Genomic DNA, 56,967 nt, shown 5'->3' with positions numbered 1-56,967 from the left:
GCACGTCCGACTGTTCGAGCAGATCGGGGTCGAGCACGAACACCGGGAGCACTCTTCCCCCGTCAGCGGCCTTCCAGGCCGCCGTCAGAGCCGGCAGGTCGTGCAGACGCAGGTCGCGCCGCAGCCACAGCATCGCGGTAGGCATGCGGCCAGACTAGGCGTCCCCGCCGACGGGCCCGCGGGCGGATGTGCGGCCATTGTTACGGATGAGCCTCTTTTTCTGCGACACAGGCGATCCGGGTTTCGTGTTCGGCCCTTGCTGTGCGACGATGAACCCGCTCGCGACACGTACCGGTCGCTGGAGCACGCGGCAGGCAGGGTCGACAACCGGCAGGGACACCGGCATGCCTAGACCAGCATGGTCGACCCTGCCTGCCCACCAACGTCCCAGGGTACGGGGTCTGCGGTCCGACATCGTTCGGGGGGCCGGGACGCTACCGGGAACCGAGCCAGCGGTCAGCCTGACGACGGTGCTCGGCCTGCTTGTCCTCGTCCATCCCGTCCCACATGCGGGTCATCATGCGTGAGCGGAAGTTCGCCTCGAAAACCTCCCGGTGGTCGGCCACGAAGCTCCAGTAGAGCCCGTCCCAGGAGGCGGTCCACTCGCCGGAGCCGAAGTCGGACATCTTGCGCAGGTAGTTGCTCCCGGAGACGTAGGGCTTGGTGGTGATCGCCTCGCCGGCAGCGAACTGGCTCATGCCGTAGACGTTCGGCACCATCACCCAGTCGTAGGCGTCGATGAACATCTCCATGAACCACTCGTAGACGGCGGTCGGATCGGTCCGCAGCAGGCACATGAGGTTGCCGAAGACCATGAGCCTCTCGATGTGGTGCGCGTACGCCGTCTGCTCCACCGAGCGCAGGACGTGGTCCACCGGGGGCAGGCCCACGTCGGTGTGCCACCACCCTGGCGCCAGCGAGCGAGAGTGCTCCAGCGCGTTGGACGTGCGCATCTGCGCGCCCCACAGGACGTAGGTGGCGCGCATGTACTCCCGCCAGCCGATGACCTGACGCACGAACCCTTCGAGCGAGGCCAAGGCGATGTCCTGCTCCTCCGCGGCGGCCAGCGCCTGGTCCACCACCGAGCGAGGGTCGACCAGCCCGATGTTGAGCCCGGGGGTGAGGACGGCGTGGAAGACGAACCGGTGCTCGGTGCTCATGGCGTCCTCGTACGGGCCGAACTCGGCGAACCGCTCGTCGAGGAACTGCCCGAATGCCTCTTCTGCCTCCTCGTGGCAGGTCGGCCAGGCGAAGGCGTCGGGCTCGCCAGGAGCATCCGGGAACTCCTGCTTCACCCAGGCGATCGCGTCGGTGACCTCCTGCGCGCGTCCGGGGAGGCTCACCGCCGGCACAGGGTGCTCCTTCGGCAGCTTCTTGCGGTTCTCGGTGTCGAACGACCACTGACCGCCGACCGGCTGGTCCCCGTCGACAAGGATACCGAGGCGCTGGCGCTGCCAGGAGTAAAAGTGCTGCATGCGCGCCGAGTTCTCGGCGAACCACTGGCGCAGCTCGGCCCGGGTGGTGAGGAAGTTCGGCGACTCCAGCACGTCCTCGCCGACGGTGAACTCCAAGCGCGTGGTCGTGCGTCGCCGCAGCCGATCGAGGATCGCGCGAGTCCGCCGGGAGAGCCAGTCGTCGACCGGGTCGAACAGCGTGACCCGCTGCGGATCCAGCTCGGCCACCAGCTCCTGCCACCGCTGGCCACTTGAGCGCTCCGCGTCGCTCTCGACGACGTGGACGCCGAAGCCCGCGTCCCCGAGCCGAGCCGCGAAACGCCGCATGGAGGCGCGGTGCAGGATGAGCTTCTGGGCGTGGAAGGAGTACTGCCGGAAGAACAGGTCGTCCTCGACCAGCACGAACACCGTGCCCCGGGGCGCCTCGAGGTGCTCGAGGAAGAGCTGATGCGGGAACACCAGCCGCACGTGACCGGCAGGCGACATCAGCGCCTCACCACCCGCGCGTCCCGGGCGCTCCCTTGAACGGACCGGCGACGCGGGAGGTGATCCACCCGCCGTAGAACGAGCCGTCCTGAGGCTGGACGCGCTCGCCGTCGACGTAGCAGGCGTCTACGGCTCCCGACATCACCGCGACATGGCCACGTAGCGCCTCGAAGCCGGGCGTCGTCCGGGGGTAGTGCCAGGCGGCTCGGGCGGCGACCCGCTCCGAGCCGGCAGCGCGCTCGGCCGGCCCGACCGTCCTACCGTCACCGGACTCGATGACCACGAGGTCGAAGTAGTGCGCGACGCCTTTGAACTCACAGAACGTCGTACCCGGAACCGCACGAAGCACCCCCGGGGAGAACGCCTGTGCCGGGAGGTAGTAGGTCGGTGGATGCGAGGTCTCCCGCACTCGCAGGCTCCTCGAGGTGCTCGCGATGCACCGGCCGGCGTGATGGACCTCGACCAGCTCGGCGCTGGGCACGACGTCGGGCGGGCGTGGGTAGTCCCACACCGACTCCGGGGGCGGCACTGGCTGCTCAGCCACGAGGTCCCTCCACATCTGCGGCGCTCAAGGGGTCCCATGATCGACGTCGGCACCGGGGAGTACCGTCGGACCCACCACCATACGTCGACCCGGAGAGGGAGCAGACAGGGCCATGGCCGAGATCACCTACACCGTGCCGGGGTTGGACCACGAGCAGAGCGGCACCGTCGTCGGCCTCCTGCAGAACCGCTTGTCGGCCTACAACGACCTGCACCTGACCCTGAAGCACGTGCACTGGAACGTGGTCGGCCCGCACTTCATCGCCGTCCACGAGATGCTCGACCCCCAGGTCGATCTGGTGCGCGGCTACGCCGACGAGGTGGCCGAACGCATCGCCACGATGGGTGGCTCACCGCAGGGCACCACCGGAGCCATCGAAGCCGACCGTACCTGGGACGACTACTCGATCGGGCGGGACGGTGTGCTGGCCCACCTGGCCGCGCTGGACCTGGTCTACGTCGGTCTGCTCACCGACCACCGCAAGGCCATCGCCCTCCTCGGCGACCTGGATCCGGTCACCGAGGACATCCTGATCGGCCACACCGCGGAGCTGGAGAAGTTCCAGTGGTTCATCCGCGCCCATCTGGAGGACATCGGGGGTCAGCTGACGCACGCGGGTGCGACCTCCGAGGCCAACGCCGCCGCGGACGCTCGCTAGGGCACCCCGATGACCGCGCCGCCACCGGGACAGGAGCCCGACACCGAGCAGGACATGCTGCCCGACCGGCCGAGCAACAGCCCCAAGGAGCTTCTGCGGTTTCTGCGCGCCGCGCTGGTCACGCCCGTCCCCCGGGACCACTCGCAGACCGACGCCCAGTTCCGCCGGCGGCGGATCGTGGTCCTCTGCACGCTGTTCGCGGGCTCGTTCCTCTTGGGCTACGGGCTGACCCGGGAGCCGGGTGACATCAGCTTCTACATCGCCACGGCGGCCCTGGCCGGCGTCTGGACGGTGGGGGCGTTCGCCTCCGGCCCGCTGCACCTGGGGTGGGCCCACACGCGAATGGGCGAACGGCACGCTCGCCCGGTGCTCCAGCCGTTCCTGCTCGGCGTCTTCGCCGTCACCGTCTTCTGCCTGGGAGCGGTGATCGTCGCCCAGTTCGCCTTTCTGCGCGATCCGGTGAACGACGTCCTCGACTACGCTCGCGCCGCCCCGATCGCCCTCGTGGCCAGCATCACCCTGATCAACGGGCTGGCCGAGGAGCTGTTCTTCCGCGGGGCCGCCTTCGCGGCGATCGGGCGCAAACACCCGGTGGAGATCTCCACCGCCCTCTACGGCCTGGTGACCATCAGCACTGGCAACCTCATGCTGGTCTTCGCCGCCGTCGTCCTCGGCACGATGGTAGGGCTCCAGCGACGCGTCACCGGCGGGGTTCTCGGCCCGATCATCACCCACCTGGTGTGGTCGATGTCCATGTTGTTCATTCTGCCGCCGTTGCTGATGGCCCTCACCCCGATGTCATGAACCACCAACCAAGGAGCCTCTGTGGCTGAACGACGCGCTCTCGTGACCGGTGCCACCGGGTACATCGGATCCCGACTGGTCCCCGCCCTGCTGGCGCAGGGGTGGACCGTGCGGGTCCTGACCCGGACCGCCGAGAAGGTCGAGTCCCGACCATGGCACGACGAGGTCGAGATCTCCGAAGGGAACGCCGACGACGAGGAGGATCTGCGCTCGGCGATGTCCGGGGTGGAGGTCGCGTACTACCTCATCCACTCGATGGACGGCTCCGGCGACTTCGTCGAGCGCGACCGCAACCTGGCGAAGTCCTTCGCGCAATGCGCCGAGACCCAGGGGGTGCGGCGCATTGTGTACCTCAGCGGCCTCTACCCACCCGGGGAGAAGCTCTCCACCCACTTGGGCTCCCGCAAGGAGGTCGAGGACGTCTTCCTCGACTCCGCGGTGCCCACCGCCGTGCTCCGCGCGGCGGTCATCCTCGGAGCGGGCTCGGCCTCGTTCGAGATGCTGCGCCACCTCACCGACCGCTTGCCCATCATGATCGCCCCGAAATGGCTCTCGACGCGGATCCAGCCGATCGCCATCCAGGACGTGCTGCGCTACCTGGTCAAGGCAGCAGAGCTCCCGAGCGAGGTGAACCGCGGATTCGACATCGGTGCGAACGAGGTGCTGACCTACAAGGACATGATCGACCGGTACGCCGCCGTCTCCCGGCTGGCCAAGCGGCGGGTCCGCACGCTGCCGGTGATGACGCCCGGCCTGGCCAGCCACTGGATCGGCCTGGTCACCCCGGTCCCCTCCGGCATCGCCAAGCCCCTCGTGGGCTCGCTGGTGCACGAGGTCATCTGCAAGGAGCACGACATCGCCACCTACATCCCTGATCCCGAGGGAGGGTTCGTCAGCTTCGACGAAGCGATCAGGCGCGCGCTCGACGGCCCTCAGCCGATCGCGCTACGGCCCGACGTCGACGCCGAGAACCCGGGCCGCATCAGCGCCGCCGACCCGCAGTGGGCGGGGATGACCGTCTTCATCGACGAGCATCGCTCCACCGTCGACGCCTCCCCCGAACAGGTCTGGAGCCAGATCGAGCAGCTCGGCGGTGAGCACGGCTGGCACGTCCCGGACTTCCTGTGGCGCGTGCGTGGCCTCATGGACCGAGCCGCGGGGGGCCAGGGCCACGTCGCCCGCCGCGAGCCAGGGCCGCTGCACGAGGGAATGAAGGTCGACTCGTGGGTGGTGGAGCTGGTGCGGCCCGGGGAGAGCGTGTGGCTGCGCTCGCGGATGAAGGCCCCCGGAGTGGCGCGGATGATCCTGTCGGTCGAGTCCGGCTCCCGGCCCCAGCAGTCGGTGCTCACTCAGCAGGCCGAGTTCACCCCCGCCGGGCTTCCCGGCCTGACCTACTGGGGCGGACTGTGGGCGGGGCACAAGCCGACGTTCGCCGCCATGCACCGCGGGCTGGTCAGGGCCGCTGAGGATGCCGCCGCAGGTAGCCTTGCGCGGCCCGCTTCCCACTGACCATCGCCCCCTGGATCGACGCGGTGTCGCGGTGGTCTCCGCAGACGATCACCCGCTCGCTGATCTGCAGCGGCTTCCTCGTGGCCAGGGGCGGTGGCTGGGCCGGCAGAGCATGCCGCACCTCGTGGCGATGCACGTGCTGCCACCGGTCCGTCGCCACGCCGTACAGCTCGCCCGCGTGCCGCAGCACATCGGTGAGAGGGAGCGAGCGGGATCCGGCGGGCAGCAGGACCGACGTCTGCACCAGCGGCCGTCCGGCGGGGGCGTAGGACGGAGCCCCCGCGCTGATGACCGCGGTGTTCTTGATCGGTCCGGCTGCGGTGCGTCCGTCCACGATCAGCATCGGCAGGTGGCTCGGCGCCTCGTCCATGGTGAACCAGTCGGTGACGACGCCCTTGCTCACCGGTACCGGGACGCCGACAAGCTCCTCGGCGACCGGGGCGGACGTCGCCACCACCACGAGGTCGGCCTGCGCCGTGCTGCCCTCCACCGCGACGGCGGCCCCGGAGCCCAGGTCACGCACCTGGTCGACCCGGGCCCCGGTCCGGACCGGCCGGGCGAGACCGTCGGCCAGCTGCTGAGGCAGGGCCTGCATCCCGCGTCGGGGAAGGCCGGGCGAGCCCAGGGCGAACATACGCAGCAGGAGTCGGATGAAGGAGTTCGAGGTGCTGCCGTCGTCCTCCAGCACCGTTCCGGACAGGAATCCGTCGACGACGCGACGCAACGGGCCGGTCAGGCCCGCACGGTCCATCGCGGCTCCCCGTCGCAGATCCCGGCCACGGGTCAGGTTCGCGACCGGCCCCAGGCTGGGGCCCGCCCAGCGCGCCAGCGCGAGAAGCTCTGCGGGGGCCAGATAGCCGCTGGTCACGGTGTCGCGCAGGTGCCCCGGCTCGCGTAGCGGGTCCGCCAGCACGACGCGACGACCGTCCTCCCGCAGCACCCCCACGCCTGCGCCGAGGGTCTGCATGCCGAGTGCGGTCAGGTCGATGTGCTCCTGGACCGCCGGGTAGGCGGGGTTGAGCACCTGGAAGCCACGGTCCATCAGGAAGCCGTCGACCTCGTCGGTGGTGATTCTGCCCCCGACATCCGGGGCGGCTTCGAGTACCTGCACCTCCACCCCGGCCGACTCGAGCACGGTGGCACACATGAGCCCGGACATACCGGCGCCGACCACGATGACCTGGGCGTCGAAGCCCCCTCGGGCGTGGTCGGTGTGCGAGGGCCGCACCACCTCCTGGCTCATCAGGAGGCCTCTTGCTCCGCGGCGCCCGGTGCGATCTCGGCGGCTCGGGTGCGTTCGAGCCCGGCCATCGCCCACCGCACGGTGGAGGTCCCGACCTGACCCAGCGGGTGCGCCACCCAGCGGGCCACGACCTCGGGCAGAGGCAGGCCCAGCATCTCGCGCGCCCACACGGGCAGCAGAGCCACTCCGCCCGCGGCCAGAGCGCCATAGCCCGGCCGGGCGGCCCACGGCAGGGGCGGGGAGAGAAGCAGGAACCGCGCCGCCTCGCGCGCGGCGGGCGTGGTCTCCATCTCGGGACGGAACGACTCCAGCTCGGCTCGCAGCTCCGCGACGGTCTGGGGCGGCTCGACCACACCGAGCCGGCGTGCGGACACCGCGGCCTGCCGGACGTAGGTGTCAGCCTCGGCGTCGGTCAGCGGCGCGGCGGCGTAGGCCTGAAAGCCCCGCAGAAAGGCGTCGATCTCCGCGATGTGCACCCACATGAGCAGGTGCGGGTCGCTCGCGCGGTAGGGCCGCCCGTGAGCGTCACGGCCACGCACCCGCGCGTGGATGCTGCGGACGTGGGCGATCATCTCCTCGGCATCGGTCACGGTCCCGAAAGTCGTGGTGGCCAGGTAGTTGCTGGTGCGTTGCAACCGTCCCCACGGGTCGCCCTTGTAGCCGCTGTGGCCGGCCACTCCCGCCATCGCCATCGGGTGCAGCATCTGCATGAGCAGGGCGGTGACCCCGGCGGGGAACATGGCGGCATCGGCATGCACTCGCCAGACCGGGTCCTCGCGGGTGAACCAGCGCTCGCCCTCCGCTCCCCAGATGCGCTGGGCCCGATGGGGGGCATCCTCGCCGGCCACCTTGGCCCGCAAAGCCTGACCGATCATGACCTGGACCGATCCGCTGGCCCGTCGCACCTGATGGCGCATGGCATCGGTCACCACGATCGAGCTCCTTCATCTCTGTGCCGGGCGGACCTCGTCGTGCTCATCGTCGGCGTCCCGGACGGCTTCTTCGGTGTGCTTGCCCCGCCGCAGCCGTCGAGGCCAGTAGAAGGTCTCGCCCAGGGTCAGCACGATGGCCGGCACCAACACCGTCCTGACCACCAGGGTATCGATGAGCACCCCGACGAAGATGACCACCCCCAGCTGAGCCAGCACCACCAGCGGGAGGACGCCCAGTGCGGCGAAGACGGCGGCCAGCAGGATGCCCGCACTGGTGATGACCCCGCCGGTGGCCGCCAGCCCGCGGAGGATCCCGTCCCGGGCGCCGACTACGGCACTCTCCTCGAGCGCACGGGTAATGAGGAAGATGTTGTAGTCGACGCCCAGCGCCACCAGGAACAGGAACGCCAGCAGCGGGACCCCGGAGTCGAGCCCGCTGAAGCCGAAGACGGTGGTGAAGAGCAGCCAGGAGATGCCCAGGGCGGACAGGTAGGTCAACAGCACGGTCGACACGAGGATGACCGGGGCGAGGAACGAGCGCAGCAGCCCGAACAAGGCCACCAACACGAGACCGAGGATCAGCGGAAGGATGAGCACCCGGTCGCGCGCCGTTCCCTCGTCGGTGTCGAGCGCCTCGGCATCGGCGCCGGTCACGTACGTCCGCGGCTGGTCCTCCAGTGCGCTGCGCAGGTCCTTCACCGCCTGCTCACCCCCGCTGGTGCTCGGTGCCACGGAGAGCACGGCCTGGAAGGTCGTGATCCCTGCCTCCTGTTGGCCCGGACGCACCGACTCCACCACGTCGACGCTCTCGACCGCGCTCTGGATCTGGCCCAGCCGTTGCTCGTCGGTCGTGTCGGTGACGATGGTCGTGGGGTCTGCGCTCCCCGCCGGAAACGACTCCCCCAGACGCTCGGCGGCGCTGATGGCCTCGGGCTCCTGGAGGAACTGTTCGTTCGTGGGCAGCCCGAGGTCGATCCGCGTGGCGCCGGCAGCCGCCAGGGCCAGCACCACCACCGTCGCGGCGATGAACAGGGGCGGGCGCTTGTCGACGGCGTTGCCGACCCGCTTCCAGATGGAGGTGCCGTCGGCCAGGGCGGCCTGCCCCACCCGGGGCACGAGCGGCCAGAACACCCACCGACCGAACTGGACCAGCACGGCCGGCAGTAGGACCAGCGCGAACCCGGCCGCGATCACGATGCCGACCGCACACGCCAGGCCCAGACCCCGCGTGGTGGGGAAGACTGACAACAGCAGGGTCAGCAGACCGAGGAACACGGTCGATGAGCTGGCGAAGACCGCTTCGGAGGTGCGTCGAAGCGCCAAGGCCATGGCCTCGTGCCGGCTCTCGTGCCGCTTGAGCTCGTCGCGGTACCGCGAGATGAGCAGCAGCGCATAGTCGGTGCCGGCCCCGAAGACGAGGACGGACAGGATGCCCGTGGTCGACTCGTCCCACGGCACACCCGCGACCTCGAGCACACGGGTGGCCGCGGTGGAGGCGAACACGTCGCCCAGGCCGATGACCGTCAGCGGAATCAGCCACAGGGTGGGGCTGCGGTAGGTGACGAGCAGCAGAACGGCCACCACGGAGGCCGTGGTGAGCAGGAGCGTGAAGTTCGCGCCCTCGAAGACGGCAGCGAGGTCGGCCTCGATCGCGGCGGGTCCGGTCACCGCGGCGGTCACCGCCTCCGGGGCCTCCTCGTCGAGGGTGTCGCGCAGGGCGGTGACCTCGGCGGAGGTGTCCGTGGCAGTGGCCGAGGGCACGGTGAGCACCGCGATCGCGGCGGTGCCGTCGTCCGACGGGACGACCTGGGCGGAGGGGTACTCCTCTCCCTGCGTGGTCGTCAGGCTGTCGACGACCTGCTGCAGCGTTCCGAGCCGGGCGGTGATGTCCTCGTCCTGGACCGTGAACAGTGCGATGGCGGTGGTGGTGTCGTCGGCCGGCAGCTGGTCGAGGAGCTCCACCCCCTCGGTGTTGCCGTAGCCCTGCGCCAGGGTGTCGGTCGGCGACGGTGACCGCTCGCCGGGACCGACCCCGACCAGGACGCCGACCGCCAACAGGATCGCCACCACCGCGACGACGCGCGACGAGACGCGGGAGGTGATCGTGTCGGCGAGCTTCAGCACGGCAGAATATTACGACAATCGAAAGAGTTCGTTGGGTGGGCGAACGGCACGACGATGGCCTGCCCCGACCCGCGCCGGGGACCGGTCACCCGTGCTTGTGTGAGTCAGCCCTGCGCACCAGGCTCCACGCCAGGGGGAAGACCACGGCCGCGATACCGGCCTTGACCACGCCGCCGAGGATGAACGGGGTGAACCCGTACTCCAGGACCAGGGCCGGGTCGCTGGTCCCGGTCACCATGGCCAGGTAAGGCAGGCCGAACAGGAAGGGCACCAGGGAGGCGAGAAGAAACCCGGCCATCGCCAGCACCGGACGGCGGTCCCAGGTGCGCTCGGCCAGCCAGCCGACCAGGGCGGCGGCGAAGACGAAGCCGATGATGTAGCCGAAGGACGGCTTGAGCAGCGCCGCCGGCCCCCCGGTGAAGTCGGCGAACCACGGCACCCCGGCGACCCCGGCGACCAGGTAGGTGAACAGCGAGGTCGCGCCACGGCGCATCCCGAGACTGCCACCCACCAGCAGCACCGCCAGGGTCTGACCGGTGATGGGCACCGGGAACATGGGGATGCTCACCTGGGCAAGGGCCCCCACCACGACCGCACCCGTCAGTACCAGCGCGATATCGGTCGTCAGGCTCCGCGAGATCAGCCGGTCGACGAGAACGGAGGGGTGGGCAACGGCTGCGGTACTCACGAGTGCGGCTCCTGAGGGGCGGAGGGTGGGCGGGCCAGAGGGTGCGGCCTTCGCGCGACAGCCTGCCACAGGCTCAGCACGACAGACAGCCTCGCCAAGGAGCGGCGAAGTCAGCTCGGGGGCGTGTCGGCGGCCTTGCCCGAGACCAGCGCGCTGCTGCGCACCAGCCGTGGCGCCGTGACCAAGGCGAGCCCGCCCACCACGTTGGCGAGGGTGACGTACCAGAACCAGGCGAGCCAGCTGCCGTAGGTCACGCCCTCGGCGCCGGAGTGCAGGGCCCCGAAGATGATCACCGAGTCCAGGATCGAGTGGAACAGACCCAGACCGATCAGCAGGAAGGCACCGGCCAGGGATGCCGCCAGGGTAGCCACCTGAGAGGTGCTGCCGGCCTTCATCCGGGTCATGAGAGTGATCGCGCCGCCGCCGAGCAGCGCCAACGCGATGGAGGTCAGGTCAAGCGGGGCGTCCACGAACTCGCGCGACTTCTCGGCGATGGTCGCGTGCAGCTTCGGGAAGGCCAGCACGACGAGCCACATCAACGTCCACCCTCCCGCGAGGTTCGCTACCAGCGTCAGGCCCCACAGACGAGCAAGCTGCAGCATGGAGCCCTGCCCGGCGAAGATGGCGACGATGGGGTAGAAGAATCCTTCGGTGAAGAGCTCTGAGTGCGCGAGGTAGAGCGCGGCGAAACCGATGGCGAAGGCGATCGAACCCAGGAAGGGGCTCTTCGTCACGTCGTAGACGCTGAGGTAGGCCAGGACCCCGAAGCCGATCTCGACCCCACCGAGGAACCCGGTCGTCAGCATGACGCGCAGCGAGCGGTGCAGCCGCTCCCGCCCTTCGGAGACGCTGTGGTCGAACGTCCCCTCCACCTCTGCCTCGACCTCGTCGTCTCCTAGTTTTCCCGGCGCAGCCACGGCGAGAACCTACCCCGATCACTCCGGGCCGGCCTGGCGGGGGCCCTGAGGGCCACGCGCTCGGGGACATTGGCGCCCACGCCGCGATGGCACCAGACTGAGCCGATGCGCATCGGTATCCTCACCAGCGGCGGCGACTGCCCCGGTCTGAACTCGGTGATCCGCGGGGCGGTGATGAAGGGCGACCGGATCTACGGTCACACTTTCCTCGGCGTCCATGACGGGTGGCGTGGGCTGGTGGAGGACGACATGCGCGACCTGCCCCGTCACGACGTGCGCGGGCTCTCCCGGCAGGGCGGGACGATCCTGGGCACCTCTCGCACCAGCCCCTTCGACCACGGCGGCAGCGACCGGGTCAAGGAGGTCATGGCGAGCCGCGAGATGGACGCGGTGATCGCCATCGGTGGTGAAGGCACCCTCACGGTGGCCAAGCTGCTCCACGAGGACGGCGTCAAGGTCGTCGGTGTGCCCAAGACCATCGACAACGACCTGTCCGCGACCGACTACACCTTCGGGTTCGACACCTCCGTGGCCATCGCAACGGAGTCGATCGACCGGCTGCGCACCACCGCCGAGAGCCACCACCGGTGCATGGTGGTGGAGGTGATGGGCCGCCACGTCGGCTGGATCGCGCTGCACGCAGGCCTTGCGGGCGGGGCGCACGCCATCCTCATCCCCGAGGTGCGGGTCGGCATGGACGAGGTCGTGGGGTGGGTCGAGTCGGCGAAGGACCGGGGCCGGGCCCCGGTCGTCGTCGTGGCCGAGGGCTTCGTGCCCGAGGGAGACACCGAGGCCGTCTCGAGCGGGGGCGTGGACGGGTTCGGCCGACCGCGGCTGGGGGGCGTCGGGCAGTACCTGGCGGCCGAGCTGGAGAAGCGCACCGGGATCGAGAGTCGCTCGATGATGCTCGGCTACCTCCAGCGCGGTGGGGTGCCGACCGCCTTCGACCGCGTGCTGGCCACCCGCTTCGGCGCCGCGGCGGTCGACGCGGTACAACACAGCGAGTGGGGCACGATGGTCTCTCTCGACGGGATCGACGTCAGCACCGTGGCCCTGCACCGGGCGACCCGGCAGCTCAAGACCGTGCCCGAGCACCGCTACGAGGAGGCCTCCATCCTTTTCGGCTGAGGCGGAGGCCGGCCTTGCGCTCGGTTCCCGCTCCCTTGGCTGCGCGCCGACGCAGCATTCCCTCGTCCGAGGGTGTGGCACGCTTTTCGGTATGCCGCACGACACTCTTGCTGTCAGCGCCGCCGACGTCGACGCCGCCGCCGACCGGCTGGCGGGGCGCATCGCGCGCAGCCCGCTGACGTACAGCGAGCGCCTCTCCGCTCAGACCGGAGCCCGCGTGTGGCTCAAGCGTGAGGACCTCCAGCAGGTGCGCTCCTACAAGGGCCGCGGCGCCACCAACTTCATCGCGCAGCTGTCCAAGGACCAGCAGCGCGCGGGTGTGGTGTGCGCCAGCGCAGGCAACCACGCTCAGGGGGTCGCCTTCGCCTGCGCCCAGCTGGGAGTGCCGGCCCGCATCTACCTGCCCCGAACGACGCCGCGACAGAAGCGCGACCGGGTGTCGACGCTCGGCGGCATCGACGTCGAGGTCGTGGTCGGCGGCGACACCTACGACGCGGCCGCGACCGCGGCCAGCGAGTACGCCGAACACTCCGGGATCACGCTGGTGCCGCCGTTCGACCACCCGATGACGATCGCCGGCCAGGGCACCCTGGCTCGGGAGATCACCGAGGACCTCACCGAGCCGGCCGACGTGCTGGTCGTCCCGGTGGGCGGCGGGGGCCTGCTCGCCGGGGCCGCGACGTACGCCCACGAGCGAGCGCCTCATCTGCGGGTGGTCGGAGCCGAGCCCTCCGGCGCAGCGAGCATGACGGCCGCGCTGGCGGCGGACGGCCCGGTGCTGCTCCCCGAGATCGACCCCTTCGTCGACGGTGCGGCGGTGCGCCGCGTCGGCGAGGTGACCTTCTCGCTGGTCCGCGCGGCGGGAGCGAGCATGGTCAGTGTGCCCGAGGGCCGCATCTGTGTGGAGATGCTCGCCCTCTACCAGACCGAAGGCATCGTGGCCGAGCCGGCCGGCGCCTTGGCCGCGGCTGCGTTGGAGCAGGTCGACATCGCGCCGGGCGAGCGCGTCGTCGCCGTGCTCTCAGGGGGCAACAACGACGTGCTGCGCTACGCCGAGGTGATGGAGCGCGCCCTGATCCACGAAGGGCGGAAGCACTACTTCCTGGTCAACTTCCCGCAGGAGCCCGGAGCCCTGCGCAGGTTCCTCGACGAGGTGCTCGGCCCGGACGACGACATCGCCTTGTTCGAGTACGTCAAGCGCAGCAACCGCGAGATCGGCCCGGCGCTCGTGGGCATCGAGCTGGGCTCCCCGGCTGACCTGGGGCCCCTGCTGGCCCGGATGCGGAGCTCGTCCATCACCGTCGAGCAGATCCCGCCGGACAGCCCGATGTTCCGGTTCATCCTCTGACGCGCCCGCGGTCTGCCGAGGCTCCTCACGCGGGGGTGTGTCGGTGGCTGCACCCTCAGGGAGGAGCAGGAGGGCGACGCCCAGCCCACCCCGGGGGCCGACCGGTGCGCCGTGCCCCTCGTCTCCACTATGCTCCTCTCACCCTCACGTTGAGGGCCGTTCAAGCACTGACCCGGGGGGGTGGGGCGTCGTGCCGCGTGCGGTCAGCGCACCTCTGTGGGTGCTCATCTACTTCCTCGTCGCCGTCGCCCCGCTCGTCCTCAGCCTGATCAGCCTCGACCCGGGCCGCGGCTTCTGGGTCAACCTCTCGGTCGCCCTCGGCTTCGTGGGGCTCGCCCTCATGGGGCTCCAGTTCGTCATCGCGGCACGGATCGTCCGGGTCACCGCGCCGTTCGGGTACGACGTCGCGCTCCAGGTGCACCGGAACATGACGCCCCTCATCGCTCTCTGCGTGCTGGCGCACCCGCTGATCCTCTTCGTCTGGGACAGCCGCTTCCTCAGTCTGCTCAATGTCTTCACCGCTCCACTGCGTGCGAAGTTCGCGGTGGCCTCGGTCGCGTTGCTGCTCGTGCTCATCGCCACCTCCCTGTGGCGCGGCAGGTTCGGCCTGTCCTACCAGCTGTGGCAGGTGGTCCACGTCAGCCTGGCCACACTCGTCGTCGTGCTGGGCCTCGCGCACGTCATCCTCATCGGCTACTACATCCGCGAGCCGTGGGAGCGCGCCCTGTGGATGCTCTACACCGCGGCCTTCGTCTGGCTCGTCGTGTGGGTACGCATCGTGCGGCCACTGATCCGCCATCGACTGCGGTGGGTCGTGGTGTCCGTCGCCGAGCAGCCCCTGGGTCACACCGTGCGTATCCGGCCCGAACGTCCGGAGGTGTACGGACCGGGCGGGTTCTCCTTCCGGGCCGGCCAGTTCGCGTGGATCAACGTCGGACGCTCACCGTTCTCCCTCGCGTACCACCCGTTCTCCATCTCTTCCTCGGCGGAGAACCACGAGTGGGTGGAGTTCACGATCAAGGACGTCGGCGAGTTCACCCGGAGTGTGCATCACTTCCAGCCCGGCGACACCGTCTACCTCGACGGCCCGTGGGGAGCATTCACCATGGCCGAGCACGAGGGGCCTGGGTTCGTGTTCGTCGGCGGAGGCGTGGGAATCACTCCCCTGCTCTCGATGCTCGGGACCCTCGCCGACCGCGGGGACCGACGACCCTGCATCGCCGTCATCGGCAACCGCGCCGAGGGCTTCATCGGGCGTACCGAGCTGGAACAGCTCGAGGAGCGGCTCGACCTCACGGTCGTGCACGTCCTGTCGGAAGCATCCGACCGATGGGCCGGACGCCGAGGCCGTGTCGACGTGGGCCTCCTGGACGAGCTGTGTCCCACCGGTGACGTCCGCCACCGGTTCCAGTACTTCCTGTGTGGGCCCGACCCCATGATGGACGCCGTTGAGAGCGCCTTGCAGCAGATCGGCGTGCCCGCAGAACACATCCACTCCGAGCGTTTCGCGATGGTGTGACGTGCGACGGAGTCTGACGAACCGCCTGGTCGCCGTAATGTCGGCGCTGATCCTTCTTCTCTGCGTCGGCTGGGCGGTACTCGTGCAGCGCGCGGTACCCGACGCCTGCTCCTACACCACCCCACCCGCCAAAGCGCAGTACCTGCACTGCGACAAGGACTCCGACTCCGCGCCCTGACCCGCGGGCGTCGACACCGGGTGCACAACCGCGCCGACTACCGGCACCGGCCGCTCACGGCGCGACCATGAGCCAGGCCCCCACGGCAGCGCTGCCCAGGGTCACCATTCCCAGCATCCCTACCCACAGGGCTGCGGGCACCCCGGTCAGTGCCGCCAGCTGGGCCACGTCTGAGGTGGAGTCGCGGTAGCCCCGCCGGGACATCCGGGCGCGATCCGCGGCCAGCTCCAGCACCGAACGTGGCGCCGCCAGCAGCAGCGTGAACACCAACAGCCAGGCCAGCCCCGACAACACCACCGCCGGCATCGTCCAGCTCGCCGCCGCGACCGTGAACCCCGCCACCCCGAGGACACCGAGCCCGTAGAGGTTGCGCACGAAGACCACCAGCAGCGCGGTGAGGGCCACGAGTGCCCAGAGCACGCCGACTGCGTACCCGGCCCCGAGCACTGGCGTCGTGGCGAGGGCAACCAGCGACGGTGCGGGATAGCCGGCCAGCACGGTGGCGACCATGCCCGGGCCGCGCGCTCGACCCCGCGAGACCGTGACCCCGGAGGTGTCGGAGTGCAGGCGAATTCCCGACAGACGCCGGCCCACCAGCAGAGCGACGCCGGCGTGCCCTACCTCGTGCAGCACGGTGACGCCGTGACGGACCACCCGGTAGCCACGCGGGCTGGACACGGCGACCACGGCGAGGATGGCCAGCAGGGCCACCACGAGGGGAGGAGGGGTCGGCTGTGCAGTCGTCGCTCGCGCCCAGATCTCGGCCAGGACCTCACTCACCGGCTGTCCGCGAGCCTCGTCACTGCCGCGTCACCTCCACGGTGAACCCGTGCGACCGCAGCCGGTCAGGCAGTGTCTGCCCGAGAGCGGTCGCCGGAGTGAGCACACCTGCTTGCACCGCCTCTCCAGAGGCCAGCGCGAGCCCGGACTCGCCCAGCATCACCGCCGTGGCGTCGAAGCCGGGGTCGAGCCGCGCGGCGACGCGGCTGCGGTAACGCGCATCCGTCGTGGTCACGGCGTCGACCTCGAACGCGAACCGACCCGCCGCCCGGGTCCGTTCGCTCGGACCCTCGCCCGGGGAGGGCAGCACCCGGTCGGCCAGCCCCCGGGTGACCGGGAACGCCATCACGGCGGCAAGAGCGCCCGTGCCGAGCCCGATGCCCGCGGCCGTGGCCGCGCCCCTCCATCCCGTCGTCGTGTCCGCGACCTCCTCGTAGACCAGCGGGGCCGCACCTTCGGTCAGCGACCACGAACGACGCACGACCCGCGTGTTGTAGGGCGACATGAAGAAGGGGCCGTGCCAGCGCCCGGAGTCCGTGTCCTTGCCGATGGGTCGTGGACCGCGGCCATACGCGGTGCGGGCTTCTGCCAGGGCGTCCGGGTCTCCCACGACCCGTCGCGCGGCGGGGTCGGCGTGCATGGCGGCCACTTGGCCTCGGAGCGTGTCGATGGTGCCCCCGCCCATCCCCCCACGCGCGTCCCGCACGTGCAGGGTGGCCTCGACGAGCCGCCCCTCTCCGTCCTCTCTCGCTGCGTCGGCCGCCAGCAGGACGGCGAGGTCGGACGGCACCGAGTCGAAGCCGCACGACGGCACGATCACCGCGCCGGTGTCCTGCGCCCGGCGATGATGACGCTGGATGACCTTGCGCACGAAGAGCACCTCGCCGGTGAGGTCGGCGTAGTGGGTACCCGCGGCGGCACACGCAGCCACCAGCTCGTGTCCGTAGCGGTCGTACGGGCCCACGGTGGTCGCGACCGCTCGGGTCCGACGCACGAGGTCGGTCACCTGGGACGCGTCCGTGGCGTCCACCGTGACTCTCGGCCAGGAGGCCGCGTGGTCGGGCAGCTGCGCGACGAGCCTGTCGAGCCGGTCACCGGACCGGGCGGCCAGGCCGATGCGCACCCCGGACGGGGCGCTGGCAGCGAGGTAGGCGGCGGTCAGCCGCCCGACGAAGCCGGTCGCTCCGACCAGCACCAGGTCAAGGTCGCGTGAGGTACTCATGCGCTCATCGTGCCGCGTGAGCCTTGGCGACGCCTGAGCAGCCGGTCGTCGGCAGAACCCACCCCTGCTCCATACTGGAGCGGTCAGGCCTGAGGAGGCACGAACATGACCCAGAAGCCGCCCGCGATCGACCACGGGGACCGCGACCTCGACATCGGCACGCCGAAGTCCTGGGCGGCGGGGGTGCCGGGCGTCGTCGCCTCCCTGCGCAACTCGGAGCAGCAGATGGGTGTCACGCGCACGGCGCTGACCCTGACCGCGCTCAACCAGCACCGGGGCTACGACTGCCCGGGGTGCGCCTGGCCCGACCCGCGGGACCGCAGCGTGGCCGAGTTCTGCGAGAACGGCGCCAAGGCGGTGGCCGAGGAAGCCACCAAGCGTCTAGTGACCCCGGAGTTCTTCGCGGCGCACTCGGTGGCCGAGCTGGCCACCCGGACGGACTACTGGCTGGGCCAGCAGGGCCGCATCATGGGCCCCATGGTGCTGCGCGAGGGCGCCTCTCACTACGAGCCGATCACCTGGGACGACGCCTTCGCGCTGCTCGCACAGGCCCTGACCGGCCTCGACGACCCCGACCAGGCCATCTTCTACACCTCGGGACGCACGTCGAACGAGGCTGCCTTCGTCTACCAGCTCTTTGCCCGTGAGCTCGGGACGAACAACCTGCCGGACTGCTCGAACATGTGCCACGAGTCCAGCGGTGCGGCATTGACCCAGACCCTGGGCGAGGGCAAGGGGACGGTGACGCTCGACGACATCGAAACTGCCGATCTGATCCTCATCGCCGGGCAGAACCCAGGCACCAACCACCCGCGGATGCTGTCGTCCCTCGAGCGCGTCAAGCGGTCGGGCGGGCGGATCGTGGCCATCAACCCTCTCGTCGAGGCGGGCCTGCAGCGGTTCAAGAACCCGCAGAAGCCTTCGGGGGTGGTCGGGGCGGGCACGGACCTGGCCGACGAGTACTGCCACATCCGGGTCAACGGCGACCTGGCCTATTTCGCCGCGATCGGAAAGCTGCTCATCGAGGCGGACCGCCGCGGCGAGAACGCTCTGGACCACTCCTTCATCGCCGACTACACCGACGGCTACGACGAGCTGGCGGCGCACTACGACGCACTACAGTGGGACGACCTGCTGGCCGGCGCCGGCGTACCCATGACGCAGCTCGAACGAGTCGTCGCGCAGATCATCAACGCCGAGACCATGATCATCTGCTGGGCGATGGGGCTGACCCAGCACAAGAACTCGGTCGCCACGATCCGCGAGATCGTCAACGTCCTGCTGCTCACCGGCAACCTGGGCAAGGACGGCGCCGGAGCGTGCCCGGTCCGCGGCCACTCCAACGTCCAGGGTGACCGCACCATGGGCATCTGGGAGCAGATGAGCGACGCATGGCTCGACACCCTCGACGAGCGTTTCGGCATCACCTGCCCACGCGAGCACGGCGTGGACGTCGTGGACGGGATCCGCGCCATGCGCGAAGGCTCGATCCGCGTCTTCATGGGTATGGGGGGCAACTTCGTGCGGGCCACCCCGGACACCGAGGTGACCCAGGCGGCGCTGCGCAACCTCGACCTCACCGTGCACGTCTCCACCAAGCTCAACGGCTCGCACGCCGTCACGGGCCGACAGGCGCTGATCCTGCCGACGTTCGGGCGCACCGAGGTCGACAGGACGGGGGGCATCGAGCAGTTCGTCACGGTGGAGGACTCCATGAGCATGGTGCACGCCTCCTACGGTCGGGTCCGCCCGGTGAGCCCGCATCTGCGCTCGGAGACCGACATCGTCTGCTCCCTGGCGCTGGCGTGCTTCCCCGACTCGCCCGTCGGCTGGGCTTCGATGCGCGAGGACTACTCGGTCGTGCGCGACCACATCGCTGCCGTCGTCCCCGGCTGCGAGGACTACGAGGCGCGAGCCACCCAGCGTGACGGGTTCGTGCTGCCGAACCCGGTGCGCGACGAGCGCACCTTCCCCACCGACACCGGCAAGGCCCGGCTGACCGTCAACGAGCAGACCTCGGTCCACGTGCCGGACGGACATCTGCTGTTGCAGACCATGCGCAGCCACGACCAGTACAACACCACGATCTACGGCCTCAACGACCGCTACCGCGGCGTGCACGACGGCCGGCGTGTGGTCTTCGTCCACCCGCAGGACCTTCGCGAGCTGGACCTGCGCGACGGCGCCGTCGTCGACGTCGTCTCGGTCGCCGACGACGGGGAGCGCCGGGCCGAGGCGTTCCGTGTGGTCGCCTACGAGCGGACCGCCCGCGGCTGTGCCGCGGCCTACTTCCCCGAGACCAACGTGCTGGTGCCGTTGGACTCGGTGGCGGACGTGTCCAACACGCCGACTTCCAAGTCTCTGGTCGTGCGGTTGGAAGCGGCCCGCCCATCCGCCCCGGCCAGCTCACCCGAGCAGGACCAGTAGGCGTCCCGTGGGACGAGTCACCGTGCGCCGGCGCACCCAGCGCGTCACCCTCGACTCCGCCGGCGAGCCGCAGGGGCGCTCCCGCCCGGACACCATCGTGGTGGAGGAACCCCTGGAGCTGCGCATCGGCAGCACCGCGCTGACCGTGACCATGCGCACCCCCGGGCACGACATCGAATGGCTGCACGGGTTCCTGCACTCCGAGGGCATCATCACGGCGGCACGCGACGTCCTGACCGCCCGCTACTGCGCGGGGGCGGTGATGGACGACGGGACCGGCGTCGAGGTCAACACCTACAACGTCATCGAGGTGCAGCTCGCACCCCACGTCGCCGATCCGGTGGCCGACGGGCGGACTCGCTCCTTCTTCACCTCCAGCGCCTGCGGAGTGTGCGGCAAGGCCAGCATCGAGGACCTGGACGTGCGAGCGTCCTACGACGTGGCCGGCGACTCCGTCCGTGTCCAGGCCGGCACCCTGCTCGCCCTGCCGGACCGGCTTCGTGAGGCGCAGAGCACCTTCGAACGCACCGGGGGTCTGCACGCCGCGGGGCTGTTCACCGCCGAGGGCGAGCCGGTGGTGGTCCGCGAGGACGTCGGCCGGCACAACGCGGTCGACAAGGTCATCGGCTGGGCGATCCAGAAGGACCTGCTGCCGCTGCGGGGCCATGTGCTGCAGGTCAGTGGGCGCCTGTCCTTCGAGCTGACGCAGAAGGCCTACCTCGCCGGGGTCCCGGTGCTCTCCGCCGTCTCGGCCCCCAGCTCGCTGGCCCTCGACACCGCCGAGCATGCGGGCGTGACGCTGGCCGGCTTCGTCCGCGGCCAGTCGCTCAACCTCTACACCCACCCGGAACGGGTCCTCGTCGCGAGCTCATGACGGGGCGCCGGCGTCGAACGTGCTGACCCCGCCCCAGCCGGACGCCGGGGGTTGCGGCCGCGACCTACCATGGAACCAATGCCAGACGCCGTCCCGCCGTCCGCCGCCCCGTTGACCGACCGGTTCGACCGGGTGCATCGAGACCTGCGGATCTCCCTGACCGACCGCTGCTCCCTGCGGTGCACCTACTGCATGCCGGAGCAAGGTGTGCCGTGGCTGGCCAAGACCACCATGTTGAGCACCGACGAGCTGCTCCGGCTCACCGCCGTCGCCGTGTCCCTCGGAATCACCGAGGTGCGGCTGACGGGCGGCGAGCCGCTCCTGCGTCGCGACATCGTGGACGTGGTCGCGGGGATCGCCGCGCTGGAGGGTCCGGCTGGCCCCGTGGAGGTCTCGATGACGACCAACGCCCTGGGCCTGGACAAGACCGCGAACGCTCTCGCCGAGGCCGGGCTGGCTCGGGTGAACATCAGTCTCGACACTCTCCAGACCGCGACCTTCCGGCACATGGCCCGGCGCGACCGTCTTGATGACACGCTGACCGGTATCCGAGCCGCCGCTGACGCCGGTCTGACCCCGGTCAAGCTGAACACCGTGCTGCTGCGCGGGGTGAACGACCACGAGGCCGTGGATCTGCTGGGCTTCGCGCTGGAGCACGGCTACCAGCTGCGCTTCATCGAGCAGATGCCGCTGGATGCCGGGCACACCTGGCATCGCGACTCCATGGTGACCGGCGAGGAGATCCACGCGCGGCTGGGAGAGGTCTACGAGCTCACGCCCGTGACGGGCCGGGGAAGCGCCCCGGCGGAGCTGTTCCACGTGGACGGCGGCCCTGCCACCGTCGGGGTGATCGCCTCGGTGACCGCACCCTTCTGCGGGGCATGCGACCGCGTTCGCCTGACCGCCGACGGCCAGCTGCGCAACTGCCTCTTCGCCACCGGGGAGTCGGACCTTCGCACGCCCCTGCGCGCAGGCGCCGGCGACGACGAGCTGGCCGAGGTGTTCCGGGCGAGCATCGGCGCCAAGCTGCCCGGCCACGGGATCAACGAGCCGGGCTTCTTGCAGCCGCCGCGGCCGATGAGCGCCATCGGCGGGTGACGCGAAGCCTCCCGCGGGTTGAGCCCGATAGACTCAACTTTGACTGGCACTCTCTGCTGCCGAGTGCTAACGTGGTGCCCATAGCCACCGTGGAGGGCTGGGTGCCCTCGACGTGTCCCGAGGCGCAGGAGGTCTGGGCCTCGTCATCGAGGAGGTGAGGGGAATGGCTACGCGATTCGACCCTTTCGGTGAGATGGACCGGTTGATGAACCAGGCGTTCGGCACGGCCCGGGCGGCGGCGACGATGCCGATGGACCTCTACCGATCCGGCGACCACTACGTACTGCTCATCGACCTGCCCGGAGCCGACCCGGGCTCGATCGACGTCAACGTGGAGGACCGCACGCTCACCATCCGGGCAGAACGCTCCACCCACAGCGACAAGGACGTGCAGTGGCTGGCCAAGGAGCGGCCGGCCGGCACCTACGCCCGGCAGCTGACCGTCGGACGTGGCGTCTCGCTGGAGGACATCACCGCCACCTACGCGGATGGGGTGCTGACTCTGACGATTCCCGTCGCCGAAGAGGCCAAGCCCCGGCGTATCGAGATCCAGCGCGGCGAGGAGCAGAACGCCATCGAAGGCTCGCGGGCCTGAGGCCGAGTGCTGCCGCCCTTGCCGCCTACCCCCCGGCGAAGGGCGGCAGCACATCCAGCACCGAGCTCTCGCTGAGCTCGGTGCTGGGATCGCGGACGTACTGGCCGTCCAGCAACAGCGAGCTGTGCTCCAGGACGTGCGCCAGCCGCGGTCCATGCGCCCGCCGGACACTGGTCAGCACGGCCTGCACGTCAACGCCGTCGACCTCCTCGTGATCGGTGCCCGCCGCCTCGGCAGCGGCGGCGAAATAGCGCAGTGTCGGCATCAGTAGTTCCTCCTGACTGACGATGGTCTCACTGCTCCCTCGATCGCAGCACGCATGTCCGTCAGTAGCGCGGCAGCGAAGGGTCGACCTCTTCCACCCACCGACGCATGCCCCCGGAGAGCACGCGGACGTCGCCGTGGCCCAGCTCGAGCAGGTGCCGTGCCGCACGCTCGGCGCGTGGCCCCGTCTTGCAGGTGACCACCACGCGACGGCGCTGCAGCTCGCCCACCGATCGCCAGCTCAGCAGCTCTCCCAGCGGCACGAGCAGTGCCCCCGGAATCGTGCCCAGCTGGTGCTCGACCGGCTCGCGCACATCGAGCACGGTCAGCGACGCCAGCTCGCCCGAGACCTCCGTGGGCGATGCGCTCGCCAGGGCGGAGGGAGCCGAGGGCGTCGGCGAGTGCGGTGTCGTTGCTTCCCGGTCTGACGCCGGGCGCAGCGGTATCTCGCGGGTGCGCATGCTGGCAACGTCGATCACCAGCACCCGCCCGGTCACCGGCTCGCCCACCCCGGTGACCAGCTTGACCACCTCGCTGGCCATCATCGAACCCACCTGGCCACACAGGGCGCCGAGCACTCCGGCCTCCGCGCACGACGGGACCGCCTCCGGTGACGGCATCGCCGGGAAGAGGTCGCGCAGCTGGACCGCCTCCGCCGGCGGGACCAAGGCAGGCGGCAGGAACGTGCTCACCTGGGCGTCGTAGCGCAGCACCGCTCCCCACACCAGCGGCAGACCCATCTGCACGCACGCGTCGTTGACCAGGTAGCGCGTGGCGAAGTTGTCAGTGCCGTCGACGACCACGTCGTGTCCCCCCAGGAGGTCGTGGACCGTGTCCGCGCGCACCTGCGCGTGCCGGGAGATGACCTCGATTCCGGGGTTCAGCCCCAGCAGCGCGGCCCGCGCGCTCTCCGCCTTGCTCGTGCCCACGCTCTCGGCGCGGTGCAGCACCTGGCGCTGCAGGTTGGAGACCTCCACCACGTCGTGGTCGATCACCGTCAGATGCCCGACGCCGGCCGCGGCCAGGTACAACAGGGCGGGTGAGCCCAGGCCGCCGGCCCCGACCACACACACCCGGGCGTTCAGCAGCCGCCGCTGCCCCGACATCCCCAGGCCCGGCAGCAGCAGGTGGCGCGAGTATCGCTCGAGCTGGGCCGGGCTCAGCTCCGGGCCCTGGGTGACCAGGGGCGGCAACGACCTCATCGCCCCATCGTCACACGGCCCCAGACCCCCTGCTGCGACCGGCCGTGCTCCTGGCCGTAGCGTGCGCGTATGGAATATCGATACCTCGGCAACAGCGGTCTGAAGATCTCCGAGATCACCTACGGCAACTGGCTCACCCACGGCTCCCAGGTCGAGAACGACGTGGCCACCCAGTGCGTCCACGCGGCTCTCGACGCCGGAATCTCGACCTTCGACACGGCGGACGTCTACGCCAACACGGTGGCGGAGTCGGTCCTGGGAGAGGCGCTGCGAGGCCAGCGCCGGGAGAGCCTGGAGATCTTCACCAAGGTCTACTTCCCCACCGGCCCGGGCGGCAAGAACGACACCGGCCTGTCTCGCAAGCACATCATGGAGTCCGTCAACGCCTCGCTCCAGCGGCTGCAGACGGACTACGTGGACCTGTACCAGGCCCACCGCTACGACACCGCGACCCCGTTGGAGGAGACCATGCTGGCGTTCGCCGACGTGGTGCGCCAGGGCAAGGCGCTCTACATCGGGGTCAGCGAGTGGACGGCGGACCAGCTGCGGGCCGGGGTGGAGATGTCACGCGAGCTCGGCTTCCAGCTCGTATCGAACCAGCCGCAGTACTCGATGCTGTGGCGGGTGATCGAGGACGAGGTGGTGCCGACGGCGCAAGAGCTCGGTGTCTCCCAGATCGTGTGGAGCCCCATGGCCCAGGGCGTGCTCTCGGGCAAGTACGAGCCCGGGGCGCAGCCTCCGGCCGGATCCCGCGCCGCCGACGAGAACGGCGGCGCCGACATGATCAAGCGCTTCATGAACGACGACGTGCTCAAGCGGGTGCAGAAGCTCCGCCCGGTGGCCGAGGAGACCGGCCTGTCGATGGCCCAGCTGGCCATCGCCTGGGTGCTGCAGAACGAGAACGTCGCCACGGCCCTGGTGGGCGCCTCCCGACCGGAGCAGGTCGGCGAGAACGTCAAGGCCGCCGGCGTGCGCTTGGACAAGTCGACCATGAAGGCGATCGACAAGGCGCTGGGCAAGGTGGTCGAGAGGGACGCCGCGTTGACCGCTCGCACCACTCCCCGCAGCCGCCTCGCCTGAGGCTCGCTGCGCCGAGGAGCAGCCCGCACGCCGTAGCGTGGAACCATGACGGCTCGGGACAGCGACGCCCCCGCCGAGCCGGAGCCAGCCTCACCGGATCGGCGGGGGTGGCTCGCGCGGCGCCTCTTCCCGGACGGCTCCATGCCCGATCCTCGCTTCAGCCTGGCCAACGAGCGCACCTTCCTGTCCTGGATACGCACCTCCCTGGCCTTGCTCGCGGGGGGGATCGCGGTCGAGGCCTTCGCGGTGCTGGACGACCCGTACCGCAAGGGCGTGGCCATCCTGCTGCTGATCCTGGGCATGCTGATCAGCGGCGGCGCCTTCGTGAGATGGATCGGCGTGGAGCGAGCCATGCGACATCAGGCCCCCCTGCCGCTGCCGCTCATCGCCCCCGTGCTCGGGGTCGGCGCCGCCGCAGGGGCACTCGTCGTCATCGTCGTGATCGCCATGGGCTGAGTCGTGCCGTTGTCGGGCCAGCATCCGCATACCGCCTCCCACCTCGACGCCGGTCTGCAACCGGAGCGCACGGCGATGGCGTGGGCGCGCACGGCCCTGGCGTGCTGCATCGTGAGCGCCTTCATGTTGCGCTGGCTGTCGTTCTACGGCGCGGCGGTGCTCATCGTGCCCGCTGTGACCCTCCTTGCCGCTGTGGTCATCAGCGTGACCCAGCAGCGCCGCATCCGGGACGACGTCGAGGCGATCAAGGGTCGTGAGGAGCCGATCGAGGCCGGGCCGTCGCTGGCTCTGGTCGGCGTGTGCTGGGCCCTGGGCGCCTGCGGGCTGGTGCTCGTGATCCTCGCCTAGCGGGCCACCGTGACCGCGACGAGCTCAGGCGATGATCGGCGTCGCCGGGCTTCGCTCACCGATTCGTTGCACCCAGTCCACGCTGGCACAGTTGGAACTGTGCGAACAGTCCACTTCTGGTCAGGCTTGTCGTGATGACGCGAACTCCGCCTGGCGACCCTGCCCGGCAGCGTCGCCAGCTCGCCAACCTGGGCCCCGTGGAACAGCTGCGAGCCGGGCGACTGCCCCGCCGGCTGGTCCAGCTCGCGGTAGGTCTGTTCATCTACGGTGTCTCGCTGGCGATGGTGCTCCGCGGCGGCTTAGGGGTCGTGCCCTGGGACGTGCTTCACGTCGGCCTCATCCGCCACGTCCCCACCAGCTTCGGGACAATGCTCATCCTTGTTTCGCTGGCCCTTCTGCTGCTGTGGGTCCCCCTGCGTCAGAAGCCGGGCTTGGGCACCATCGCCAACGCGGTCCTGGTCGGACTGGCGGCGGACCTCACGCTCGCGCTGTTCCCGCCCACGGAGCAGATCGGCGTTCGGGTCCTGCTCATGGTGCTCGGCGTGACTCTGAACGCCCTGGCCACTGCGATGTACGTGGGCTCTCAGCTCGGTCCCGGTCCTCGAGACGGGTTGATGACGGGTCTGGCCCGAGTCAGCGGCCGCTCCATCCGGCTCGTCCGCACCTCGATCGAGGTGGTCGTGGTGGCCATCGGGTACGCCCTGGGGGGTCCGGTCGGACTCGCGACGGTGCTCTACGCGGTGGCGATCGGGCCGTTGACCCAGCTGATGCTGCCCTGGTTCACCGTCGAGCTCGGTCAGCGCCGTTCTGCGCGGCGTCGGGCCCGCCCGTCCGAGCCCTGCTCCTGTCAGCCCTGAGACAGGAAAGCCCCGAGTGACCAGGAGCCACCGCGGGGGACCGCCGAAAAGCACTACCGCGCGGCGCGGTTCGCGACTCTTGAGCTGTTGGGGAGAAGAATCTGGAAAAAAATGGGGCGCCCTTGGCCGATCTATGACCACGGCCGGAGAAATACTTGACTGAGTAGTAGTTCAATAGAAGAAAGTTGCATTCGCAACTACTTTTGGCCCTGGTCTGACCTGGCTTTAGAGTGCTGACATACCCAAGGAGGACCCTCGTGCATCATCGATGGCAGGCTCCTCGGGCCGGGTGGCAGTGAGGTCCACCATGCGCAATAGATACGGGATAGCACTCACCCTTCTCGCGTGCGTCGTCAGTCTCCTCGAAGGCGAGAAAGCGATCGCGATTCTCTTCCTGTGCGGCACCACCATGTTCGCCGTCGAAAGTATCTCGTGGCGGCTGAAGCGGGCAGCCTCGATCGTCGACCGCGCGCAGGACGTCATCCGGGCGCCTGGAACGTCCCCCGAGAACCGAGCGAGCCGCGGGTCACCACACCATGACGTCTCGAACAGCATCGGCACCAGCGTCGAGACCCACCCTCACTGAGGCGCGCACACGATGGAGACCGCGAGCAGCGGGGCAGCGTGACCTCGACCCGGGTTCGCCGCTTTCATCGCGACGGACTGACGTTCCCCGTGCAGGACCACGGGCCGGTGCAGGGCCCGGCCGTGGTGCTGCTGCACGGCTTTCCCCAGGACCACAGCAGCTGGAGCGCCGTCGTGCCAGAGCTGCATCGCCGTGGCCTGCGCACGCTGGCTCCGGACCAGCGCGGATACGCCAGAGGAAACTCGCCGCGCGACCGCCGTGCCTACCGGCTGCCGACACTGGCCGGGGACGTGCTCGCCCTGCTCGACGAGGCGCGACTGCCGTCGGCCCACCTGGTGGGTCACGACTGGGGCGGCGCGGTCGCGTGGCACCTCGCCGGAACCAGCGCGCGGGTTCACAGCGTGACCATCGTCTCGACCCCTCATCCCCGGGCGCTCGCGTGGTCGATGACCCACAGCCGGCAGGCATGGGCCAGCTCGTACATGGCGTTCTTCCAGGTGCCCGGACTGCCGGAACGCGTGCTGGTCAGGCGGCTCTCACGACTCTTCGACCGAAGCGGGCTACCACCGGAGGCGGCAGCGACCTACCTTCGCAAGTTCTCCGCTCCGCAAGACCTCACCGGTCCGCTGAACTGGTACCGGGCCGCTCCGGTCGACCGGAGCCACACGCCGAGCTCGGCGGTGCCGACGACCTATCTGTGGGGCAACCTCGACTTCGCCTTGCAGCGGGCGGCCGCGGGGCGAACCGCCCGCCATGTCGACGCCGACTACCGCTACATCGAGCTCGCCGGGGGGCACTGGCTCCCCGAGACCCACCCCCGGGCAGTGGCTAGGGAGATCGTGCACCAGGTTGCTTCGAGCCCGACCTGAGCGCCACCGGACCCCCGTTCACGCCGTCCCGCTGTGGTACCTACAGTGAGGTATGCCTGGTCATGCGATGAGTCATTCCGTGGTCGCCGTCGTGGGCGCCAGCGGAGCCCTGGGATCACTCATCGCCACGGAAGTGGCTGCTCGGGGCGGGTCCGTCATCCTCGTCGGTCGTGACCGGAGCCGTCTTGAGGCGGTCGAGATCGCAGAGCGAAGCATCGTGGTGGGGGATCTCGGCGATGCCTCCACCGGTGAGGATCTGGCTCGCGTTGCCGAAGAGGCCCACGGGCGACTCGACGGTGTGATCAACGCGGCCGGTGTGGTGGCTTTCGGGTCGTTGATGGACACCGACGACGCGGTGATCGAGGAGCTGTTCCTGACCAACGTCCTCGGTCCGCTGTGGCTTCTGCGCCGGACCGTTCCGCTGCTGAGCGAGTCCTCGGGTTTCGTCGCCCAGCTCTCGGCCGTGGTGGCGGAGCAGCCTCTCCCGGGCATGGCGGCGTACTCGGCGACCAAGGCCGCGCTCACCGCGGCCAACCGGGCGCTGGTCCGGGAGCTGCGTCGCTCGAAGGTCAGCGTCTACGACATCCGACCGCCGCACACCGAGACCGGTCTGGCCAACCGGCCCTTGGCGGGATCGGCCCCGAAGCTGGGTCAGGGGCTGGAGCCGGGCCGGGTGGCTCACGCGGTCGTGGCCGCCATCGAGGAGGGTCGGCTGGACGTGTCGGCCGAGGACGTGGCCGCGCTGTCGCGTTGAGAATGCGGCGAGGGGCGGCGCATCGGCCCGTGACCGGTGCTCCTACCATCGGGATATGGCATTCAGCAATGGAGACAAGGTCACCTGGAAGACGTCGCAGGGCACCACCGAAGGTGTGGTGAAGCAGAAGCGTGTCCAGGACTTCGAGTTCAAGGGCCAGAACTTCCGGCCCACCGACGACGACCCCTACTACATCGTGGAGTCCGAGAAGACCGGCTCCCAGGCCGCGCACAAGGAGTCTGCTCTCTCGCCGCGCTGAGACTCGGTCAGGTCGATGTCGATCGTCGCGTACCGTGGGCGGCTCGACCTCGCGCCGATGTGCGGCGCGGACCTCGTCTAGGAGTAGTACGTGATCATCGACATCATCGGGTTCCTGATCTTCGGGCTCGTCGTGGGGGCCGTGGCCCGGCTCATCAAGCCAGGCCGCCAGAACCTGAGCATCCTCGGTACCCTGCTGCTCGGCATCGCGGGATCGGTCATCGGCGGGCTTGTCGCCAGCTTCTTCGGCACTGGTGACATCTTCGAGCTGAACATCCTCGGAGCGATCGTCGCCTTCGTGGCGGCGGTGCTGCTGATCGGTGTCGCTGAGGGTATGTCGGGGAAGAAGAAGACCGCCTGAGCACCTGGCCGTGGCGTGGGCCGGCAGTGACGTGGGCGTCGTGCTCCTGGTCGTGGCAACGACTCTGCACGCCGGTTTTCAGCTCACCGTCACCTGTGTGGTCTACCCCGCGCTCGCCGCGGTGGAACCCGGCGCGTGGTCGGTGGCCCATGACGCCCACTCGCGGGCGATCACCCCGGTGGTGCTGCTGACCTACGCTGGGCTTCTGCTCGGCGTTGCCGCTGCACTCTGGGACCGGCCCGCCGACCTCTGGGTCTGGGTTGCCGTAGGCGGCGTACTCCTGACGTTCGCGGCGACCGCGCTCGGGGCCGCCCCCACGCACTCGAAACTAGGGCGTGAGTGGCGGGCCGACCTGGTCCGTCAGCTCATCCTCGCCGACCGCATCCGCCTGGTGGGGGCGTTGGTCGCCGTCCTGGCCTCCAGCGCCGCCCTGTTGACCTGAGCAAGGCCGAGGAGCGTTCGGCCGGCGCTAGTAGCGGTCCACCTTGCGATGAAACCTCATTCCCATCTTGCCCCCGATGACGGCGCTGAACAGAGCCACGAGCAGGGCCACCGCACCCGCCACGATCCCGGTCACGTTGGGGTCCCCGGCGATGAGCGGTATGCCCGACGGCATGGCCGGCAGCTGCGCGGCGACGTCGAAGCGCGACCCCAGGAAGACGCTCAGCGCAGCCACGATCGCCCCCATCACCAAGGTCCAGATCCACACGCCGACACCCTGCCTCCCCCCGTCGAACCGAGCCATTCGGCCCGCGACATATCCTCCGCAGACGTTGACGATGATCAGGACGACCACGGCAGCCACGAGTCCGACCACCCCGGCTTGCTCCGGCTCGTCGGTCACGGCCTGCAGATCAGTGTTGGTCAACGCGTCGACAAGGGCTCCGGCGGCAGCGGCGGCGGTGGCCAGAAATACCGCGGTGCCGACGGCGGTGAGCCATCCGAAGAACGCCGCTCCCCACTTGATGCCGCCGTGGGCCTCCCGCTCACGGTCGATGTCCCGGCCGAACGACTCGCGGTCTCGGTCCCGGTCGTCGTAGTACCCCCCACCGGAGGTCCGTTCGGACTGCGGCACCCGTTGGGTGCGATCACCGGAGTCCTCGTCGTAGCCGCGCTCGTTCGGGGTGCTGCTCATTCCGGGCTCCTCTCGAGGGGGCCGCCGCTGCACGGCCCGGTGATGCACCGATGGTGTCAGGATGTCGGCGTCCTGCCCACCCGAAAGGCCGATGTCGCCCCACCGGTCACTCGGGCCTCTGAGCAGGTGTCTCGTCGGGGATTCTGTGGCAACATTCCTTGACACGAGATCGCAGGGACTCGTGTCAGGACCTCGAGTCACGCTCGACTCGGCTTCCGCGCGGGCAAGGGCGGGGAAACGGGCGGTCTCGGCCTCGGTCACGGTGGCCGGGGCAGTGGACGCAGCGGGAGGGCCCACATGGCGGACAGCATTCCATTCGACGAGATCCCAGGACCCAAAGGCGTGCCGCTCCTCGGCAACATCTTCGACCTGGACATGTCGAGCCCGATCGAAGGCCTGATGAAGCTGAGCGAGGAGCACGGGCCGGTCTTCAAGATCTCCCTGGCCGGGCAGTCCCGGGTCTTCGTGAGCGACCCGGGCATGGTCGACCAGGTCTGCGACGACACCACCTTCCACAAGAAGCTGGCCGGCGGGGTCGAGCAGGCGAGCCATAGCGCGGCCGGCAGCGGCCTGTTCACCACCGCCAACGACGACCCGATCTGGCAGCAGGCGCACAACATCCTCATGGCGCCGTTCAGCCAGGCGTCGATGCGGAACTACATGCCGGCCATGCTCGACATCGCCGACCAGCTGATGACGAAGTGGGCCCGGCTCAACGACGACGACAACGTCGTGCACATCACCGACGACATGACCTCCGTGACCCTCGACACCATCGCGCTGTGCGGGTTCGGCTACCGGTTCAACAGCCTGCACCGCGAGTCGCTCCACCCCTTCGTCGGGGCCATGGTGCGCACACTGCTGGCCGCACAGGACATGCAGAAGAGGCCGTCGGTGGCCAACAAGATGCGCATCCGCGAGCGGCGGCGCCTCGACGACGACCAGGAGTACATGAAGAGCCTGGTACAGGGGCTCATCGACCGGCGCCGAGCCGCTGGTGCACAGGCAGACCAGTCCGACCTCCTCGGAGTCATGCTCACCGGTGTCGACCCTCGCACCGGCCAGCGCCTGCCGGACTACAACATCGTCGCCCAGTGCCTCACCTTCCTCATCGCCGGCCACGAGACGACCAGCGGCCTGCTCTCGTTCACGTTGTACTTCCTCATGAAGAACCCGGAGTACTTCGAGCGAGCCCGGGCGGAGGTCGACGAGGTGTTCGGAAACGACGCCTGGCCGACGTACGAGCAGGTGCACTCGCTGACCTACATCACCCAGGTGCTGGAGGAGTCGCTGCGCCTCTGGCCGACGGCCCCCGTGTTCAACCGGGCTCCGTCCGAGGACACCCTGCTCGGAGGCATGTACGAGGTCCCTGCCGAGACTCCGGTCACCGTCCTGACGCCAATGCTGCACCGCAGCACCGAGCTGTACGGCGAGGACGCGCTGGAGTTCAACCCCGACCACATGTCCCCCGAGCGCAAGGCCGAAAGGTCGGTCCACGGCTACAAGCCGTTCGGCACGGGGATGCGGGCCTGCATCGGCCGTCAGTTCGCCCTCCAGGAGGCGGCGCTCATCCTGGGGATGGTCGTGCAGCGCTTCGACATCGAGGACGCGCTCGACTACGAGCTCAAGCTGAAGACGGCGCTGACGATCAAGCCCGACGAGTTCTACGCCCGGATCGTCCCCCGGCCCGGCTTCGAGCTCGACCACAGCGGCCCAGACGCAGCCGGGAAGGAGTCTGCCGAGGACGAAGGGACGGCGGTCTCGGTGCTCCCCGGCGTGGAGTACCACGCCACGCCGCTGCGGGTCCTCTACGGCTCGAACCTCGGCACCGCCGAGGGGATCGCCACCAAGCTCGCTGCTGAAGGCACCGAGCGGGGGTACGACGTCACCCTGGCCTCGCTGGACGAGGTCGCGCGGCAGCTGCCCACCGAGGGAGCCACGCTGGTCGTGGCGTCGTCCTACAACGGCATGCCGCCGGAGAACGCCCGCGACTTCGTCGAGTGGATGGCCGAGCCGGCGACACCGGGCGACGTCTTCTCCGGGGGCCGGTTCGCCGTCTTCGGATGCGGGGACCGCGACTGGGCCGCGACGTACCAGAAGGTTCCGACCGACCTGGATGCGGCGCTGGAGGCCCACGGAGGGACCCGCGTGCACCCCCGAGGAGAGGGCAACGTCGGGGGCGACTTCGACGGCGAGTACCGCTCGTGGCACAAGGAGCTCTGGGCGGACCTGGCGCAGGCTCTCGACCTGCCGGACACGGCGTCGCAGGCCGTGAACACCGGCCCTCGCCTGAGCGTCACGACGGTCAACCAGCAGACGTCCAACCCGGTCGTCATGTCGTACGAGGCGGCTCCGTCGCGGGTGACGGTCAACCGCGAGCTCGAGAAGAGCACCAACGGCAGTCCGCTGGCCCGATCCGTGCGGCACTTGGAGGTGGCACTGCCCGACGGGTTCTCCTACGCTGCCGGCGACCACCTCGGGGTGGTCCCGCGCAACGACATCTCGCTCATCCGGCGGGTCATGGCTCGCTTCACTCTCGACGCCGGGATGTTCATCACCATCACCGAGAAGCCCGGCACCCAGACGCACCTGCCGACCGACGAGCCGGTGCCGTTGCTCGCGGTGCTCGGCACCTGCGTCGAGCTGCAGGACATGGCCAACCGGGACAGCATCGAGACTCTCGCCCGGTACACAGAGGACCCTCGCGAGCGTGCGGCGTTGGAGGCCCTGATCGGCGAGGACGAGGAGGCGCAGGTGCGGTACCGCAGCCAGATTGTCCAGCCGTACCGCTCGGTCCTCGACCTGCTCGAGGAGAACCCCTCCTGCGCGTTGCCATTCGAGGAGTACCTGGACCTGTTGCCGCCGTTGCGCCCGCGGTACTACTCCATCTCCTCCTCCCCCCGCTCGGACGCGCGTGCACCGGCCATCACCGCAGCCGTCGTGCGCGGGCCCAACCGCGGACGCGACGGGGTGTTCGCTGGCGTGGCCACGAACTACCTGGCTGGCATGGCTCCGGGGGCCACGGTGTTCGCCTTCACGCGGACGCCCACCATTGCGTTCCACCCACCAAAAGACCCCTCGGTGCCCATGATCATGGTCGGCGCGGGCACCGGGCTCGCGCCGTTCCGGGGCTTCCTGCAGGAGCGTGCCGCCGAGCAGGCGGACGGGGCCGAGGTCGGCCGGTCACTGGTCTTCTTCGGGTGCCGGGAGCCCAGTGACGATATCTACGCCGAGGAGATGGCGGCCTACCAGCGTGACGGGGTAGCCACGGTGTACACCGTCTACTCCAGCGAGCCGGTGGAGGGCCGGGCGTGGGTGCAGCACGAGATGGCCTACCGCGCCGACGAGATCTGGGAGCTGCTGGAGCAGGGCGCGGCGGTGTTCATCTGCGGCAACGCCAACACGATGGCCCCCGGGGTGCGGGCCGCCTTGCGCCAGATCTACCGCGACCACACCGGTTCCTCGGAGGAGCAGGCCGAGCAATGGCTGGCCGACCTGCGGGCGCAGGACCGGTTCGTCGAGGACATCTGGGGGGGCAGTGGCTGAGCACGCAGTCGCGGCAGGCACGAAGAGGGCGCTGTCATGACATCGTTGTGGACCACCCTTCTGCCGATCATCATCGGCAGCGCCCTCGTGCCGGTCCAGGTCCTCATCACCGTGTTGCTGCTGCGGTCTGAGAAGGGGCGGCGGACGGCGGTCGGCTACGTCGGGGGTCTGACGACGGTCCGGCTGCTGCAAGGGCTCCTCTTCGGGATCCTCCTGTCCTCCGGGAGCTCGATGTCTTCGGACGACCACACCACGCGGACGTCGGTCATCCTGCTGATCATGGGTCTGCTCTTCCTCGTCTCCGGCGTCCGGAGCATCCGCAAGGATCCTGACCCGGACGACCCGCCGCCGAAGTGGCTGACGATGACGCAGACCGTGGGCCCCGTGGGTGCCTTCGGGTTCGGGGTGCTGACGCTTGCGATCGCCCCCAAGTTCTGGGTGTTCACCCTGGGAGCCATCGCCGCCATCCAGGCGTCCCCGGTCGGCCAGCCCGTGAGCACGCTGGTGTTCCTGCTGTTCGTCGTGCTGGCGGAGGGTCTGCACGTCGCCGTGCTCGTCGTGGCGTTCGCCGTACCGGCGAAGTCGGCCGAGGTGCTGGCCGTGGTGGGTCAATGGCTCGAGGACAACAACCGGATCATCATGATCGTGGTCTCTCTGGTCTTCGGCACCTGGTTCGTGGCCAAGGCGCTCCAGGGCTTCGGCGTCATCTGAGCACAGCGGCGGACCCGGCTCTGGCCAGGCTCGACACCAGCCGCGGGGACACCACCCCCGCGCCCAGCCCGATCTCCACGAGCGCGTCGAACGCATGCTGGTCGCCGCTGGCGGCCGTGAGGCCGACGTCGAGCAGCCGCGGCCGGCCAGCCAACCTCGCAGCGGTCGCCGTGGTGCGTAGATGCCGTGCGAGCAGGCGACGCACCACGCTCTCGTAGCGCCGCCCCAGCAGGTGCGGAGCCAGAGTGACCGCGCATCGCCCGGCCAGCGCCCCGGTCGCGACGGCGTAGTAGATGCCCTCCCCGGTCAGCGGGTTGACCAGGCCCGCGGCGTCGCCGGCGAACACGATCCGCCCCGCCGGGTGGTTGAAGCGAGCCCGGGACAGCGGCAGGTGATGCCCGAGCCATCGCACTGCCCCGTCCGTGGCGCCCGGCAGCAGCATCTCGACCCCTCGCACCATCAGCTCCCGAGTGAGCGGCGCCTGCCCGGGCCGTTGCCGGACCACCTCGCCGTATCCCACGTTGGACCAGCCGTCCCCGCAGTCGAAGGACCAGGCGTAGGAGGGCTGACGCTCGAGCCCGAACCGGATGATCTGCATGCCTCGGCGGGAGTCGGGTGTCGGGGCGTACCCCCGCAGCGCGAACGCCGAGCGACCCGCGAAGCAGCCCGTCGCGCCCGCTAGGCGCGCCACAGCCGAGTGCGCACCGTCGGCCGCGACGACGGCACGGGCCGCGATCTGTTCGTCCAGCACCACGTGATCGGCGGTCACGTCCACCTGTCGCACGCGGTGGCGACGCAGCACGGCCCCTCGTCGCACTGCCCGCTCGACCAGCGCGTCGTCGAAGGTCGTCCTCGGCACCACACGCGCGGGGCGAGCCATCTCCCGCCGGACGCGGACCCGTCCGCTGTCCAGCGACAGTGACCACACCTCAGGGTGGTCGGGGATGTCGAGCGGCTCGTCGATCGCGCTCCAGACGTCGAACACGTGGGGAGCGATGCCGTCGCCGCACGCCTTGTCGCGAGGGAAGTCCGCTCGGTCCAGGAGCAGCACCCGCGCATCCGGGCGGGCCCGCAGCGCCGCGACCGCCGCCGTCGAGCCCGCCGGACCGGCACCGACGATCGCCACGTCCCAGAGCATGACGCCATTGTCCGCCCCGTAGGCTGTGCGCGTGCTCGTGACCGGGACCGCCTCCACCGACCTGCACGGCCTCCACCTGTGGATGCGCCACGAGAGCCGCCCCACCGAACGGCGTGCCCCGATCACTCCCGACGACGCCCGCACGATCGTCAACCACGGCGCCACGCTGACCGTCGAGCGGTCCCATCAGCGGGTCTTCGCCATCGAGGAGTACGAGCACGTGGGCTGTGCGGTGGCCGATCCGCGGTCCTGGGTGGAGGCACCTCTGACCACCTACGTGGTCGGCATCAAGGAGCTGGACGAACAGCCGGCCACCCTGCGCCATACCCACATCTACTTCGCTCACGCCTACAAGGAGCAGGAGGGGTCGCGGGCGTTGCTGCGACGCTTCGTGGACGGTGGCGGTGAGCTGGTCGATATCGAGTACCTGGCGGTGAACCAGCGGCGCGTGGTCGCCTTCGGGTACTGGGCGGGGTACGTCGGGGCCAGTCTGGCCGTGCTGGCCCACCGTGGAGCCCTGGTGGCGCCGCTGGCGCCCGCCACCAGGCTCGACCTGGACGACGCCGTCGCCCAGTCGTCCTCCTCCCCCGGCTCCGCGCTGGTTCTCGGCGCCCGCGGTCGCAGTGGCCGTGGGGCGGTGGACGCGCTGGGCCGGGTCGGTTGGGAGATCAGCAGGTGGGGTATCGACCAGACCCGCGAGCTGGACCGGGCGCGGCTGCTGGACCACGACCTACTGGTCAACTGCGTCGTCTCCTATGGCCGCCAGGAGCCCTTCGTGCGCCCGCGGGACCTCGACGCGCCACGGCGGCTCCGGGTGATCGGTGACGTGACCTGCGACGTGACCTCGGAGGCGAACCTCATCCCGCTCAACACGGCCACCACCACGTGGGACGAGCCGGTCCGCCGCTTCGGCGAGAGCTCGACCGGTGGGCCCCTGGACGTGATCGCCATCGACAACCTGCCCTCGCTCCTGCCGCGCGAGGCCAGCGTGAGCTTCTCGGCCGACTTCACCCCGTTGCTCGTCGATCTGGCCTCGCGTACCGGAGCCTTCGCCGCCGCGCGCGAGGCGTTCGTGGAAGCCACCTCCACTCTGCGCTGAGTCATGCCGACTCGTGCGTGCGCGACCGCGGGCGCAGGCATACTGACCGCGTGTCCACCCAAGCTCCCGCGGCCGTCCTGCTCATCCGCCCGCACCACTTCACGCCCAACCCGGCCACCGCCGTCGACAACGCCTTCCAGGCCCTGGACCCCTCGCGAAGCGCCGAGCAGATCGCCCGGGACGCCTACGCCGAGGTCACCGGGGTGGCCGAGACCCTGACCCGGGAGGGCATCCGGGTGCACGTCTTCGAGAACGAGCTGGCCACCCACCCGGACAGCGTCTTCCCGAACAACTGGTTCTCCACCCACGCGGGCGGCTACGTGGCGATCTACCCGATGCACTCGGAGAGCCGGCGGATCGAACGGCGGACCGACATCATCGAGATGCTGAAACGCAGCTACCGGGTGCAGGAGGTGGCCGACTACTCGGGCCTGGAGTACGACCAGATCTTCCTGGAGGGAACCGGGGCGATGGTGCTGGACCACGTGAACCGTGTGGTGTATGCCGCCCGATCCAACCGAGCGAACCCGATGGCCCTCGAGCGGTTCTGCACCCGCTTCGGCTACGAGTCGCTGGTCTTTGAGGCCGTCGACTCCAGCGGGCAACCGATCTACCACACCAACGTCATGATGTGCATCGGCACCCACTTCGTCATCATCGGCATCGACATGGTCGCCGACCGGCGCCGCCGCGCCGAGGTGGTCGCTGCGGTCGAGGACTCCGGGCGCGAGCTGGTGGCGCTGCGCCCTGAACAGGTGCACGAGTTCGCCGGCAACGCGATCGAGCTGCACGGCCCGGACGGACACCTGCTGGTGATGTCGCGGCGGGCGCGCGCGTGCCTGGACCGCGCTCAGGTCGAGGTGCTCCAGCGCAGCTGCCGCATCGTCGACGTCGAGGTGCCCACCATCGAGCTGGCCGGCGGGTCGGTGCGGTGCATGCTGGCCGGCATCCATCTGACGCCCCGCCGACGGGCCGTCTCCGGCACGGCGACGATGCCGCACAAGGAGGAACAGACCAACCTTCACGTCACCTGATCAGTTGCTGGACGTCCCCTGTGCTGTCACAGTGGGCGCACAAGGCACTTCGGTCGCACACAGACAAAGCGAGGAACCACCATGACCGCTGCGGTGATCGGGTTCGCGATCCTGATCTTGGGACTGTTTCTACTCATCGGCAAGATCATCCGAGTCAAGACGCCGGCGGTGCAGCGGCTCTTCCTCCCGAGCTCGATCATCGGCGGCTTCCTGCTGTTGGCCCTGGGCCCGCAGGTGCTCGGCAAGTTCATCGGCCCCGAGAACGGCCTCTTCACCGCGGACATGCTGACCATCTGGGCCGGGCTACCCGGGCTCTTGATCAGCATCGTCTTCGCCACCCTCTTTCTCGGCCAAGAGCTGCCCAAGCCCAAACGGGCGGTCGAGCTGGCCGGGCCGCAGCTGTCCTTGGGCATCGCCTTGGGCTCGGGGCAGTACGTGGTCGCGGGAATCCTCGCCGTGGCGATCCTGGTGCCCCTCCTCGGCGCGGAGCCCATGGTCGGGGCCTTGCTGGAGATCGGCTTCGAAGGAGGGCACGGCACGGCAGCGGGGATGCGGCCCACCCTGGAGGAGCTGGGCTACAGCAGCGGGGCCGACATCGCGATCGGCATCGCCACGGTCGGGGTCGTGGGCGGCATCGTCATCGGCATCGCGCTGATCAACTGGGCCGTCCGTACCGGCAAGACGGAGATCGTCACCTCCAACGTGGAGGCCTCGATCGACGAGCAGAAGGGCCTGTACGCCGAGGACGAGCAGTACCCGGCCGGCACCCTCACCTCCCGGCCCGCCTCGGTCGAGCCGCTCTCGCTCCACGTCGCCATCGTGGCTCTGGCCATCCTCATCGGCTGGCTCATCCTCGAGGGGCTGAAGCTCATCGAGCAGGCGCTCTGGTCCGACACCATCGAGATCTTCGCGTTCGTGCCCCTCTTCCCCTTGGCCATGCTCGGCGGCGTCGCCGTCCAGGTGATGGCCGACAAGGTCGGCGCGGGACGGCTGATCGACGCGCAGATGATGCTCCGCATCCAGGGCCTGGCGCTCGACTTCCTCATCATCGCGGCGCTGGCCACCCTGTCGCTGGAGGCCATCGGCAGCAACATCGGCTCCTTCCTCATCTTGTGCACCGCCGGGATCGCTCTCAACGTGGGCCTGCTGCTCTGGCTGGCGCCGCGGATCATCCCGAACTACTGGTTCGAGCGAGGCATCGGTGACTTCGGCCAGTCGATGGGTGTCACCGCCACGGGGCTGATCCTGATGCGCATCGTCGACCCGGACGCGGAGAGCCCGGCGTTCGAGGCCTTCGGCTACAAGCAGCTCGTCTTCGAGCCCTTCTTCGGCGGTGGACTGGTGACCGCCGCCGCGGTGCCCTTGATCTACCAGTTCGGTCCGTGGCCGCTGCTGATCGGTATGGCCGTGTTGTTCGTGGTGGCGCTGGTCGGTGGCCTGGTCATCTACGGATCGGCGGCCAAAGAGCAACGCCAGAAGGACAAGGAGCGGCAGCACGCCTCCTCCTCGAGCTAGCCTGGGCCGATGATCGCCGCGTTCTCCGTCGCGCCGATGGGTCACGGGGACTCCGTGTCCGGCGCCGTGACCGAGGCGGTGCGGGTCGTGCGTGACTCCGGCCTGTCCTACCGGCTCACCTCGATGTTCACCGAGGTCGAAGGCGACTGGGACGAGGTGTTCGACGTCATCCGCCGAGCCACCGAGGCGGCCGGCAGCCACGGCGGACGGGTCTCCCTGGTGATCAAGGCGGATATCCGCCCGGGGTGGAGCGGGCAGCTCACCGAGAAGGTCACGCGGGTCACCGACGGCCTCGACGAGGACCACGCCTGACGCAGCCCGTCCCCCACCCCCCACAGGGTGGCTTCGCCGTCGCGGGCTAGCGTCTGAGGCATGGTGCGGCTGCGCAGGACCTCCCCCGACAGTCCGGGGTGGACGAGGCGGCGCGCAGGTCGGGGATTCGTCTATCTCGACTCCGAGGGCGGCCGGTTGCCGGCCGAGCACGTGCAGCGCATCACAGAGCTCGCCATCCCGCCGGCCTGGAAGGACGTCTGGATCACTCCCTACCCCCACGGCCATCTTCAGGCCGTGGGTACCGACGACGCGGGTCGGCGCCAGTACCTCTACCACCCCGAATGGCGCGCCCGTCGGGATGCCGAGAAGTTCGAGCGGATGCTCGCCTTCGGCGAGGCCGTCACGCGGGCCCGCTCCGTGGTGCTCACAGACCTTGGCCACACCGGGATGCCGGTGGAACGCGCCTGCGCCGCGGCCGTCCGGCTCATCGACCTCGGGTCGTTCCGCATCGGCAACGACATCTATGCCGACACCAACGGCAGCTTCGGCCTGACGACACTGGAGCGCCGGCACGTGCGTCGGGCCGAGGAGAGGCTGGTCTTCCGCTTCGTGGGCAAGTCCGGCGTCTCGCATCGCATCGAGATCGACGACGTGCCGGTGATCGACGCCGTGCAGGTGATGCGGCGGCGCCGGGCCGACGACCCCCGTTTGCTGGCCTACAAGCAGCAGCGGTCGTGGCAGGCGGTGCTCCCCGTCCTGGTCAACGACTACCTCCGCGAGAGGACCGGGGTGGAGGGGAGCGCCAAGGACTTCCGCACCTGGCATGCCACCGTGCTCGCCGCCGCCGCCCTGGCTCGGACCGAGGAGCCCGGGCACAGCGCCGCGTCCCGCAAGCGGGCCGTCTCGGGGGCGATGAAGCAGGTGGCGGCGTTCCTGGGCAACACCCCGACCCTGGCGCGCTCCTCCTACGTCGACCCGCGCGTCATCGAAGCCTACGAACAGGGCCGCACGATCACCTCGGCGACCCGCGACGACTTCGCGAACCGGGACGAGCGCCAGGCCGCCTGGGAGAAGGACGTGCTGCGTCTCCTCGAGTCCTGAGCTCAGTGCCGGCGCGCGGCTTCGGTGCTCAGTTGGGGCTCATCGGCCCGTCCGGAGGACGGCCGCGGGTGCGCAGCGAGGCGGTCAGGCCCCTCTCCCGCCGCACGATGCGCAGGGCCAGACGCAGTCGGTCCTCGGTGCGCGGGGCCGCGAGGATGGACTGCCGCTCCTCCAACCCCAGCTCGACCACGTCGGGGAGCCAGTACGACACCTCCTCGGAGGACTCCGGAGACTCCACGTGCTCGGCACCCAGCGAGCGCCGGTACGCGGCGACCTCCTCGCGCAGCCGTCCAGCCAGGGCGAGGCTCGGGAGCTCGCCGCCGGTCTCGGGCAGGAGCTGCACCTCGGCCTGGAGGTAGGGCTTGCCTGCGTGGCTGGTCAGGTCGCCGAGGACGAACCGGTCCCGACCTTCGGCCACCACGACGTACCGCTGGTCTCCCAGGTCGGCGGCCTGGCGTATCCGCGCCAGACATCCCACCTCGTGCAGTTGAGGAGCCGCCTGCTCCCCGACCTCGAACCCACGCCGGATGGCGACGACGCCGAAGTCAGGCGGGTGCTCGTCCTGAGCGGCGAGCAGGTCGGCGAGCAGCGCGACGTACCGCGGTTCGAAGATCTGCAGGGTCAGCGAGCCACCAGGCAGCAGGACCGTGCCGAGCGGGAACAACGGGATCACCGTCACGCTCGTAGCCTACGGTCGGGCCTCGACGGGCTGACCCGGACCCCGGACGCTCCGGTTGACGCGGACGACGACCCCACCCACCATGAGCCGGATGTACCTCATCAACGTGAAGTTCGAGACCAAGCCCGAGTACACCGACCGCTGGATGGAGCTGGTGCGCGACTTCACCGAGAGCACCCGCGCCGAGCCGGGGAACCTCTGGTTCGAGTGGAGCCGGAGCGTGGAGAACCCGCAGGTCTTCGTCCTCATCGAGGGCTTCACCGACGACGGCGCCGGAGCGCACGTGAACAGTGACCACTTCGCCCGGGCGATGCGGGACCTCCCGCCCGCACTGCTATCGACCCCGCTGATCGTCAGCCATCAGGTGGACGGACAGGGGTGGGGTGAGATGGGTGAGATGTCGGTGGAGTGACCTTGTGGGCCGCTGCGCCGGCCTGCACCGCCAGCAGGCCGGGTGCGCGGTAGCCGGCCCGGGCGAAGGCCTCGTGGATCGACGCGGCGATGTCCGGCCGACGGCGCTCGGGGCAGACGACGACGGCTGAGCCACCGAAGCCACCCCCGGTCATCCGAGCCCCGAGGGCACCCGCCGCGACCGCGCTGTCGACGACGAGATCGAGCTCGGGGGTGGAGATGACGAAGTCGTCGCGCATCGAGGCGTGCGAGGCTGCGAGGAGCTCACCGATGCGTGACCAGGACCCCTCCCGCAGCTGCTCGACCACGGCGTGGACCCGCTGCGTCTCGCTCACCACGTGTCGCACCACCCCGCGCAGCTCGGCGTCCGGTAGGCGGGGCAGCTCATCGTCGAGCTCCCCGGGAGAGATCTCGGTCAGGCTCCTGCCGAGCTCAGCACTGGCGCGCTCGCACGCCTCCCGCCTGCCGCCGTACTGACCGTCGGTGAGGGCATGCTGCGCCCGGGTGTCGACGATCAACAGCTCGGCGTCGCCTGGCAGCCGCACGTGCTCGCCCTGGAAGTCTCGACAGTCCAGCAGCAGTGCGTGACCAGGTCTGGCGCGCAGGACCACGGACTGGTCCATCCCGCCGGTCGGCGCGCCGGCGAAGTCGTTCTCGGCGCGCACGCACGCCTCGGCCAGGACGCGGCGGTCTTCGTCGGCGTCGGTCCCGCTCGAGCCGAGCCGGCGGCCCCCGGCCAGGTCGTGGAGCGCCACCGCGACCGCACACGTCAGGGCGGCCGAGGAGGAGAGCCCGGACCCGGAGGGCACGCACCCGTCGATGACCGCGTCGAAACCGGGGACCTCCCAGCCCATCGACCGCATCGCCCAGTGCACGCCCACCGGGTACCGGCACCAGGGCTCGACGTCCTCGGGGCGGGCAGAGGTCGCCGATCCCTCCCAGCCCCGCTCATGCTGTCGCGATCGCAGGCGGACGCGACCGTCCGAGCGGGGGCTCACCGCCGCCATCGTGCGGTGGTCGATCGCGAACGGCAGCACGGGTCCGCCGTTGTAGTCCAGGTGCTCGCCGATGAGGTTCACCCGGCCGGGGGCCGACCACACCCCGCCGGGAGGCGCTCCGAAGGTCTTGACGAAGTCGCCCGTGACCTCCTCGCGGTGCTCCTCGGGACTGCCGGGCTCGACCCAGTCCATCCCCGTGGTGCCCGCGGTCACGCCCGTCCCGCCGCAGGGTAGACCACCTGTAGGCGGTCGGCGATCGTCTCCGGAGTGGTGTCGGAGACCCACGCACCCTGAGCGGACTCCGAGCCGGCCAGGTACTTCAGCTTGCCTGGTGCGCGCATCACACTGAAGACCTGCAGGTGCAGCCGGGGCAGCGAGCCGGGTTGCTCCCGACGACCCGGGGCCCCGGTCTCCGTCGGGGCCGCGAACCAGCCCGCGATGTAGGGCAGGTCGATCGGTGCGCCGTCCACCCCGGTGAAGAAGTGGTCCAGGGCCCGGAGCAGCCTCGGGTAGAGCCACGCCAGCTCCGCTCGCTCCGCGTCGTGGGTCTCGGCGAGGTCGAGCACGTGCCGGTGCGGCACGAGGTGGACCTCGACCGGCCACCGAGCCGCGGCGGGCACGAAGGCGGTCCAGTGCTCGCCGCGGGCCACGACACGCCGACCGGAGCGCTGCTCTGCTTCCAGCACGTCACCGAGCAGGTCGCGCCCGGTCCGCTCGTAGTGTTGCCCGGCCTGCCTGAGATGCTGCGCGCTGCGCGGGGGGAGGTAAGGGTAGGCGTAGATCTGGCCGTGGGGGTGAGCCAAGGTCACCCCGATCTCCTCGCCTCGGTTCTCGAACGCGAACACCGCATGCACCGACGGCCGCTCCCCGAGCTCCCGCGAGCGGTCCGCCCAGGCCTCGATCACCGTCCGGGCACGGGCCGGCGACAGCTCGGCGAAACGGGACTCGTGGTCGCTGGTGAAGCACACCACCTCGCACCGCCCGTCCGACGCGTGCTCCGGCCAGACCGGCTCGCCGTCCACCGTCGACGAGGGTTGCGCCTCTCGCGGGTTCAGCGACGGGAAGCGGTTCTCGAACACCACCACGTGGTAGTCCGAGGCCGGGATCTCGCTCGGTGGTCCTTCGGGCCGAGAGGGGCACAACGGGCAGTCGGCGCGGGCGGGCATGTGGGTGCGGTTCATCCGATGCGAGGCCAGCGGGATCCACTCGCCCGTCAAGGGGTCGCGCCGCATCCGGGCGCCCGCGGGCATCGCAGGCAGCTCACGGGTGTCCCGAGCGTCCCGGCCGGCGGCCGGAGGGCTCGCGGCGTCGTCGTAGTAGAAGAGGTCCCGGTCATCGGCGAGGTGTCGATGGGTGCGTTGCGCGTGCAGGCTCATCCCAGGTCCTTCGTTCGGGTCACGATCTCCTCGTCCTGGTCGGCCACGATGAGGTGGCCCACGTGCGAGCGCAGCATCGCCTGGTCGTCCACCGCCATGCCGGGGTCGCTGATCAGCACGTCGATGTCGTCGAGACCGATGATGGTCGACAGTCCGACCAGCCGGAGCTTGGTGTGGTCCGCCACGACCACGGTGGCCGCCGCGGAGGCGATGAGCGCTTGGTTCATCGCCGCCTCCACCATGTTGGGGCTGGTGCACCCGGTGCGTTCGCTGAACCCGTGAACCCCCAGGAACATCTGGTCGACGTGCAGGTTCCGCAGCGAGCTCACCGCGACCGGCCCGACCAGCGCGTCGGAGGGCGTGCGTGAGCCCCCCGTCAGGATGACCGTGCGGTCGCGACGCATCGGGTCGTGCAGGGCGTTGGCGGCCGGGATCGAGTTCGTCACCACCGTCAGGCCGTCGACCTCTCGCAGCTGCTCGGCCACGGCCAGGGTCGTCGTGCCCGCGGACAGGGCGACCGAGGAGCCGGCCGGCACGAGCTCGGCGGCGGCCCGGGCGATGGCGAGCTTCTCGGAGACCTGTTCCCCCAGCTTGGCGCTGAACGTGGGCTCGTAGCTGGAGCCGGGCAGGTCCGCCACGGTGGCCCCTCCATGCACCCGGACCAGCAGGCCCCGATCAGCCAGCTGGGCGATGTCCCTGCGGATGGTCATGTCCGAGACGTCCAGTGCCTCGACGAGCTCACCGACCCGTACGGCGCCGTCGCGACGGACCCGGGCCAGGATCTCCTGCCGTCGTTGTCGCGCCAGCGTCGCCATGGCTACTCGCCGTTCCTTCCCGTGACGGAGTGGATGACCGCGACACCGCCCGGCGCGAGGGCCAAGGGCTCGGTCGGGCCGCAGTGCCGCTCGCTGACCAGGTCCGTGCCCGCAAGGGGGACCCGTGCGCCGGCGCCCGCATGGTCGATGACGAAGGTCCACGTCTGCTGGCCCGAGCGCCGTCGCACCACGTCCACCCCCACGGGGCGCTCCGGCCACCCGGTGTCGAGATCGGCTTCACCGACCAGGTGGGCCACCAGCGCGTCCAGGCCCCGTTCGCTCAGGCGCGTGGCGACATACCAGGCAGCGCCACTGCCCGTCTGTCTGCGCGTGACCGCGGGGCTGCCCGTGGAGGGCCCGTCCGCGAACGAGGCCACGACCTCGGTGCCCGTCTCGGCGTGTCCCCGCTCGGTCCAGATCCGCCCCGTCTCGTCGTGCAGCGCCGGCACGCGCGGGCTGCCACCCGTTCCCAGGGTGGCGACCTGCCCGACCCACAGCGGCGCGAACTCCTCCATCCGCACCCCCAGCAGGTCGGTGAAGGCACCCGGGTAGCCGCCGAGCCGGATGTGGTCCCGCTCGTCCACCGTCCCGGAGAAGTAGGTGATGACGACCTGCGCGCCGGCCTGCGCGGCTGCCGCCACGGCCGCCGCGGTCCGCTCGCTCACCACGTGCAGCGACGGGAGCACGAGAAGGGAGTAGCCGCTGAGGTCGTCCTCGGGCCCGACACCGTCGCAGGTCACTCCGGCCCGCCACAGTGCGTCGTACCAGGCGCGCACCTCATCGGTGTAGCGATGCTCCTGCGTCGGAGTGGCCTCGGCGTCCGTGCTCCACAGTGAGGGCCAGTCGTAGACCAGTGCGGCCTTCGCCTCGGTACGGCTCCCGGCCACGGGCGCGCATCGGCGCAGCACCGCCCCGAGCTCGGTGGCCTCGGCGAACACGCGCGAGCCGGTCCCGGCGTGCCCCAGCATCGCCGAGTGGTACTTCTCCGCTCCGGCGGTCGAGGCGCGCCACTGGAAGTAGCCGACCACGTCCGCGCCGCGGGCCACGTGTGACATGGCGTCCCGGGCCATCTGACCGGGCTCCTTGGCCAGGTTCACGGGCTGCCAGTTCACCGCCGACGGTGAGTGCTCCATGAGGATCCACGGTTCGCCGCCGGCCAGGCCGCGGGTGATGTCGGCCGACATGGCCAGCTCGGTATGGGCATGCGGGAGGTGGTGACCCAGGTAGTGGTCGTTGGACACGATGTCCTGCTCCGGGGCCCAGCGGTGGTAGTCCAGCCCGGTGAACGAGAAGCCGACCATGAAGTTGGTGGTCACGGGCGTGTCTGGACAGATCCGGTGCAGCAGGTCGCGCTCGGCCAGGTAGTGCTCCAGGTGGGCGTCGGAGCAGAAGCGCCTCCAGTCCAGCTCCGCACTCGGGTTGGGGATCGCGGTGGTCGCGCGCGGGGGCAGCACGTCCACCCACTCGCCGTACCGCTGCGACCAGAAGGTCGTGCCCCAAGCCTCGTTGAGACCCTCCAAGTCCACGTAGCGGTCTCGCAGCCACTGCCGGAAGTGCTCGGCCGAGCGGTCACAGAAGCACATCAGGTTGTGGCATCCGAACTCGTTGCCCACGTGCCACAGGGCGAGGCCGGGATGGTCGCCGTAGCGGTCGGCCAACCGCTCGACCAGCTGGAGCGCCCTGCGGCGGTAGTCCGGGCTGGAGGGGCACCACGTCTGGCGGCTGCCGTGGGACAGCCGCAGCCCCTGTCGATCCACCGGCATCGCCTCCGGGTGGAGCCGGCCGAACCACGGGGGCGGAGAGGCCGTGGCCGTGGCCAGGTCGACGACGATGCCCGCAGCGTGCAGCCGGTCCACCACCCGGTCCAGCCAGGCGAACTCGTAGGTACCCGGACGCGGCTCGAGCAAGGCCCACCCGAAGACACCGACGGTCGCAAAGGTGAACCCCGCGATCTGCATCGCCTCGATGTCCTGCTCGAGCGTCTCCGGGCCCCACTGCTCCGGGTTGAGGTCACCACCGAAAAGCAACCGGTCACCGGGCCAGCGGGACGTCGCCATGCGGTCACCCTCCCAGTCGTCGGACCACGGGTCAACATATTCGCACATTGGTGTAGCCGGTCTTGCTCATGACTGTCGATTCGTGTCGGGATCCCTTGACAGACACGCGGAGAGCCGCTTCACTCATGAGTGTTTCACGTTTGAATCTGCGCAAATCTGAACAGGTTCAACCGGGTCACGTCTGTCCACTCAGTGCCGAGTGCCCAGGAGGGCCCCATGTCAGCACGGTCTCGCGCCGGTCAGCCTCCGACTCCGAGCCAGTGTGCACGGCAGGGATACGGCCTGCATACCCCCTTCTCCCGCCGCACCTTGCTGCACGGCCTGGCGGGCATGGGCGCACTGGGCGCGCTGAGCGCGTGCGGCTCGCAGGTGGGGCCGAACGAGGTCTCAGTCGGCTCCCGGGCCACCGAGGACGTCCCCCGCGAGGCTCTGAACGCGGTGATGGACCTCTATACCCAGCAGTCCGGGATCGACGTGCAGATCAACGCCACCGACCCGAACACCTGGCAAGAGCAGATCAACTCCTACCTCCAGGGCAAGCCCGACGACGTGTTCCAGTGGTTCGCCGGCTACCGCGGACGGTTCTTCTACGAGAACGGCCTCGTCTCGGGAATGAACGACGTGTGGGACAGCGTCGGCAGCGGCTTCAGCGACGCCTTCAAGAAGGCGTCCACGGCCGACGACGGCACGCAGATCTTCCTCCCGCTGTACTACTACCCCTGGGCGGTCTTCTACCGCCGCAGCGTCTTCGAGAAGAACGGCTACACCCCGCCGGAGAACATGGAGGACTTCGTCGCCCTCTGTCAGGACATGCAGTCCGCCGGGCTGACGCCGATCGCCTTCGGCGCCTCGGACGGTTGGCCGCAGATGGGCACGTTCGACTACCTGAACATGCGCATGCACGGCTACCAGTTCCACATGGACCTGATGGCGGGCAACGAACGCTGGGACGGCGAGGAGGTCCGGGCCGTGTTCGAGCTCTGGGCCGACCTGCTGCCCTACCACCAGCAGAGTGCACTCGGCCGCACCTGGCAGACGGCGGCACAGTCCCTGCTGCGCAAGGAGAGCGGGATGTACGTCATGGGGCTGTTCCTCAACCAGCAGTTCACCGACCCCGAGGACGCCGAGGACCTGGACTTCTTCAACTTCCCCGAGATCGACAGCCAGATCGGCGCCACCGCCGTCGAGGCACCCATCGACGGCTTCATGATGCGCTCGGACCCGGTCAACCGGGGCAACGCCACCGAGCTACTGACCTTCCTGGGCACGGCGGAGGCGGCCACGACCTACGTGAAGATCGACGCCCAGATCGGCGCCAACAAGAACACCGACACCTCCAGCTACGACCGGCTGCAGAAGAAGTCGGCCGACCTGGTCACGAACGCGGAGAACATCTCCCAGTTCATGGACCGGGACACCCGCCCCGACTTCGCCGCCACCGTCATGCTCCCCGAGCTGAGCCGCTTCCTCGCCAACCCGGGCAACATCGACGGCATCACCTCCTCCATCCAGGCGCAAGCCGACTCCATCTTCCCCCAGCGCTGACCGGCTGCAGACCCTAGGAGCCCCGCATGGCCACCACGTCTCAACCCGGAGAACACACCGGCGAGCTCGACCGCGAACACCGCGAGGGCCAGGACTCGAGTGGGTCCGCGTCCTCCCCCAACGGCAAGCTGCAGCTGCTTTCCGGCAAAGACCGCACCGTGCTGACGCTCATGGTGGCGGTGCCGGCCGTTCTCGTGATCGGTCTGGTCTGGATCCCGGCGCTCATCAGCGTCATGCTCTCGTTCACCAAGTGGAACGGGATCGGTCCGATCAGCGAGATCCAGTGGATCGGGCTGCAGAACTACGCCGACCTGGTCACCATCTATCCCCCGTTCGTACCGGCTATCACGAACAACCTGCTGTGGCTGGCCGTGTTCTTCCTCATCGCCACTCCGCTCGGGATCTTCATGGCGACCCTGCTGGACCGGGAGGTCCGCGGCACCCGTCTGTACCAGAGCGCGCTCTACCTGCCCGTCGTGCTGTCACTGGCGCTGATCGGCTTCATCTGGCAGCTCATCTACAGCCGCGACCAGGGGCTGCTCAACGCCATGCTCGGCCTGGACGGGTCCAACCGGATCGACTGGCTGGGCAACGCCGACATCAACATCTACGCCGTCCTCGTGGCCGCCTCCTGGCGTCACGTCGGCTACATCATGCTGCTGTACCTGGCCGGCCTGAAGGGTATCGACCCCGCGCTGCGGGAGGCGGCCTCGATGGACGGGGCGGGCGAGGTACGCACCTTCTTCAGCGTGATCCTGCCCGCGATGCAGCCGATCAACGTGGTCGTGCTGGTCATCACGGTCATCGAGGGACTGCGAGCCTTCGACATCGTCTACGTGATCAACAAGGGGACCAACGGGCTGGAGCTGCTCAGCACCCTGGTCGTCTCCAACGTCATCGGCGAGGCCTCACGGGTCGGGTTCGGCTCGGCCATCGCCACCATCCTGCTGATCATCAGCCTCGTCTTCATCGTGGTCTACATGATCTCGATCTACCGTGAGGATGCCACCGAATGAGCACCGACGCCGCGACCACGCAGACCAGCGAGCACTCCTCCCAGGAGGACTACCGCAAGCTGCAGGAGACCAACAAGCGGCCCCTGACCGCCGGCCGGGTGGTGCTCTACGCCTTCCTGACCTTCATGGCGCTGGGGTGGCTGTTTCCCTTCGTGTGGGCGCTGTACAACTCGTTCCGCGACTACGCCTACACGGCGGCCAACGGCTACGTCTCGTTCGGCGGGTTCACGTTGTCGAACTACACCGACGCCTGGACCCGCGGCGACTTCACCCAGCTGTTCCTCAACTCGGCCATCATCACCATCCCCGCGGTGGTGTTCACCCTGTTGCTGTCGACCATGGCGGCGTTCGTGCTCGCCCGCTTCAGCTTCTGGTTCAACCTGCCGATGCTGATCCTGTTCACGGCGGCCAACCTGCTCCCGCAGCAGTCGCTGCTCATCCCGTTGTTCCGTTTCTTCCGCGAGGTCGGGCTGCTGGACACCTACATGGCGGTGATCCTGGTGCACATCGCCTTCCAGACCGGGTTCTGCACCTTCGTGCTGAGCAACTACATGAAGGCACTGCCGAAGTCGATGACGGAGGCCGCACTGGTCGACGGAGCCGGCGTGTGGCGGCAGTACTCGCAGATCGTGCTGCCGCTGTGCCGTCCGCCGTTGGCCGCGCTCGCCGTGCTGCAGGTGACCTGGATCTACAACGACTTCTTCTGGGCCGTGGCCTTCCTCAACAGCGGCGAGAAGTTCCCCATCACCTCGGGCCTGCAGAACCTGCGCGGCCAGTTCTTCACCGACTACAACCTGCTCAGCGCAGGCTCCATACTGGTGGCCGTGCCGACGATCATCGTCTTCGTGCTGCTGCAGAAGCAGTTCATCTCCGGTCTCACCCTCGGAGCCGACAAGGGATGACGCGCACGGGCGCCACCCCGCGGCGCCGAGCGGAGCTGGCCAGCCTCACCGGGGGCGGCAGCAGCCTGGTTCTCCGGCTGTCGGTCTCCGGGCTGCCCGAGGTCGTGCACTGGGGCGCCGACCTGAGCCTGCCTCCGGGCAGCGTGCCGGAGGAGCTGGTGCGGGCCGGCGACCCGGCCGTGCCCTCCAGTGCGATGGACGAGCCGTGGCCGCTGACCCTGCTGCCCACCGAGGCCGACGGCTGGTCGGGGAGGCCTGGCTTCAGCGCCCACCGCTCGGGGGTGAGTGTGGTTCCGGACTTCGCCGACGGGACGCGGCTCACGCGATCCGACGTCGACGCCGACGTCGACGCCGACGTCGACCGGATCGTGCTGGACGCGGTGGACACCACGGCCGGGGTGGCTTGGCGCTGCCGACTCGACCTGGACGCCCACGGTGTGCTCCGCGTGGCTCACGAGGTCACCAACCTCGGACCTGGGGTGATGGACCTGGCCGCCGTGGTCGCGATGCTGCCGCTGCCGTCGACGGCGCAGGAGGTCCTCGACCTGACCGGGCGCTGGTGTCGCGAGCGCACGCCGCAGCGGGGTCCGCTGCACCAGGGGGGCCGGGTCCGCGAGTCGCGGCGCGGGCGCACCGGCCACGACGCGACCCTGCTCATGGCCGCCGGCGAGCGCGGGTTCGGCTTCGGCCACGGCGAGGTCGCGGCGGTGCACGTGGCCTGGAGCGGTGACCATGTCCACCTCGCCGACCGATTGCCCGAGGGCGCCGGACGCCATAGTGGGGTGATCGGCGGGGGCGAGCTGGTGCGACCCGGGGAGGTGCGCCTGGCCGAAGGCGACACCTACGCCGCACCCCCCGTGGTGTTCGTGCGGTCCGAGGTCGGCCTCGACGGGCTCAGCGCCGCGCTGCACGCTCACCTCCGAGCGCGTGCGGCGCACCCCAGATCGCCCCGCCCGGTCACCGTGAACTCCTGGGAGGCGCTGTACTTCGACCACGACCCCCACCGTGTGGCGCATCTGGTGGACCTCGCGGCGAGCGTGGGAGCCGAGCGCTTCGTGCTCGACGACGGATGGTTCACCGGTCGTCGCGACGACACGAGAGGTCTGGGTGACTGGCAGGTCGACCATGACGTCTGGCCCGAGGGTCTGCGACCCGTCGCCGACCGGGTGCGCGGGCACGGGATGCAGATGGGCCTCTGGGTGGAGCCCGAGATGGTCAGCCTCGACTCCGACCTGGCTCGCCAGCATCCGGACTGGGTGCTCGCGCCCGTCCGCGCCACGCCGGGAACCCGGGCGTGGCGTTCACAGCAGATGCTGGACCTCACTCGCCCGGACGCCTACGACCACGTGCTCGGCCTGCTTCGCGCAGTCGTGGAGGAGGTCGGGATCGACTACCTCAAGTGGGACCACAACCGCGACCTGCACGAGGCTCTGGATGCTTCCGGGCGCCCAGCGGTGCGCGCCCAGACCCTCGCCGTCTACGCGATGATGACCGAGCTGCGCGCCAGTCGTCCGGCGCTGGAGATCGAGTCGTGTGCCTCCGGTGGGGCGAGGGTGGACCTGGGGATGCTGGAGCACGCGCAGCGGGTCTGGCCCAGCGACTCCAACGACCCCGTCGAGCGGCAGGCGATCCAGCGCTGGACCTCACTGCTCCTGCCTCCGGAGCTGCAGGGCACGCACGTCGGCCCGAGCCCCGCGCACACGACGGGCAGGGTCACCTCGCTGGAGCTCCGGTGCGTCACGGCGCTGTTCGGCCATACCGGCATCGAGTGCGACCTCGCCGCCCTGGGCGAGGACGAGCTCGACCGGCTCCGCGGATGGGTCCGCTTGCACCGGCGCCTCAGGCCGCTGCTGCACACCGGCAGGACGGTCCGGGGCGAGGAGACCGACGGCGCGTGGTGGCACGGGGTCATCGCCCAGGACCGGCTCCACGCTGTGCTCGCCTATGTGCGCCTGACCACCGGCGCCCTCGCCCGTCCAGGACTCGTCCGCATCCGTGGCCTGGAGGATGACCTGCACTACCGGGCGCGCCTGGTCGACCCGACCGGTCGCGAGCCTGCCGTCGTGCACGGCAACGCGATCAGCCAGCCGCCCTGGTGCGCCACCGGCGTGACCCTGAGCGGGCGCGCCCTGGCTGGGCACGGCCTGGCCATGCCGGTGCTGGACCCCGCCGCTGCCGTGCTCGTCGAGGTGTCCGCCGTCTGAGGCGGCGGTCACCCGCCCGGCCGCTCACCGTTGGTCTGGTCGACTGCCCTCCCTCCACCTGCGGACTAGGCCCCGCACACCACGGCATGATGTACTTCACACGCCCACACGCCGCCCTCAAAGTGACGAGAGGTGCCCGCGCAAGGCACAATGGCTGAATGTCTCGTGACCTGCGCTCCGTCATCAGGGGCGGTCGGGGACTCGGACTGGCGGTGGCCACGGCTTTGGTGACCGGCGGCCTGGCTGTCGTCGGGGCAATGTGGTTCGACCTCCCGCTGCGCGACCCGGACGGGTTCCTCGGTCCGAGCTGGACCCGTCTCCCCCTGATCCTGGGTCTGTTCATGGCCGCCGACATCGTGCCGCGCGGCGTCGTCCGCGCCAAGAGCGTGCGGGGCACTCCCGGTGCGCTCAAGCAGGTCATCCGCGAACGGTGGCCGCTGTCGCGCCTGGCCATCGTCCTCATCGCTCTGACCAGCTTCTACATCACCTACGTCGGGTACCGGAACCTGAAGAGCTTCCTGCCCGTGGCGCGGCAACAGTCCGAAGACATGGCCCTGCGCGCCAGCGACCAGCTACTCGCGTTCGGCAGCCATCCGGCCGAGGTGCTGCACGACGTCTTCGGCACCGGTGTGTGGGCGCACATCCTTTCCTGGGTCTACATCTCGTTCCTCTTCTTCGTACCGATCTCTCTGGCGGCAGCGCTGGTCTGGTCACGCAACATCAGCCTGGGGCTGTGGTATACGACCGCGTTGTGCCTGAACTGGGCCATGGGAACGGCGAGCTACTACCTGTTGCCGGCGCTGGGGCCGTTCGCCGTGCGCAGCTGGAACTACGCCGACCTCCCGACCACGGGGGTCAGTCAGCTGCAACAAGGCATGCTCGGGGCCCGCTCCAGCGTCATGGCCGACCCGTATGCCACGGCCTCGGTCCAGAGCATCGCCGCCTTCGCCTCCCTGCACACCTCGATCGTGTTCACCGCGGCGCTCATCGTGCACTTCGCCGGGTTCCCGAGGATCGTGCGCGCCACCATGTGGGTCTTCTTCGTGCTGACCCTGATCTCGACCATCTACTTCGGCTGGCACTACATCATCGACGACATCGCCGGCCTGGTGATCGGTGCCGTCTCGGTCGCCCTGGCAGGTGCCGCCACTCGAGGGGCGGCGGACCATCTGCCCTCGCTCGCTGCTCACAGCGGTCGTCGCGAGCTCGCCAGCAGCCGCTGAAGGCCTCGCCGGAAAGTCGTCGCGGGGCGCGGGTGCGGCAACATGTCGCGGAGCAGGGGCGCAGGCCGATGGGCGAACGCCTCGTCGTGCTGAGCTCGCAGCCGTGCCCGCTCCTGGAGGTTCAACGGCTGCACGGTCTCCTGTACGGCGACCAGGATGGAACCCCGTAGCAGCCACAGCGAGGTCTGGGCCTCCGCGTCGACCATGAGCAGATCGGTCAGCAGGGCTCGGGCCTCGCCGCTCGCCTCCAGGCTGCCGGCCAGCTTGCGGCCGACCTCCTCGTCGGCGTTGCGGGCCTCGGCCTCCACCACCGCGCCGAAGGCCTCCACCGAGTCCGCGACGTGCTCGAGCAGCACGGCGAAGGCCGAGCGCACCTCGTGGCCGTACCCGTCGTCGGTGGTCCTGTCCCGGGGCGCCTCCCGTTGCATCGTGAAGTACAGCGCCCTCAGCGCGAAGAGCGAGGTGTCCAGCGACTCCAGTCCGGTACGCAGGATGGGCTCGACGCGAGGTGAGGAGAACGAGCGTGGGTTGTACCGCCGCACCTCCTCCACCGCGGACACCGACTCGTGGGCACGCGCGGCACGGTCGCTGACCTCACGTGCCTCGTTCAGCCAGGTGGTGACCTCACCCCGGGTGATCGGCTGCTGAGCCATCGACCATCCGGCCTGACGCAGCGACTCCGCCTCCCGTCGCGCCACGTCACGGACCTGGTGGATGGCGGTGCTGATCGGCAGCCTCGGGGGCAGGAGCAGGTTGAACGCCACTCCGATCCCCGCTCCGATCAAGGTGGTGTAGACGCGGGTCTCGGCCGCGATCTCCTGCCCTCCGACGGCCAGGATGAGCATCGCGCTGATCGGGGTCTCCAGGGCCTGGTCTCCCAGCCGCAGCACGGCGGCCAGCAGCAGCGACACGGCGATCACCGCCGCCAGGGACCACCACGTCAAGCCCACCCAGGCCGAGAACGCGATGGCCACGAAGACCCCGGTGACCACGGCGCCCACACGCACCAGCCCCATCTTGACCGAGGACTTGGCCGAGGTCTGCGTGACCAGGATCGCGGTGAGCGAGCACGTCAGGTCGACGGGTCCGTCGATGAGCCAGACCGTCACCAGGTAGGACAGCACCGCGGTCGTCGTGAGTCGCGCCGTGGAGGCGAGCAGAGCGCTCAGCGGCTGCTGTAGGCGGAAGCGCCGTAGGAGCTGGTCCACCAGCACCGTGGCCCAGCGCCTCAGCTCGCCCATCGCAGCCTCCACCTCCGCGTATCTCCTGCCCTCCCCACCCGCCGAAACGCCGTACGCTGGTCGGCGTGCCCGCGAGACCCAGCATACGAGCCACGCCACCTCTTCAGGCGGGCCTTCGATGAGCGCAGGGCTGGCCGCCCTCCTGGATGACGTGGCGATGCTGGCGCGGCTCGCGGCCGCCTCCGTCGACGACGTGGGGGCCGCGGCGGGACGGGCCGGCGCCAAGGCGGCCGGAGTGGTGGTCGACGACGCGGCGGTCACCCCTCGCTACGTGCGCGGGCTGGCCGCCGAGCGGGAGCTGCCGATCATCAAGAAGATCGCCGTCGGGTCGATCCGCAACAAGCTCCTGGTGATCGTGCCGGCGGCATTGGTGATGAGCCAGTTCGTGCCGTGGCTGCTCACGCCGATCCTCATGCTGGGCGGGACCTACCTCTGCTTCGAAGGAGCGGAGAAGATCTGGGAGAAGGTCAGCGGTCACGAGGAGCATGGTCACGGTTCTCAGGGGGGCGAGCCTGCCGCCAAGGACGAGCAGGCGATCGTCAAGGGGGCCGTTCGGACCGACTTCATCCTCTCGGCCGAGATCATGGTGATCTCTCTGAACGAGGTGGCCTCCGAGCCGCTGCTGTCGCGCGCCGTGATCCTGGTCATCGTCGCGATCGGCATCACCGCGTTGGTCTACGGGGCCGTCGGGCTCATCGTGAAGATGGACGACATCGGCCTGGCTCTGGCCGAGCGCGACTCGGGTACCGCCCAGTGGATCGGTGTGACACTGGTCAAGGGCATGCCCCGGTTCATGACTGCGCTCACGGTCGTCGGCACGGTGGCCATGCTGTGGGTGGGCGGTCACATCCTCCTCGTGGGCGTCGACGAGCTCGGGTGGCACGCCCTGTACGACGTGGTTCACCACGCCGAGGAGGCCGTGCACGATGCCGCCGGGGCGCTCGGGGGTGTGCTCGCGTGGCTGACCAACACGGTCGCCTCGGCCGTCATCGGCCTGCTGGTCGGAGCGGTGGTCGTCACCGTGCTGCACCTGGTCCCCAGGCGCAGCAAGGCCGCCAGCCACTGACCCACCGGACCGATCGGCACGGGCGCGGGGAGGACACCGCACGCCGCGCGACTCTTGACCGGGCATGACGACCCCGGCACAGTGGTCGGCGTGAGCGACTTCCCTGACCTTCCTGTCGTGTCGGCCGCGGACCCGGACCTGCCGGGCACGATGGAGCTGGGTGCCTTCTCGCTCTCCCTGTCCGTGGCCGACCTGGCCGTCTCCCGAGACTTCTACGCCCAGCTCGGCTTCGAGGTGACCGGCGGTGACGCCGACTACGGCTACCTCATCCTGAAGAACGGCGAGACCACCCTGGGCCTCTTCCAGGGCCTGTTCGAGG

54 protein-coding genes and 1 pseudogene (1 of these 55 only partly in view) are annotated in these 56,967 nt (G+C 69.8%); 35 read left to right on the top strand and 20 right to left on the bottom strand.

What is annotated here, in order from left to right; genetic code table 11:
- The 3 genes from VJ976_RS04070 to VJ976_RS04060 form a co-directional block, all read right to left on the bottom strand.
- A protein-coding gene (locus VJ976_RS04070; protein WP_324098834.1) for a deoxyribodipyrimidine photo-lyase crosses the window boundary here: on the bottom strand, positions 1-145 show its 5' portion. 1,223 nt of this gene lie to the left of the window's left edge; the window shows 145 of its 1,368 coding nt (coding positions 1-145); the start codon lies at positions 143-145; its stop codon lies beyond the left edge, outside the window.
- A 289-nt stretch (positions 146-434) separates the two neighbouring features.
- Positions 435-1,940 carry a cryptochrome/photolyase family protein gene (locus VJ976_RS04065; protein WP_324098833.1) on the bottom strand — a complete coding sequence of 502 codons (1,506 nt, stop codon included), beginning with the start codon at positions 1,938-1,940 and terminating at the stop codon, positions 435-437.
- Positions 1,941-1,947: 7 nt separating this feature from the next.
- Positions 1,948-2,499 carry a DUF427 domain-containing protein gene (locus VJ976_RS04060; protein ID WP_324098832.1) on the bottom strand — a complete coding sequence of 184 codons (552 nt, stop codon included), beginning with the start codon at positions 2,497-2,499 and terminating at the stop codon, positions 1,948-1,950.
- A 97-nt stretch (positions 2,500-2,596) separates the two neighbouring features.
- On the opposite strand from VJ976_RS04060, the gene VJ976_RS04055 reads away from it, so the two are divergent.
- From VJ976_RS04055 to VJ976_RS04045, 3 genes are read left to right on the top strand one after another with little or no spacing between them, the layout of a single operon-like run.
- Positions 2,597-3,142 carry a DNA starvation/stationary phase protection protein gene (locus VJ976_RS04055; RefSeq protein ID WP_324098831.1) on the top strand — a complete coding sequence of 182 codons (546 nt, stop codon included), beginning with the start codon at positions 2,597-2,599 and terminating at the stop codon, positions 3,140-3,142.
- A gap of 9 nt (positions 3,143-3,151) precedes the next feature.
- Positions 3,152-3,946, top strand: a complete 795-nt coding sequence (locus VJ976_RS04050) for a type II CAAX endopeptidase family protein (RefSeq protein WP_324098830.1) — start codon at positions 3,152-3,154, stop codon at positions 3,944-3,946.
- A gap of 21 nt (positions 3,947-3,967) precedes the next feature.
- Complete coding sequence (locus VJ976_RS04045) at positions 3,968-5,455, top strand: DUF2867 domain-containing protein (protein WP_324098829.1); 1,488 nt, start codon at positions 3,968-3,970, stop codon at positions 5,453-5,455.
- Here VJ976_RS04045 and VJ976_RS04040 read toward each other — a convergent pair.
- From VJ976_RS04040 to VJ976_RS04020, 5 genes are all read right to left on the bottom strand, one after another.
- On the bottom strand, positions 5,400-6,698 hold the full coding sequence (locus VJ976_RS04040) for an NAD(P)/FAD-dependent oxidoreductase (protein WP_324098828.1): 1,299 nt from the start codon (positions 6,696-6,698) through the stop codon (positions 5,400-5,402). The genes VJ976_RS04045 and VJ976_RS04040 overlap by 56 nt on opposite strands.
- Positions 6,698-7,630, bottom strand: a complete 933-nt coding sequence (locus VJ976_RS04035; protein ID WP_324098827.1) for an oxygenase MpaB family protein — start codon at positions 7,628-7,630, stop codon at positions 6,698-6,700. Before VJ976_RS04035 ends, VJ976_RS04040 begins: the two co-directional genes overlap by 1 nt.
- 12 nt (positions 7,631-7,642) lie before the next feature.
- Positions 7,643-9,754, bottom strand: a complete 2,112-nt coding sequence (locus VJ976_RS04030; RefSeq protein ID WP_324098826.1) for an MMPL family transporter — start codon at positions 9,752-9,754, stop codon at positions 7,643-7,645.
- Positions 9,755-9,839: 85 nt separating this feature from the next.
- Entirely contained in the window at positions 9,840-10,442 is a 603-nt protein-coding gene (locus VJ976_RS04025; protein WP_324098825.1) for a biotin transporter BioY, read from the bottom strand.
- A 110-nt stretch (positions 10,443-10,552) separates the two neighbouring features.
- On the bottom strand, positions 10,553-11,359 hold the full coding sequence (locus tag VJ976_RS04020) for a formate/nitrite transporter family protein (protein WP_324098824.1): 807 nt from the start codon (positions 11,357-11,359) through the stop codon (positions 10,553-10,555).
- A gap of 105 nt (positions 11,360-11,464) precedes the next feature.
- Here VJ976_RS04020 and VJ976_RS04015 point away from each other — a divergent pair, with 105 nt between their 5' ends.
- The 4 genes from VJ976_RS04015 (at position 11,465) to VJ976_RS04000 (ending at position 15,532) form a co-directional block, all read left to right on the top strand.
- Positions 11,465-12,487 (top strand): ATP-dependent 6-phosphofructokinase, encoded by a 1,023-nt coding sequence (locus VJ976_RS04015; protein WP_324098823.1) that lies wholly within the window; start codon positions 11,465-11,467, stop codon positions 12,485-12,487.
- Between the two features lie 91 nt (positions 12,488-12,578).
- On the top strand, positions 12,579-13,835 hold the full coding sequence (gene ilvA / locus VJ976_RS04010; protein ID WP_324098822.1) for a threonine ammonia-lyase IlvA: 1,257 nt from the start codon (positions 12,579-12,581) through the stop codon (positions 13,833-13,835).
- A 190-nt stretch (positions 13,836-14,025) separates the two neighbouring features.
- Positions 14,026-15,354, top strand: coding sequence for a ferredoxin reductase family protein (locus tag VJ976_RS04005; RefSeq protein WP_324098821.1), 1,329 nt, complete (start codon positions 14,026-14,028; stop codon positions 15,352-15,354).
- Between the two features lies 1 nt (position 15,355).
- Positions 15,356-15,532, top strand: coding sequence for a hypothetical protein (locus VJ976_RS04000; protein ID WP_324098820.1), 177 nt, complete (start codon positions 15,356-15,358; stop codon positions 15,530-15,532).
- Between the two features lie 54 nt (positions 15,533-15,586).
- Here VJ976_RS04000 and VJ976_RS03995 read toward each other — a convergent pair whose 3' ends face one another.
- Together VJ976_RS03995 and VJ976_RS03990 are read right to left on the bottom strand one after the other, a co-directional pair.
- Positions 15,587-16,312, bottom strand: coding sequence for a M50 family metallopeptidase (locus VJ976_RS03995; protein ID WP_324098819.1), 726 nt, complete (start codon positions 16,310-16,312; stop codon positions 15,587-15,589).
- A gap of 19 nt (positions 16,313-16,331) precedes the next feature.
- The gene (locus VJ976_RS03990) at positions 16,332-17,534 is read right to left on the bottom strand and encodes a saccharopine dehydrogenase family protein (RefSeq protein ID WP_324098818.1); all 1,203 of its coding nucleotides are present in this window, start codon (positions 17,532-17,534) and stop codon (positions 16,332-16,334) included.
- Between the two features lie 105 nt (positions 17,535-17,639).
- Here VJ976_RS03990 and VJ976_RS03985 point away from each other — a divergent pair, with 105 nt between their 5' ends.
- From VJ976_RS03985 to VJ976_RS03970, 4 genes are all read left to right on the top strand, one after another.
- Positions 17,640-19,961, top strand: coding sequence for an FdhF/YdeP family oxidoreductase (locus VJ976_RS03985; protein WP_324098817.1), 2,322 nt, complete (start codon positions 17,640-17,642; stop codon positions 19,959-19,961).
- Positions 19,962-19,968: 7 nt separating this feature from the next.
- Entirely contained in the window at positions 19,969-20,835 is an 867-nt protein-coding gene (gene fdhD / locus VJ976_RS03980; RefSeq protein WP_324098816.1) for a formate dehydrogenase accessory sulfurtransferase FdhD, read from the top strand.
- Positions 20,836-20,913: 78 nt separating this feature from the next.
- The gene (gene moaA / locus VJ976_RS03975) at positions 20,914-21,933 is read left to right on the top strand and encodes a GTP 3',8-cyclase MoaA (protein ID WP_324098815.1); all 1,020 of its coding nucleotides are present in this window, start codon (positions 20,914-20,916) and stop codon (positions 21,931-21,933) included.
- Positions 21,934-22,096: 163 nt separating this feature from the next.
- The gene (locus VJ976_RS03970; protein WP_324098814.1) at positions 22,097-22,528 is read left to right on the top strand and encodes an Hsp20/alpha crystallin family protein; all 432 of its coding nucleotides are present in this window, start codon (positions 22,097-22,099) and stop codon (positions 22,526-22,528) included.
- A gap of 25 nt (positions 22,529-22,553) precedes the next feature.
- Here the strand turns inward: VJ976_RS03970 and VJ976_RS03965 are convergent, their stop codons facing one another.
- Together VJ976_RS03965 and moeB are read right to left on the bottom strand one after the other, a co-directional pair.
- Positions 22,554-22,793 (bottom strand): MoaD/ThiS family protein, encoded by a 240-nt coding sequence (locus VJ976_RS03965; RefSeq protein ID WP_324098813.1) that lies wholly within the window; start codon positions 22,791-22,793, stop codon positions 22,554-22,556.
- Between the two features lie 61 nt (positions 22,794-22,854).
- Positions 22,855-23,994, bottom strand: coding sequence for a molybdopterin-synthase adenylyltransferase MoeB (gene moeB, locus VJ976_RS03960; protein WP_324098812.1), 1,140 nt, complete (start codon positions 23,992-23,994; stop codon positions 22,855-22,857).
- Between the two features lie 69 nt (positions 23,995-24,063).
- On the opposite strand from moeB, the gene VJ976_RS03955 reads away from it, so the two are divergent.
- The 9 genes from VJ976_RS03955 (at position 24,064) to VJ976_RS03915 (ending at position 30,005) form a co-directional block, all read left to right on the top strand.
- Entirely contained in the window at positions 24,064-25,074 is a 1,011-nt protein-coding gene (locus VJ976_RS03955; protein WP_324098811.1) for an aldo/keto reductase family protein, read from the top strand.
- Between the two features lie 45 nt (positions 25,075-25,119).
- Positions 25,120-25,530 carry a YidH family protein gene (locus VJ976_RS03950; protein ID WP_324098810.1) on the top strand — a complete coding sequence of 137 codons (411 nt, stop codon included), beginning with the start codon at positions 25,120-25,122 and terminating at the stop codon, positions 25,528-25,530.
- A gap of 3 nt (positions 25,531-25,533) precedes the next feature.
- A complete protein-coding gene (locus VJ976_RS03945) occupies positions 25,534-25,878 on the top strand; it encodes a DUF202 domain-containing protein (RefSeq protein WP_324098809.1) in 345 nt (114 codons plus the stop codon).
- 134 nt (positions 25,879-26,012) lie between these two features.
- Positions 26,013-26,735 (top strand): hypothetical protein, encoded by a 723-nt coding sequence (locus VJ976_RS03940; protein WP_324098808.1) that lies wholly within the window; start codon positions 26,013-26,015, stop codon positions 26,733-26,735.
- Positions 26,736-27,359: 624 nt separating this feature from the next.
- Positions 27,360-28,190, top strand: coding sequence for an alpha/beta fold hydrolase (locus tag VJ976_RS03935; RefSeq protein WP_324098807.1), 831 nt, complete (start codon positions 27,360-27,362; stop codon positions 28,188-28,190).
- Positions 28,191-28,257: 67 nt separating this feature from the next.
- On the top strand, positions 28,258-28,944 hold the full coding sequence (locus tag VJ976_RS03930; RefSeq protein WP_324098806.1) for an SDR family oxidoreductase: 687 nt from the start codon (positions 28,258-28,260) through the stop codon (positions 28,942-28,944).
- Between the two features lie 55 nt (positions 28,945-28,999).
- Entirely contained in the window at positions 29,000-29,203 is a 204-nt protein-coding gene (locus tag VJ976_RS03925) for a DUF2945 domain-containing protein (protein ID WP_324098805.1), read from the top strand.
- A gap of 90 nt (positions 29,204-29,293) precedes the next feature.
- Entirely contained in the window at positions 29,294-29,563 is a 270-nt protein-coding gene (locus tag VJ976_RS03920) for a hypothetical protein (RefSeq protein ID WP_324098804.1), read from the top strand.
- A gap of 10 nt (positions 29,564-29,573) precedes the next feature.
- Complete coding sequence (locus tag VJ976_RS03915) at positions 29,574-30,005, top strand: hypothetical protein (protein ID WP_324098803.1); 432 nt, start codon at positions 29,574-29,576, stop codon at positions 30,003-30,005.
- A 27-nt stretch (positions 30,006-30,032) separates the two neighbouring features.
- On the opposite strand, the gene VJ976_RS03910 is transcribed toward VJ976_RS03915, so the two are convergent.
- Positions 30,033-30,698 (bottom strand): hypothetical protein, encoded by a 666-nt coding sequence (locus VJ976_RS03910; protein WP_324098802.1) that lies wholly within the window; start codon positions 30,696-30,698, stop codon positions 30,033-30,035.
- Between the two features lie 297 nt (positions 30,699-30,995).
- Here VJ976_RS03910 and VJ976_RS03905 point away from each other — a divergent pair, with 297 nt between their 5' ends.
- Both VJ976_RS03905 and VJ976_RS03900 read left to right on the top strand, forming a co-directional pair.
- On the top strand, positions 30,996-34,244 hold the full coding sequence (locus tag VJ976_RS03905; protein ID WP_324098801.1) for a bifunctional cytochrome P450/NADPH--P450 reductase: 3,249 nt from the start codon (positions 30,996-30,998) through the stop codon (positions 34,242-34,244).
- Positions 34,245-34,280: 36 nt separating this feature from the next.
- A complete protein-coding gene (locus tag VJ976_RS03900) occupies positions 34,281-34,955 on the top strand; it encodes a GAP family protein (protein WP_324098800.1) in 675 nt (224 codons plus the stop codon).
- Here VJ976_RS03900 and VJ976_RS03895 read toward each other — a convergent pair.
- Entirely contained in the window at positions 34,948-36,093 is a 1,146-nt protein-coding gene (locus VJ976_RS03895; RefSeq protein WP_324098799.1) for a geranylgeranyl reductase family protein, read from the bottom strand. The genes VJ976_RS03900 and VJ976_RS03895 overlap by 8 nt on opposite strands.
- 31 nt (positions 36,094-36,124) lie before the next feature.
- Between VJ976_RS03895 and VJ976_RS03890 the strand changes: the two genes are divergently transcribed.
- The 5 genes from VJ976_RS03890 to VJ976_RS03870 all read left to right on the top strand — a co-directional run bounded on the left by VJ976_RS03890 (position 36,125) and on the right by VJ976_RS03870 (position 41,115).
- Positions 36,125-37,192: a saccharopine dehydrogenase gene (locus VJ976_RS03890; RefSeq protein ID WP_324098798.1), complete on the top strand. Its 1,068-nt coding sequence runs from the start codon at positions 36,125-36,127 to the stop codon at positions 37,190-37,192.
- A 50-nt stretch (positions 37,193-37,242) separates the two neighbouring features.
- The gene (gene ctlX, locus VJ976_RS03885; RefSeq protein ID WP_324098797.1) at positions 37,243-38,226 is read left to right on the top strand and encodes a citrulline utilization hydrolase CtlX; all 984 of its coding nucleotides are present in this window, start codon (positions 37,243-37,245) and stop codon (positions 38,224-38,226) included.
- Positions 38,227-38,307: 81 nt separating this feature from the next.
- On the top strand, positions 38,308-39,741 hold the full coding sequence (locus VJ976_RS03880) for a sodium/glutamate symporter (RefSeq protein ID WP_324098796.1): 1,434 nt from the start codon (positions 38,308-38,310) through the stop codon (positions 39,739-39,741).
- Between the two features lie 9 nt (positions 39,742-39,750).
- On the top strand, positions 39,751-40,053 hold the full coding sequence (locus VJ976_RS03875; RefSeq protein ID WP_324098795.1) for an MTH1187 family thiamine-binding protein: 303 nt from the start codon (positions 39,751-39,753) through the stop codon (positions 40,051-40,053).
- 60 nt (positions 40,054-40,113) lie between these two features.
- The gene (locus VJ976_RS03870) at positions 40,114-41,115 is read left to right on the top strand and encodes a DNA topoisomerase IB (RefSeq protein WP_324098794.1); all 1,002 of its coding nucleotides are present in this window, start codon (positions 40,114-40,116) and stop codon (positions 41,113-41,115) included.
- 28 nt (positions 41,116-41,143) lie between these two features.
- Here the strand turns inward: VJ976_RS03870 and VJ976_RS03865 are convergent, their stop codons facing one another.
- Entirely contained in the window at positions 41,144-41,794 is a 651-nt protein-coding gene (locus VJ976_RS03865) for an LON peptidase substrate-binding domain-containing protein (RefSeq protein ID WP_324098793.1), read from the bottom strand.
- A gap of 91 nt (positions 41,795-41,885) precedes the next feature.
- On the opposite strand from VJ976_RS03865, the gene VJ976_RS03860 reads away from it, so the two are divergent.
- Positions 41,886-42,206, top strand: a complete 321-nt coding sequence (locus tag VJ976_RS03860) for a putative quinol monooxygenase (protein WP_324098862.1) — start codon at positions 41,886-41,888, stop codon at positions 42,204-42,206.
- Here VJ976_RS03860 and galK read toward each other — a convergent pair.
- Genes galK through VJ976_RS03840 form a run of 4 tightly spaced genes read right to left on the bottom strand, consistent with a single transcriptional unit; the run spans position 42,148 to position 47,451 of the window.
- Positions 42,148-43,416 (bottom strand): galactokinase, encoded by a 1,269-nt coding sequence (gene galK, locus VJ976_RS03855; protein ID WP_324098792.1) that lies wholly within the window; start codon positions 43,414-43,416, stop codon positions 42,148-42,150. The two genes, VJ976_RS03860 and galK, sit on opposite strands and share 59 nt — an antisense overlap.
- Positions 43,413-44,579 (bottom strand): galactose-1-phosphate uridylyltransferase, encoded by a 1,167-nt coding sequence (gene galT, locus VJ976_RS03850; RefSeq protein WP_324098791.1) that lies wholly within the window; start codon positions 44,577-44,579, stop codon positions 43,413-43,415. Before galT ends, galK begins: the two co-directional genes overlap by 4 nt.
- The gene (locus VJ976_RS03845) at positions 44,576-45,394 is read right to left on the bottom strand and encodes a DeoR/GlpR family DNA-binding transcription regulator (protein WP_324098790.1); all 819 of its coding nucleotides are present in this window, start codon (positions 45,392-45,394) and stop codon (positions 44,576-44,578) included. Before VJ976_RS03845 ends, galT begins: the two co-directional genes overlap by 4 nt.
- Positions 45,395-45,396: 2 nt before the next feature.
- Positions 45,397-47,451 (bottom strand): beta-galactosidase, encoded by a 2,055-nt coding sequence (locus VJ976_RS03840; RefSeq protein ID WP_324098789.1) that lies wholly within the window; start codon positions 47,449-47,451, stop codon positions 45,397-45,399.
- Positions 47,452-47,667: 216 nt separating this feature from the next.
- Here VJ976_RS03840 and VJ976_RS03835 point away from each other — a divergent pair, with 216 nt between their 5' ends.
- The 5 genes from VJ976_RS03835 (at position 47,668) to VJ976_RS03815 (ending at position 54,341) form a co-directional block, all read left to right on the top strand.
- A complete protein-coding gene (locus tag VJ976_RS03835; protein ID WP_324098788.1) occupies positions 47,668-48,996 on the top strand; it encodes an ABC transporter substrate-binding protein in 1,329 nt (442 codons plus the stop codon).
- A 26-nt stretch (positions 48,997-49,022) separates the two neighbouring features.
- Complete coding sequence (locus tag VJ976_RS03830) at positions 49,023-50,012, top strand: sugar ABC transporter permease (protein WP_324098787.1); 990 nt, start codon at positions 49,023-49,025, stop codon at positions 50,010-50,012.
- A complete protein-coding gene (locus VJ976_RS03825) occupies positions 50,009-50,914 on the top strand; it encodes a carbohydrate ABC transporter permease (RefSeq protein WP_324098786.1) in 906 nt (301 codons plus the stop codon). The genes VJ976_RS03830 and VJ976_RS03825 overlap by 4 nt, the downstream gene beginning before the upstream one ends.
- Positions 50,911-53,118: an alpha-galactosidase gene (locus VJ976_RS03820; RefSeq protein ID WP_324098785.1), complete on the top strand. Its 2,208-nt coding sequence runs from the start codon at positions 50,911-50,913 to the stop codon at positions 53,116-53,118. The genes VJ976_RS03825 and VJ976_RS03820 overlap by 4 nt, the downstream gene beginning before the upstream one ends.
- A gap of 158 nt (positions 53,119-53,276) precedes the next feature.
- Entirely contained in the window at positions 53,277-54,341 is a 1,065-nt protein-coding gene (locus VJ976_RS03815; protein WP_324098784.1) for a phosphatase PAP2 family protein, read from the top strand.
- Here the strand turns inward: VJ976_RS03815 and VJ976_RS03810 are convergent.
- Positions 54,305-55,582 carry an FUSC family protein gene (locus tag VJ976_RS03810; RefSeq protein ID WP_324098783.1) on the bottom strand — a complete coding sequence of 426 codons (1,278 nt, stop codon included), beginning with the start codon at positions 55,580-55,582 and terminating at the stop codon, positions 54,305-54,307. The genes VJ976_RS03815 and VJ976_RS03810 overlap by 37 nt on opposite strands.
- Positions 55,583-55,700: 118 nt before the next feature.
- On the opposite strand from VJ976_RS03810, the gene VJ976_RS03805 reads away from it, so the two are divergent.
- Both VJ976_RS03805 and VJ976_RS03800 read left to right on the top strand, forming a co-directional pair.
- The gene (locus tag VJ976_RS03805; RefSeq protein WP_324098782.1) at positions 55,701-56,648 is read left to right on the top strand and encodes a DUF808 domain-containing protein; all 948 of its coding nucleotides are present in this window, start codon (positions 55,701-55,703) and stop codon (positions 56,646-56,648) included.
- A 90-nt stretch (positions 56,649-56,738) separates the two neighbouring features.
- Positions 56,739-56,967 (top strand): annotated as a pseudogene (locus VJ976_RS03800) (hypothetical protein); the annotation flags it as partial.

The organism is Ornithinimicrobium sp. (assembly GCF_035267225.1).
Classification (GTDB): Bacteria; Actinomycetota; Actinomycetes; order Actinomycetales; family Dermatophilaceae; genus Ornithinicoccus.
This window is presented reverse-complemented; position numbering and strand designations above follow the sequence as displayed.

Excerpts from the sequence above, each read along its gene's own strand:
- VJ976_RS04055 (WP_324098831.1), top strand. The coding sequence starts at position 2,597 with ATGGCCGAGATCACCTACACCGTGCCGGGGTTGGACCACGAGCAGAGC.
- VJ976_RS03880 (WP_324098796.1), top strand. The coding sequence starts at position 38,308 with ATGACCGCTGCGGTGATCGGGTTCGCGATCCTGATCTTGGGACTGTTT.
- VJ976_RS03985 (WP_324098817.1), top strand. The coding sequence starts at position 17,640 with ATGACCCAGAAGCCGCCCGCGATCGACCACGGGGACCGCGACCTCGAC.
- VJ976_RS03835 (WP_324098788.1), top strand. The coding sequence starts at position 47,668 with ATGTCAGCACGGTCTCGCGCCGGTCAGCCTCCGACTCCGAGCCAGTGT.
- VJ976_RS03805 (WP_324098782.1), top strand. The coding sequence starts at position 55,701 with ATGAGCGCAGGGCTGGCCGCCCTCCTGGATGACGTGGCGATGCTGGCG.
- VJ976_RS03965 (WP_324098813.1), bottom strand. The coding sequence starts at position 22,793 with ATGCCGACACTGCGCTATTTCGCCGCCGCTGCCGAGGCGGCGGGCACC.
- VJ976_RS04065 (WP_324098833.1), bottom strand. The coding sequence starts at position 1,940 with ATGTCGCCTGCCGGTCACGTGCGGCTGGTGTTCCCGCATCAGCTCTTC.
- VJ976_RS03860 (WP_324098862.1), top strand. The coding sequence starts at position 41,886 with ATGTACCTCATCAACGTGAAGTTCGAGACCAAGCCCGAGTACACCGAC.
- VJ976_RS03825 (WP_324098786.1), top strand. The coding sequence starts at position 50,009 with ATGAGCACCGACGCCGCGACCACGCAGACCAGCGAGCACTCCTCCCAG.
- VJ976_RS03820 (WP_324098785.1), top strand. The coding sequence starts at position 50,911 with ATGACGCGCACGGGCGCCACCCCGCGGCGCCGAGCGGAGCTGGCCAGC.
- VJ976_RS04040 (WP_324098828.1), bottom strand. The coding sequence starts at position 6,698 with ATGAGCCAGGAGGTGGTGCGGCCCTCGCACACCGACCACGCCCGAGGG.
- VJ976_RS04060 (WP_324098832.1), bottom strand. The coding sequence starts at position 2,499 with ATGTGGAGGGACCTCGTGGCTGAGCAGCCAGTGCCGCCCCCGGAGTCG.
- VJ976_RS03990 (WP_324098818.1), bottom strand. The coding sequence starts at position 17,534 with ATGAGTACCTCACGCGACCTTGACCTGGTGCTGGTCGGAGCGACCGGC.
- VJ976_RS03840 (WP_324098789.1), bottom strand. The coding sequence starts at position 47,451 with ATGGCGACGTCCCGCTGGCCCGGTGACCGGTTGCTTTTCGGTGGTGAC.
- VJ976_RS03815 (WP_324098784.1), top strand. The coding sequence starts at position 53,277 with ATGTCTCGTGACCTGCGCTCCGTCATCAGGGGCGGTCGGGGACTCGGA.
- VJ976_RS03955 (WP_324098811.1), top strand. The coding sequence starts at position 24,064 with ATGGAATATCGATACCTCGGCAACAGCGGTCTGAAGATCTCCGAGATC.
- VJ976_RS03875 (WP_324098795.1), top strand. The coding sequence starts at position 39,751 with ATGATCGCCGCGTTCTCCGTCGCGCCGATGGGTCACGGGGACTCCGTG.
- VJ976_RS03930 (WP_324098806.1), top strand. The coding sequence starts at position 28,258 with ATGAGTCATTCCGTGGTCGCCGTCGTGGGCGCCAGCGGAGCCCTGGGA.
- VJ976_RS03925 (WP_324098805.1), top strand. The coding sequence starts at position 29,000 with ATGGCATTCAGCAATGGAGACAAGGTCACCTGGAAGACGTCGCAGGGC.
- VJ976_RS03895 (WP_324098799.1), bottom strand. The coding sequence starts at position 36,093 with ATGCTCTGGGACGTGGCGATCGTCGGTGCCGGTCCGGCGGGCTCGACG.
- VJ976_RS03910 (WP_324098802.1), bottom strand. The coding sequence starts at position 30,698 with ATGAGCAGCACCCCGAACGAGCGCGGCTACGACGAGGACTCCGGTGAT.
- VJ976_RS04050 (WP_324098830.1), top strand. The coding sequence starts at position 3,152 with ATGACCGCGCCGCCACCGGGACAGGAGCCCGACACCGAGCAGGACATG.
- VJ976_RS03905 (WP_324098801.1), top strand. The coding sequence starts at position 30,996 with ATGGCGGACAGCATTCCATTCGACGAGATCCCAGGACCCAAAGGCGTG.
- VJ976_RS03830 (WP_324098787.1), top strand. The coding sequence starts at position 49,023 with ATGGCCACCACGTCTCAACCCGGAGAACACACCGGCGAGCTCGACCGC.
- VJ976_RS03900 (WP_324098800.1), top strand. The coding sequence starts at position 34,281 with ATGACATCGTTGTGGACCACCCTTCTGCCGATCATCATCGGCAGCGCC.
- VJ976_RS03845 (WP_324098790.1), bottom strand. The coding sequence starts at position 45,394 with ATGGCGACGCTGGCGCGACAACGACGGCAGGAGATCCTGGCCCGGGTC.
- moeB (WP_324098812.1), bottom strand. The coding sequence starts at position 23,994 with ATGAGGTCGTTGCCGCCCCTGGTCACCCAGGGCCCGGAGCTGAGCCCG.
- galT (WP_324098791.1), bottom strand. The coding sequence starts at position 44,579 with ATGAGCCTGCACGCGCAACGCACCCATCGACACCTCGCCGATGACCGG.
- VJ976_RS03950 (WP_324098810.1), top strand. The coding sequence starts at position 25,120 with ATGACGGCTCGGGACAGCGACGCCCCCGCCGAGCCGGAGCCAGCCTCA.
- VJ976_RS03810 (WP_324098783.1), bottom strand. The coding sequence starts at position 55,582 with ATGGGCGAGCTGAGGCGCTGGGCCACGGTGCTGGTGGACCAGCTCCTA.
- VJ976_RS03940 (WP_324098808.1), top strand. The coding sequence starts at position 26,013 with ATGACGCGAACTCCGCCTGGCGACCCTGCCCGGCAGCGTCGCCAGCTC.
- moaA (WP_324098815.1), top strand. The coding sequence starts at position 20,914 with ATGCCAGACGCCGTCCCGCCGTCCGCCGCCCCGTTGACCGACCGGTTC.
- VJ976_RS04015 (WP_324098823.1), top strand. The coding sequence starts at position 11,465 with ATGCGCATCGGTATCCTCACCAGCGGCGGCGACTGCCCCGGTCTGAAC.
- VJ976_RS03870 (WP_324098794.1), top strand. The coding sequence starts at position 40,114 with ATGGTGCGGCTGCGCAGGACCTCCCCCGACAGTCCGGGGTGGACGAGG.
- ilvA (WP_324098822.1), top strand. The coding sequence starts at position 12,579 with ATGCCGCACGACACTCTTGCTGTCAGCGCCGCCGACGTCGACGCCGCC.
- VJ976_RS03970 (WP_324098814.1), top strand. The coding sequence starts at position 22,097 with ATGGCTACGCGATTCGACCCTTTCGGTGAGATGGACCGGTTGATGAAC.